This window comes from Fictibacillus gelatini DSM 15865, from assembly GCF_000430745.1.
Lineage (GTDB): Bacteria > Bacillota > Bacilli > Bacillales > Fictibacillaceae > Fictibacillus_A > Fictibacillus_A gelatini.
Window position 1 is genome coordinate 1 of the sequence record NZ_KE387232.1, and the last position, 57,392, is coordinate 57,392.

A 57,392-nucleotide genomic window follows, 5' to 3' on the forward strand; every position below is an offset into this window, starting at 1 on the left:
TAATGACGCCGTTTGGATCAGGCTCAAAATTTTTCAACTGATTTTTGATCGATGTTAAAATGGCTTCATAATCTTTAATGAACGATTCAAAATAAAGCAAAAACGAAAGGTGGCACTCCTGATAAAACGAACGGATCGCCTGCCCCGCCTTTCCCTTAAGGGAATCTTCGAGTGAAATGATCCCCTTCACCGCAGCCTTTGTCTGTTTGATTTGTTCGCTCAACGATCGCAAATACTTCTCGGTGTCACTAATCGATTGGTTAAACGCTTCGACATCCAATACCTTCATGACATCACCCCTTATCGTTGGCCGTTGAAGCTAGCTTTTCGTCCATTTCTCGCATCGATTGGACGGCCTTCTCTGTCGCTTTTTTATTTTCCAAAAGCAGTGTTTGATACGCTTGAATGATTTTACGCAATGATTCATTCACGTTCTTTAGTTTTGTCATCGTATCCAAGACGTTGCTTCCTTCTTTAACAGGAGCAAAAGAGGGCTACATGGACGGGACGGCCGATTTTAAACGGGATAAAGCTTGTTCTACTTCCCCGTAGACTACTTTGATCTCACTCATTGCTGGTGCACCTCTAGTTAACGTTCTTTTTCTTTGATAGTTACTTTGGTTAATATTTCTATTACCCATTTTAAATCAAATTTGAAACTTTCATAGTATTATCTTTTTCTAGTACCTTCTAAATTATAGAAACAACTCTGACCAGAAAAAAAAGAACCTCTTTTATAGGTTCTTTTTTAGCATTATTTAATTCGCGAGCGCAAATACGCGTCGATGAACGGATCGATGTCCCCGTCCATAACGCCCTGGACGTTGCCTGCTTCGGTGTTTGTCCGATGGTCTTTGACGAGGCTATACGGGTGGAAGACGTAGGAGCGTATTTGGCTTCCCCAGCCGATTTCTTTTTGTTCGCCACGAATTTCCGCCAGTTCTGCCTGTTGTTCCTCGATTTTGCGCTGCAGCAATTTTGCTTTCAACATTTTCATTGCCCGTTCGCGGTTTTGGATTTGTGAGCGCTCCGTCTGGCAGGAGACAACGATATTCGTTGGAATATGGGTAATACGCACCGCGGAGTCCGTTGTATTGACGTGCTGTCCGCCGGCACCGCTCGATCGGTACGTATCGATTTTCAAATCTTCAGTCCGGACTTCGACTTCGACATCATCATTGATTTCAGGCATAACATCACATGATACGAATGAAGTGTGGCGCCGGCCTGATGAATCAAACGGCGAAATCCGAACGAGGCGGTGTACGCCTTTTTCAGCTTTTAAATATCCGTAAGCGTTATGTCCTTTAATGCTCAATGTGACGCTTTTCACGCCTGCTTCATCCCCGGGCAAGTAATCAAGCGTTTCAACTTTAAATCCTTTTCGCTCCGCATACCGGGTATACATGCGCAGAAGCATCGATGCCCAATCCTGGGATTCCGTTCCGCCCGCACCGGGATGCAGTTCAAGGATTGCATTGTTTTTATCATACGGTTCATTCAACAAAAGGGTCAGTTCAAATCGGTTTAATTCTTCTGATAATGCTTTTAAATCACGAACCAGTTCTTTTTGAAGATCTGCATCGTTTTCTTCTTTTACAAGCTCGTAAGCGACGTCCAAGTCCTCGTAGGAGGAATTGAGCTCCTCAAATTGATTGACCTGGTCTTTTAAAGCGTTCGCTTCGCTTATGACCGTTTGCGCTTTGTTTTGGTCATCCCAAAAATCGGCCGCGCTCATTTGCTCTTCTAACGCGGCAATTCTTGCTTTTTTCGTATCGAGGTCAAAGAGACCCCCTGAAATCCGCTAATCGTTTAGCCATACTTGAAAGTTCTTGTTTAATTTCCACTAAATCCATTATTTAGCACCTCTATCTTGTTTTCTCGCTTGTTGCATATGGAAAGAGAGCCTGCTCGACTCTCTTCCCATGTGTTTTAATTTGCTCCATGGCACTGTTTGTATTTCTTGCCGCTTCCGCAAGGGCATAAGGCGTTTCTTCCGATGTCTTGCTTCTTGCGGATCGGCTTCTTTTTCGTCTCTTTCTTATCGCTCGGAACGACCGCTTTTCCTTCAGCAACTTGCTGGCGTTCCATATTTTGTTCTACTTGTGCTTTCATGATGTAAGTTACGACTTCTTCCTCAATCGCCGCAATCATCGCTTCAAACATTTCGAAGCCTTCAAATTGATATTCACGAAGCGGATCGTTTTGGCCGTAAGCGCGAAGGTGGATTCCTTCTCGAAGCTGATCCATCTGGTCGATATGATCCATCCACTTGCTGTCGACCGCACGGAGAATAACGGCTTTTTCAAACTCCCGCATATGTTCTGGATCGATTAAAGCTTTCTTTGCTTCGAAATCGTCCCTCGCTTTTTGTTTCAGAAGCTCGATTATTTCTTCGCGGTCAAGGCCTGCAAGGTCTTTCTCCGTGATGTCATTTTCATTTAAGAACGTAGCCGTTGCATAGTCGACGATGTTCTTTAGTTCCCACTCTTCCTGAACAGCTTCTTCAGGAGTATGAATGGTCACGATTCGCTCAATGACTGAATCAAGCATTTGCAGCACAATTTCGTTCAAGTTGTCAGCATCCAGCACTTCCTGGCGCTGTTTATAAATGATCTCGCGCTGTTGGCGCATGACGTCATCGTATTGAAGAAGCTGCTTCCGGGCATCAAAGTTTGATCCTTCGACCCGTTTTTGCGCAGATTCAACCGCTTTTGTCACAAGCTTGCTTTCGATCGGCGTATCCTCATCCATTCCGAGCTTTTCCATCATGTTCATCATGTTTTCAGAACCGAAACGGCGCATTAATTCGTCTTCCATTGAAATATAAAATTGGGAAGAACCTGGATCGCCCTGACGTCCGGAACGTCCGCGCAGCTGATTATCGATCCGGCGTGATTCGTGGCGCTCCGTACCTAATATATGCAAACCGCCAAGTTCGCGCACCCCTTCGCCAAGCTTAATGTCCGTACCGCGGCCGGCCATGTTCGTTGCGATCGTGACCATTCCTTTTTGTCCGGCGTTCTCAATAATTTCGGCCTCGCGCGCATGGTTTTTCGCATTTAACACGTTATGCGGAATGCCTTTTTTCTTCAGCAGTTGGCTTAAATATTCAGATGTTTCAACCGAAATCGTGCCGACAAGGATAGGTTGTCCTGTCGCATGCCGTTCAACGATTTCTTTTACAATCGCCCTGAACTTGCCTTCCATTGATTTATATACAATATCCGGTGCATCTTTACGGGCAATCGGCTTGTTCGTCGGAATCGAAACGACTTCCATGTTGTAAATATTGCGGAATTCTTCTTCTTCCGTCTTCGCCGTACCGGTCATCCCGGCTAGCTTTTTATACATCCGGAAATAGTTTTGGAACGTAATGGTTGCCAGCGTCATGCTCTCGCGCTGGATCTCGAGCCCTTCTTTCGCTTCAATCGCCTGGTGAAGGCCGTCGCTGTAGCGCCGTCCTGCCATTAGGCGACCTGTAAATTGGTCAACGATGACCACTTCTCCATCCTGAACGACATAATCCACATCGCGAATCATGATGACATTCGCTTTTAACGCCTGGTTAATATGGTGATTTAACGTAACGTGCGCATAATCGTAAAGGTTATCGATCGAGAAAAATTTCTCCGCTTTCGACATTCCTTCTTCCGTCAGCTGCACATTTTTTGTTTTTTCATCAATCGTATAATCCGTTTCCTTATTTAATGTACGGACAAATACGTTCGCCATCGTATAAAGCTCTGTCGATTTTTGGGCGGAACCTGAAATAATTAATGGTGTGCGCGCTTCGTCAATTAAAATAGAGTCGACTTCATCGACAATTGCATAATTTAAAGGGCGCTGTACCATTTGTTCTTTATAGACGACCATGTTATCCCGGAGGTAGTCGAATCCTAATTCATTGTTTGTCGCATACGTAATGTCTGCATTATACGCTTCTTGCTTTTCCTCGCTGGACATATCGGAAATATTAAGTCCTACGGATAAGCCGAGGAAATTGAAAAGCGGTCCCATAATTTCCGAGTCACGACGCGCCAAATATTCGTTGACAGTTACGAGGTGTGCGCCTTTTCCTTCAAGGGCATTTAAATAAAGCGGCATGGTCGCAACCAATGTTTTACCTTCACCGGTTTTCATCTCTGCGATGTTTCCTTCGTGAAGAGCAACCGCCCCCATAATTTGAACAGGATACGGACGCATATTTAAGACGCGGGTTGATGCTTCACGCACCACCGCAAACGCTTCAGGCAAAATATCATCTAACGATTCACCTTTACCAATCCGTTCTTTAAATTCATCGGTTTTATTGCGAAGGTCTTCGTCAGATGCATTTTTAAATTGATCGCCAAGCGCTTCCACTTGATCCGCGATTTTTTGATATCTATTCAAATTTCGGTCATTCGAATTCGGAAATATTTTTTTTAGCAAACCTATCATCTACAAACGCTCCTCTGTTAAGGAAATAATGGAATAAAATCATATTATTATTATTTTACCAGACATTACAACCCTACACCAAATGTTTATGTTTTGGCTGCCAGGTCATTTATCATAGCCTATCGTATCATATTGTACACATCCGCACAGCAAAAAGCACACAGCCGATATGGCTGTGCGCTTATGATGCTATTTCACTTACTCTGGAGCAATTAAGCCGTATTTCCCGTCTCTTCGACGATAAACGACATTGGTTTTGTTTGTTTCGGCATGATTATAAACAAAGAAGTCATGCCCTAGCATATCCATTTGTAAAATCGCTTCTTCTGTATCCATCGGTTTTAAATCAAACCGTTTTTCACGTACAATCTCTAGCTCATCTTCTTCATCCAGAACGGCTGTTGATGTTGTCTCATTGCCGTTCGTAAACAGAAATTTGGAGTTATCTTGTTGTTGCCGGAATTTCCGGTTTACTTTCGTTTTATGTTTGCGAATTTGACGTTCCAATTTCTCAACGACAAGATCAATTGCAGCATACATATCCGCATGGCTTTCCTCTGCGCGAAGAAGCAGTCCCGTCATTGGAATCGTAACCTCAATAGATTGTTCATTATTGTAAACTTTAAGGTTCACATGAACATCTGAATTCGGAGTTTCGTTAAAGTAGCGTTGAAGTTTGGCAACCTTCTTTTCTACATATTCCTTAAGAGCTTGAGTCACCTCGATGTTTTCTCCACGAATGTTAAATTTCATAACTTAACTCCTCCTTTCGTGATGTATATATATTTCGATATACCCTTTCTCAATTCCTTTAAACCGCGGAAAATATTTTGACAAAAATTTTACATACTCGACATAAACTTTTCAGAACTTTAATAATTACCTGTATTTATGGTTTTAAAAAATAAAAACCCCGTTTGCTTATAAAAAACAAACGGGGGAGTCATTTTCTATTGGGTGATTTTTAAAGTTTCGTCACATTAGCCGCTTGTGGTCCGCGTGCTCCTTCAACAATTTCAAATTCCACTTCTTGACCTTCATCTAAGCTTTTGAAACCTTCTACATTGATCGCTGAGAAGTGAACGAAAACATCGTCTCCATCTTCGCGCTCAATGAATCCATACCCTTTTTCTGCATTAAACCATTTTACTTTTCCTAACATGCATTTCAATCCCTTCATCATTACAATCTGTATAGCCATCAGTACGTGTGTATAGATGCCCTATACAAACATAGTATTACACAATTCCAAAAATGTTGTCAAACCCTTTCGTAATGCGAATTTTAAGAAGTTTTGTCGAATTTTCTTCAATTATTTTTATGTATATATATTCATTTTTATGCAATATATTGACACTTCTAATTTTCTAAGGACAACCATATATTTTTACAGACAACCTGTTTGGAGGTGGAAACATTGTTCCTTGTGTTTGAAAAAGTGGTTTTATGGATGGCGGCGATTCGAATTTTTTCCGGATTGTGCGAAATCACTGCGGCTTTGTTTATGCTCAGATTTAATACTGTGGAAAAAGCGCTCGTCGTCAATTCGCTTCTCGCTTTTGTTGGTCCGCTCGTTCTTTTAACAACGATGTCCATCGGATTGGTTGGCATTTCTTACAAAGTTTCGTTCGCAAAATTGATATGGTTGCTTATTGGTGTTGGTTGCATCCTCTTTAGCTTAAAAAAATAAAAGTGACAATCTTCCCTTTTTAAAAGGCGATTGTCACAAGATTTAACCGATCAAATGGGACTTCATGATCGTATTACCGTACACGACGAAGTAAGATAATGAACCGGCTAATAGGAGATAAAGCACCAGGACGGTTACTTTTGTTTTCATCGAAGCGACATAATAATTTTTCATTTTTTCTATCTCATTTTGTACGTTTTCTTTTTCATTCAAGAGACTTTCTTCATAGCTTGAAATGAGCTCGTTAATAAATTGCTCCGGCGCTTTTTCCTGTTGCCCTTCCTCTACCGTCGAATGTTCTTCTTTTAATGCTTCTTCTTTGCAAGGCACGAGGAGGAGCCGTTCACGTTTTTCCAGCAATGAGATTTTCGTCAAGATTGCATCCTTTTTTAATTTCTTTTTATCGTGAAAAAACGGCAACATCCATCCGTCCGGCAAGTTTCGGATCAGACGGTCCTTGCTTACTCTGTTTTCATCCATCATATGATCTACGATATAAGCAAAGTTAGGCATGTCTTGATAGTGCTTTAATTCATTTCCTAACTTGCGGGCCTCTTCTTGTTCATTTACCAAAAGTTCTTCCGTTTGCTTTCCTTCCTTCACGGTATAATCCCGCCTTGCATTTCTCCACCAGTTTCCAAGTCCGAAAAGGAAAATTAAAAAGATAATTGGATCAGGTGACAAAATTAAGATCGGAATGATGCAAATTAACCCGATGAGCCAAATTTTCGGCGACAACACGCCAACGATCCTTCCTCCATCCAGTGGTGAGACTGGAAACAGGTTAAACAAATTGATGGTGGCTCCAAGCGAAATCATTAATCCCCATAACGGATATCCCGTCTTTTCGTATAACACGACGGCAGGTAAAATGGATAGAAGGCCAAATAAAGGTCCGGCATAGGCAATATAGGCTTCATCTTTCGCGTTATCCGGCATCTTCTTCATTCCGACCGCCGCTCCTAAAAATGGAATGAATATCGCTGGAGAAGTCGGCAATTTTTTTTGCTTAGCCGCCAGTAAATGCCCCATTTCATGGACAAAAAGCAGGTATACGAGCGCCACGCCAAATTTCCAGCCATAAATGATCGCATACGCACCGAAAGAAATAAACATCGAAATTAAGGTGGCGAACTTCCCAACTTTTAAAAGGGCAAAAACGAATTTTAATTTAGATAAAAGAAACAAACCGACGGCACTTAACCCCGCCCAAATTTTCGATTGATTTTTCTTCTTTGACATATAATCCTCCAACAAATGCAGCATCTAAAGATGATTATACTGTAACTACGAATAAAAAGGAGAAAAGTTACATAAAAAACGGCCGCCTTTTTCCAGGCGACCGCTTTCTTATTTTACGATTAGTACCGGGCATGAGGCGTGGTGAACTACTTTATGGCTGACACTGCCGAGAATGAATTTCCCAAATGTACCTAATCCTCGATTTCCGATGACGATCATATCATACCTATTTTCTTCGGCATATTGGCAAATTTCCTGCGCTGCATAACCTTGAAGATGAACGGTATCAACTTCGATACCACTATTTTCAAACTGATTTGAAGCAGTACGTAACATCTGATCTCCTTCCCGCACAATGGATTCATCGATATTGGCTCGAACTGCTGCGATACCAATTCCGGCATAATGGTATTCGATCACTGAAACATGTAATAGGGTAATGAGATAGTCCTTTTCTCTTCCTTTGCAAAGATCTATAGCGGTTTGCAAGGCGCGTTCTGAAGCTTCGGAACCGTCAATGGGAACTAATAGTTTCCTCATTGTTCTTCCCCTCCATTTAGTTGGATTAATTAACTTTACCCTTTTTCCTACTCGTTTAACCCTCGATAATTGGCGGACAGTGTCCCTGATTTGACCGATAGTGCACTTGATTTGGCCGATAACGCCTCTGTTTTGACCGATTGGGCATCTGATTTGGCCGATAACGCTTCTGTTTTGACCGATTGGGTACCTGATTTGGCAGATAGCGCCTCTGTTTTGACCGATTCGGCATCTGATTTGGCTGATTGCGCAAAAAAAAGTGATGACCACGCTTTATAATGCGTAGCCATCACTTTTTATTTAACGATTAAAACCGGGCACTTCGCATGATGGAGAACTTTGTGGCTGACGCTGCCAAGAATCAATTCACCAAATGCCCCTCGGCCGCGATTGCCGATAACGATCATATCGTAGCCATTTTCGTTCGCGTATTCGCATATTTCTTTTGCGGCATAACCCTTAAGCAAGACGTAATCTACATGAATGCCGGCATTTTTTAATTTATTAAGCGACTCCTGCAATAGCTCTTCGCCTTCTTTGCTGACCGTTTCGTCAAGATTAATATTCACGCTGGCAACCGCCATTCCTGGATAATACTCGACAGAAGCAACATGTAAAAGGGTAATGTGCGTTTCACCCTCTCGTTTTTGACAAAGAGAAACTGCTGTCTGCATTGCTCGTTCCGCTACTTCCGATCCATCGATAGGGACTAAAAGTTTATACATTATTCATGCCTCCTGTTTTCGGATTTACTCTTCTATACCCTGAATCCGCTTAAACAAATCATTTATGCCTATTTCACATTCCCCATATATTTTCTTCCGTTAAATAGAACGAAAAGAGCAAGAAGTAACGCAAACGCTCCAAAATAGAACGGCACTTGCGGATTGTACCATTCAGCAAGTTTACCTGCCAGCCATGGGGCAATCGCACCTCCGACAAATCGAACAAAGCTATACGCTGCAGAAGCGACGGACCTCTCTACAGGTGACACTTCCATTACCGCTGTAGTGATTAGCGTATTATTCACGCCTAAAAAAGCTCCCGCAACAACGATCGCGAGGACAAGCGTCAGCTTCGAAGATACCCCTATTCCCATAACGACTAAATCCGCTGCAAATAAAAACAAAATGGCATACATTGTCCGCATTGTCCCAAACCGTTCTTGAAGTTTCGGGGCAATAAATACTGACGTAATGGCAAGACAACCCCCCCAGAAAAAGAAGATGAATCCGAGACCGTGCTCATCTGTATGAAGAACGAATGGCGAAAAAGCGAGCAAAGTAAAAAAGCCGAAGTTATATAAAAGCGCAGTTACTCCAATCGACAATAAACCACCATGGCTTAATGCACGAATTGGATCAAGGATCGAACTTTTGCGCTTCGGTTTTGGAACATCTGAAAGTAAGACAATTACGGCAATAAATCCAATCGCCATAAGAGTAGCCACTCCAAAAAATGGACCGCGCCAGCTAATGTCCCCAAGCAAACCGCCGAGAAGAGGACCGACAGACATCCCTAAGCCCATCGCCGCTTCATAAAGAATGATGGCGCTCGCTGTACCGCCGCTTGCAACGCTAACAATAACGGCTAATGCGGTTGAAATGAAAAAGGCGTTACCAAATCCCCATCCGGCACGGAACCAGACAATCTGGTTAACCGTTGAAGACATACCGCCTAATGCAGAAAAAACGATAATTAAAATTAATCCAAGTAATAACGTCAATTTGGGGCCGATTCGGCTGGAAACCCATCCGGTTACGAGCATAACGACACCCGTTACGAGCATGTAACTAGTAAATAAAAGTGATACTTGACTGGGCGTAGCATTAAGCTTCTGGGCAATCGCCGGCAATATCGGGTCGACTAATCCAATCCCCATAAACGCGATAATACATGAAAAAGCAACCGCCCAGGCCGCTTTTGGTTGTCTAAAAATCGTTTTAATGGAATGGTCATCATGATGATGAGATGATGAAAGTTCTTCTTGTTTTACTACTTCCACTAACATATCCCCCTTGTAAATTCGAATTCATTTATATATAACTTTTTACATAACAATTTCAGATTATATACCTCCGCCATCATTATGTCAATATTTATATATAATTTATGCAAGAGAATTGTCTATGATATACTGTTATTGAGAGAATTAGGAGGTACAATTATGAACTCACTAGGTTATGCCCTACTTAGTATGCTCGTTAGAAAATCTTGTACAGGCTATGAATTAAAACAATTATTGGAAGTATTTTGGAATGCGAAGCATAGCCAGATCTATCCGCTTTTGTCCAAACTGGAGGAGGATGAATTCGTTACTTACGTTCATGTTGAACAAACGGGGAAACCTGATAAAAAAATTTATTCGATTACAGATAAAGGGCGGTCATTGCTGCAAAAATGGATATCGAACCCGCCCGCACCGCCCGTTGCCCGTGATGAATTTCTTATAAAGGCATATGCGATTTCACTCGCTGACGTTGAAACTGGAATCTCTCTATTTCAAGAGCGGCTGGCCCTTTATGAAGAAAAGCTGGCTAAACGCAAAGTGGAAATTGGTTTAATGGAAAAAGAATACGGAGAAAAGCTCGAGGACATTAAATCAAACGTTTTTGGCCGTTACATTTTGTTCAAGCGAAAACTTTTGCAAGAACAAGAGGAAATTAATTGGTGCAAATGGGTATTATCTTATCTTGAAAAAGAAGTAAAAACGAACAGGATCATGTCTTGAACATGTTCCTGTTCGTTTTGAAATACAAGTTTTTTTCCTTTATGTAATCCATTAGGATCGTTAAAACTGGGGATGTGCGGCGACAACAACACATTTCACCAATAAATCAAATCCAAAAATAAAGGGATTCAATTCACATTGAAGCTCTACTTGAACCACGGAGCGATGAAAACCCATCATCCCCCAACCGAAGAGAAAGCGGCAAAAGCTGTCTTTTATCTATGTTTAAATCAAACGGCATTAAGCTTAATAACCTGCTCTTTAAAGACAAATTTGTGCCTCTCGACTGAAAAATTTTCCTTTACATCGGCTATATTGGACAAATTTTCGCTTCTCGGCGAGGTCACTGAAAAAGTCCAAGAAATTTTCAAAAATGCTTTTTCCTAAAAAATACATCCCCACTTTGGTAAGCGAAATGCATTGTAAACACGATGCTATCCCCCACTTCCTAAGTGAAAAATACTGTTTTTTTGGGTTTTGGTTTTTCGAAAATTTTAGTTTTTTATTAAAAGGAACTTTTTCAGTGGCTTCCTTCTCGGCCTCTTTTTTGTCTTTGAGAACGGCTCTATCGGACAGATTTTCGTCTCCTGGCCTCTTTTTTGTCCTTGAGAACGGTTCTATCGGACAGATTTTCGATTCCCGGCCTCTTTTTTGTCCTTGAGAACGGTTCTATCGGACAGATTTTCGCCTCCTGGCCTCTTTTTTGTCCTTGAGACCCTTTCTATCGGACAGATTTTCGCCTTCAGCTCCCATTTTTGTCCTTGAGAACGGTTCTATCGGACAGATTTTCGTCTCCCGGCCTCTTTTTTGTCCTTGAGACCCTTTCATTGGACAAATTTAAGCCACTTGACTGAAAAATTTTCCTTTAGATTGGCTATTATAGCAAAATCCGTCTCCATATCGTAAAAAATATCTTTTACCTCCTAACGAAACGTTACCCGGAAGCAATAGAGTTTAACCGACTAAAAAGCTATCCTCTTGGAATAAGAGAATAGCTTCTTGTTATACCGCATAAAAATAGTGGCTGCATATTTTTTTTAGTTCTGTTTCGATTTCAGGTGAATAGCTCATAATAAAACAAGTCGAAGGTCCTGCGGATTTCTTAAGATCGAGAGTTCCTTTTGCAGGCAAGTCAACTTCTCTCCGGTTCGCTAAAGCTAAACCTTTTAATTCATGTTCAATGCCTTTTGAGCCGACGGGAACTATTTCGTAGACTCCTTTTGTATGAAGAAGCTTGTAGAAAAGCGATAAAGGCGCAACATGTTCTTGATCAGTTAGTACTTCTTCGCCGACGAGCGGCTTTCCGATGACCGCCAATTTGGCATGTTCAGGGGTGACGCCGATCCGAATGTTTTTCGTGTTAACTTTTCCGATACATATAAAACCGGTAGCTGATTGAAGCAGCCTGAAATTGCTTTCCGTACTGCCCGTCACTGGAACAGACCCAATCCCTGCTTCGTGAAAAACCTTTTGGACACCGGCCTCGAGCCGCTCCCAGACAGCTTCATCATTAAAATTTTGGATGACAACGGAGACCGGTTCAGCACCAACCGCAAGCAGCTCCATTAATGCGACCCGGAGACCAAAATAAGCAACCGTTTCATACGGCACATGAACAAGATCATGTTCCTTTTCGCCTACTCCACCTGAATTATCCGCTGAGATGACAAGGCTTTCCGTTTCACTTAACGGTTGAAAGACAACATCTCTCATACGTCAAACCCTTTTTTAGCCCGTGCCGAAAGCGCCTTGCTGAGGCGTGGTGCGACAAGAAGGGCAACAACACTATTGAGCGTGGCGGCTGTGGTTAAACTCGGAATTAGCGACACAGCCATCGCTCTCCCTAAAATGGGCCAAAAGCATATCGGTGCAAGTACTCCGTTGCCGATGACAAAACTGACCACTGCTGGAATCCGCCAACTCCGTCTATATAACCAGCCATAGAAACCGACAATGAGCATCATTTGCACAGCGATGATGACGTGAAGAGGGCCGAGGGGAAACCCGTCCAACGCGGCTGACATGATATGGCCGAAAGCGGCGGTCCCCATCCCCCAGACAGGCGAAAGAATTGAAGCCGCCACCAATGCCGGAAATGAATCGAACGCGACGCTGCCGATAGAAGACGGGATTTTAAGAAACGATCCGATAACAGCCAATGATGTAAACACGATGAAGTATGACCATTTTCTATTCATTTGCCGACGATTTGTTCTCCTTTCTTTTGCCGCCTCTAAAGACGATGGCGCTGCGCTCGTACTCGACATCTTTTACGCCAAGGCGGAAGTTAATGACACGGGCAATCGCGAAGAAGTAATCGGAAAGACGATTAACGTACTTAAGGACAACCGGATTGATTTCGCCGTTTCGCTTCAATTCAACGATTTCCCGTTCCGCGCGGCGGGCAATCGTCCGGCAAATGTGGATCGAGGCAGATGCCGGCGAGCCGCCTGGCAAAATAAATCGTTCAAGCTCCGGCGCTTCTTTAATATATTCGTCAATCCGCTCTTCTAAAAAGGTAATCGCCTCTTCTTCTGTTTTATACGGCCGTTTATTTTTAATGACGGATAGGTCGCCGCCGCAATCAAACAGCTCGTGCTGGATTTTGACAAGCTCAGGCAAAATATCCGGGAATTTCGCTTCATCGAGCTGCGTGATGGCCTGTCCGACAAAGCTATTTAGCTCATCAAGCGTCCCGTATGCTTTGACACGGATATCGTCTTTCCCTAAACGCCCGCCAATAACGCTCGTTTGCCCTTCATCGCCAGTTCTCGTGTATAGTCTCATTTTTCTTTTTCCTCCCTTATTTTAAACGTTCACTTAAGCCATACCAGATCACATCGACGCGATATGCCGCCGACACTATGTCTTGATAAAACCAGCCTGCCATGTCGCGCCAAAGCCGGTGCTCCTTTTCGATCGGGACGATCCCTTTGCCGATATCGCTTCCGATCAGCACAAGCTTTCGGGTGCCGTTTGATTGCTCCCACTCGCACCACTTTTTTAATTCGAGGCGAAGTTGCTCTCTTCCTTTTTCGTTAACCTCGTTTAGCGTATTTTTCACAAACATCTCCATTCCTTCTAGCACGACAATGCCATGATCCCAAACTTCTTTGGAAACATCGGCGCTTTCATAAAAGGAATGCCATCCTCCGCTTTTGTGCGGGTAACCATAAAAGGCTTCTACCCAGCGCCTTTTCCCGTTAAAGGCACCGCCTGTAACAAAGTGCATCGCAACCCCCTCCTTAACGCGCCGGCTTCTTCCCAGATGAACGTATACCCTTCTCCGTGCGAAACGGGCCATTCCCACATCGGCTTTTCTTCAGGCGCAAAGTACGACAATAATAAGCGAATGGGCCCGCCATGCGTAATGAGCACAAGGTGGTGGATCCCATCACAATCGAATCGCCGGATGATTTGTTCTTTCCAGGCTTCGAGAACCCGTTTTTGAAAATCTGCAAAAGACTCCCCGCCAGGAGGCGCCGGCTCTTGCTTGCAATCAAGCCAATGGCAATACTCCGGATCGCTTTTCAACTCCTCGTACGTCTTTCCTTCCCACTTGCCGAAATGAAGCTCGCGAAACCCCGGGCAAACTTCGTACGGTTTGTTCGGATAAAGAATGGCCGCCGTTTCTTTGCACCGCTTTTTATCGCTGACGATAAGAACACCTGCCGGGTATGCCTTTGATGAATCGATTAATTCCTGCCTACCTTTTTCACATAACGGCGGATCGGACCAGCCAATGTATTGTTTTTTCACATTTTCGTCCGTCAAGCCGTGCCGAAGTAAAGTAACAGCCAACCGATGAGCCATAATATGTTTTCCGTCCCTTCTAAACAGGCGCCAAGCGTATCTCCTGTAATTCCTCCGAACTGCCGCTTGCAAAACATCCCCCAACAAAGGCAAAAGAGAAGGCTTCCAAGTGCCAATAAAATGACAATAGCGGCATGGAAAAATATGATGCCGATGATCACAACAATGAGCAAATAGCCGCCATAGGCGATCCAGCTATTTTTCTTTACTACTTGTTTCATAAAATGGGCCATCCCGCCCGGTTTTGCAAGGGGCGCCGCTATTAATAAAAGCCCCATCGCAATCCTCGAGAATAAAGGGATGAGCAAATAAAGGATCATAACCGTCTTGCTTCTTGAGACCAATTCATACATGAAAAGAAAGCGCCAGCTTAGCAAAAAGAGAAGCGACATGACGCCGAACGCGCCGACACGCGAATCTTTCATAATCTCAAGCTTTTTTTCTTTCTCCTGGTAAGAAAAAAACGCGTCGCTAACGTCCATCCACCCGTCCAAATGAAGGCCGCCTGAAAGAACTATCGAGCATGTAAAAAGGCACATTGTAGCGGCAAGCGGGGAAAATGGCGAATAACGAAGAAGTACATAAGCGAGAGCCGATAAGAAAACTCCCATTAACAGGCCGACTACCGGATAAAAATAAATGCTCCAGCGTCCGCTTCTTTCATTCCACGGAATGTTTCTTTTTGCCGGCAATACCGTTAAAAATTGGACGGCAAGCCGCCAGCCATTGAACATGTCGTTATCTTTCACCTTCATGATGCTCACCTTTCTTTACGGTCGCAATGCCGTTTTCAACGAGATAGGCCCGTGCGGCCATTGCTACGATATGCTGGTGCAATTTTCCGAGCAGTTCAGCAAAATAGAGCGTACCCGGGTCATCCGGGATAGGAGATTGGAAGATTTCGTTGGAAACGATGAACAGGGTCACGCCCCTTTGATCCAGCTGCTCGATCACTTGAATGATACGATGGTAGACTTCAGATCGGTAGTTTCCATTTTGCCACTTTTCCGTTCCATTCTCCCAGCCTGCAAAAAGCTCGTTCGTCGCGAGATTGGTCAAGCAATCTAACAAAAGTACATCGCCGCTTTGAAAATAATCGGCAATCCCTTCAAGACACACCGGTACCTCCCATGTCCTCCAGGCGAAAGGGCTATGTTCCCGTTTTTCTTGATGGCGCTTGATTCGTTCCTCCATTTCTTGATCCGTCTTTTGGCTCGTCGCGATATAATGGAGATTGCGAGAGATACGCCTTGCCGCATCTGTCGCGAGTTGTTCGGCAAATGAACTTTTCCCGCTTCTCACCCCTCCTGTAATAAAAACAATCATTGTCCGCCCCAGCTTTCGAGCGCTTCAAGCAGCCGTTCGTTCTCCCTGCTTGTTCTGACCGCGAGCCGAAGATAATTTCCGTCCAGCCCTATGAAATTATATGTATGGCGCGGAACGATCCCTTTTTTTAACAAATAGCGGATAAGCGGAAGCAAATCTCGTTTCTCCCCTTTTGGCCTGAGCAAGTAAAAATTGACGGCTGATGGCGACGTGAGAAATCCGAGCCGGTCCAAACTACTAAACAAGTCATATCGGTCTAGCGCGATGTTTCGTGCAGTATCGGCGATGTACCCGGTTTGTTCAAGGCATAGGACGCCCACTTTCTGGGCAACCCCATTAACGCTCCATGACGGCTGGAGTTGCCGCACTTCTTTGATAAACGATTCCGAGCCAAGCAAAAACCCGAGACGGATGCCAGGGATATGAAACATTTTCGTCAATGAGCGCAATACGACAACATGGGGGAATCTTCTTAAATAGGAAACGACTGAAAATGGCTTCCCCATAAAATGATAGAATGCCTCGTCAACGACAACGACTACGCCAAGATCTTCTGTCATTTGAAAGACGGTTTCGAACCATTCGCGAGAATACGAGACTCCCGTCGGATTGTTCGGATGACAAATAAACAAGACGGATTTCCCTGAAAGGGCGCGCTCCAGTTCAAGAAGATCAACCTGCCAATCCGTTTCCTCAGAAACCGTGAACGAGTATACTTTTGAACCAAACGTTTCACACGCCTTGCGATATTCTGAAAATGCCGGATCGATCACGAGCACATCCGATCCGCTAAAATAATGGGCCAGTAAATAAATGAGCTCAGAAGCGCCGTTCCCGATTAATATTTGGCCATTATTGAGATTCTCGCAATCAGCGATTTTTTGAACGAGTTCCGTAGAATGGGGGTCAGGATAGACAAGCATCTCCTTATAAAAATCATTCCAGTTTTCTTTTAGCTGCCGAAACGGTTGATACGGATTGACATTAACGCTGAAATCGATCGTATTTTCTGAAAGTGGAAGTTGGAAAAGTTTCGTGATCGCTTGCGGATTAGCTCCATGCTCGGGAAATTCCATAGACCGCACCTCCGATGACTAGTAATAAGATGTAGAAAAAAAAGGTTGTCCGCTCCATTATCGAAATCGTCTGTGAAATATGGGATGCTTTAAGGGGATAATGACCGTTCCCCATTTTCGCCCGATTGGACACTTTCCCTTTATACGTGTTTACTCCGCCAAGTTGCACTCCGAGGAGCCCGGCAACCGCCGCTTCTCCCCAGCCGCTGTTCGGGCTAGGATGTTTTTTCGCATCGCGAAACAAGACGGAGAATGCTTCATTTTTCGATATTTCCATTGCCGTTGGATTCAGAAGAACCATCAGAAGGCCCGTGATCCGGCTCGGCAAAAAATTCATGACGTCATCAAGCCTTGCTGATGCCCGCCCAAACAGGAGGTAGCGATCGTTTTTATAGCCGACCATTGAATCGCACGTATTGACAGCCCGATACAATAACGCGAGCGGAGCCCCCCCGATTAATGCATAAAAGAGCGGGGCAGTGATGCCATCACTCGTATTTTCCGCAACCGTTTCGACCGCTCCCCTGACAATTTCACTTTCACCTAACTGATCCGTATCTCTGCCGACGATCCAGCTGAGCTTTTCCCTTGCCAGCTCCAATTGCTGGTCTTCAAGCGGCTTAAGAACCGAAATCCCCGCTTCCTTCAATCCTTTTACGGCAATGGTCGTTGAAATGAAGAGCCCCTCGATGGCGACGCCGAGCCATTCATTCAATTGATAGGAAAACAAGACAACTGTAAACGATAAGGCCCCTGTAATAAGCAGCACGAGAAAGACCATTAAAGTGCCTTTGGCCATCCGGTTGGGCCCGTGATTGAATTTTTTTTCGAAAAACGCGATCAATTTTCCAAAACCTCTGACCGGGTGGGGCAGCCAGGGAGGATCCCCGATCAATTGGTCAATAATGAGTGCGAGTGTAATAGCAATAAGGTGATGAATCATAGCTCTTCTCTTCTTCTTTTATAATTTTGAATCGCTTCTATTAAAGCATCAAAAACCGCCTTCCCGATCCATTTTCCGACTGGAGTAATCGTTCCGGCATATTCGATTTTTTTCCCTGTTTGAGTCGCGGCAATGCACATGCTGTCGGTCGAAGTGCCTGTTGCGACCGTTCCTGAGTTTCGGTCGATAATTTGTTCTAGCGCCAGCGCCTTCGTTTTCGCTTCTGTTGCCGTCATCATTGCCTGCGTAAAGGCTTCTTCGGTCAGCTCGCCTTCAACAAAAACCCAGATGTTGATCGTTCCGACTTTCATCGTGCCAGCCGCATACTCCCATGAACGGGAAATATCCACACTATTCGATGTCCCCGCTGTCACAATAGCGAGGACGCGGCATTCTTCATTTTGAATGGACTTCATGCCGGCATCTTCCAGTAAGGCTGCCGTCATCATTCCGACCGTCCCGGTTATATTCAACCTGTTCGCGCACAAATAGCGGATGTATTCTTGTTTCGCCTCACTGCAATTATAGTTTTTATCGACATGGCGGTTAACGAACGTTGTTGCCCAGTTGAATCCTCCTCCAACAAGGGCTGACGATAACGTTTTAAGCGGAAAAGGACTTCTGACGACCATCATGTTTTCGGTTGTTTCTATTGTAACGTGTTCAAGCGATTGTTCTTCCGCTTTTTCTTCCGGCATAAGCGCAATTAACGGCTTTGCGACCCGCGGGTGCGTGTGGCGGTGAAGCGGAATGCCATACACTTTTTTCAAATTTGCATCATTCATGACTTCAATGGGCGTCCCGAGCGCTTCACATTTTCCTTCATTCAATAACATAAGCCTGTCACAATAAAGGCTCGCTAAATTTAAATCGTGCAAAATGGCGACAACGGTTAGTTTTTTGTCTATCGTCCGTTCTTTGATTAATTCAAGCAGCTTCATTTGATACGAAAGGTCAAGATGGTTCGTCGGTTCATCTAAAAGCAAGAGCTCCGGCTCCTGGGCAAGCGCTTTTGCGAGAAACACCCGCTGCCGCTCCCCTCCGCTTAAATTTCCTAACGATTGTTCGGCAAACTGAGCAATGCCCGTTTCCCCCATCACCATTTCGACCACTTCGTCATCCCGTTTCGAAGATTGCTTGAAAAAACCTTCATAATACGGATATCTGCCAAGGGCGACCGTTTCTTTTACGCTGTAGTCAAACGCTGTTTCATTGTGCTGCGGCAAAACGGCGATTCTCCGTGCCCGTTCTTTGCTGGAAAAGGACTGGATGGGCCGGTCCATGACGGTAAGCTTTCCGCTTTTTACCGAAAGCTCGCCGCTGATTGAGCGCAAAAGCGTCGTCTTCCCGCTTCCATTCGGGCCAATGATGCCGAAAAACTCGCCTTTTGGTACCGAAAACGTGACCTGATGTACGATGTCTTTTCCGTTATAGCCAGCTGTCACATTCTCAACATGGAGCATCATCTACACCTCTTTTCTGCGTGAACGTATGAAAATAAAAGCAAACACCGGGCTGCCAATAATGGCAGTCAACACGCCGATCGGCAGTTCTGTCGGCGAAATGATCGTCCGGGCCAGCAAATCGACGAGGACTAAAAACGCGCCTCCGACTCCCATCGAAAGCGGAAGAAGATGGCGATGGTCGACTCCCCAGATCAATCGGGCCATATGTGGAATGACCAGGCCAACAAAGCCGATCGTTCCTGAAACGGCAACAGCAGACCCTGTCAAAAGGGACGCAGCAAAGAGCACATACATTTTATGCCTTTGAACATTCACGCCGATCGCCCTCGCATCATTTTCGCCAAAGGCAAGCGCATTCAATTCTCTCGCATTCATCATAAGGATGAAAAAGCCGACAAGGAAAAACGGTAGAATCAGCCCGATATATGGCCAGCCCCTCATCGACACACTGCCCATAATCCAGCCGATAATCGACCGCAATTCCTCACCCGTCAAGGCAATTAAAAGGGAGATGAGCGCCCCTAAAAATGAACTGAAAATAATGCCCGCCAAAATGATCGTTTCGACTGAAAGCGACCGATGGACCAACCGGGCAAAAAAGATGACAATCAGCAGTGTCAAGAAAGCCGTCAGCACACTGATTATCGGCAATGTATAGTCACCGAAAAAAGGCAGCGAGATGCCGAAAAATAAAACGGCGACAGCGCCCAATGCCCCGCCTGATGATACTCCGAGCGTGTATGGATCAGCCAGCGGATTTTTTAACAAGCCTTGAAACGCACATCCCGCAAGCGACAACGAACAGCCAACCAATAAAGCAAGCACTGCACGCGGAAACCGGATATCCATCACAATATTTACCGTTCCACGATCAATATCATGCGGGATAGGAAGATGGAATAAGGACGATGTAAGAATCCGTAAAACGTGAAAAAGGGGGATAGGTACACTTCCTACCGAAACCCCCAATGATACAGAAACGATCATGAAACATAAAACAATACTATAAGAAAGGACGATATTATTTCTTAAAAACGTCAGGATAGACGGCTTCCGCAAGTTGCTCGACCCCTTCGATTAGCCGTGGACCAGGACGGCTTACTAAATCCGATTGAATATCATACACTTGCTTCTTTTTAATGGCTGGCACGTCTTTCCATGCTTTTCTGTCCAGCACTTTCTGCGCCGCATTTTTCGTATAGTAGCCATATGTCGTAATAATGACATCAGGCTTATATGAAACAGCTTTTTCTTCCGTTACTTTCGGCCACCCCTCAAGCTTCGCAGCCGCATTTTTCGCGTGGATAGCGGTCAGCATTTCATCCATAAAGGTTCCTTTTCCTGCTGTATAAAGCTCAGGAGCGGGCTGGACTTCGATCCAAACCGTTTTTTCATCACCTTTTTTAATAGCGTTTGCTTTTTCTTTGATTTTGTTAAGGTCGCTTTTCATCGATGTGACAATTTCTTTCGCTTTCGCATCCGTTCCTGTTGCTTTCCCAATCATTTCAATCGACTTGTACGCATCATCAAATGATTTTGCTTCATTGACGACCAATACTTTAATCCCGTTATCTCTTAATTGGTCAAGCCCTTTTTTCGAATTATGGGCACCTGAAGCGTGGGCAAGGACAAGGTCGGGCTTTAACGAAATGATTTTTTCGACGTTAAAGTCCATCCCGCCGATCTTTTCTTTTTTTGTCGCTTCTTTCGGATAATTGTCAAAATCAGATACACCGACGATTTCTTTGTTCAAACCAAGATCAAATGCGATTTCCGTATTGCTTGGAATTAACGATACGATCCGTTTCGGTTTTTTATCAATCGTCACTTTTTCCCCGATTCCATCGGTAATCGTGACAGGGAAGCCGGATTTAGCAGCGGGCGCCGCCTTTTTTCCGCTGTCTTTTGCCGCTTTATCGCCATTCGAACAACCGGCCATGACGCCGATGACTAAGAAAAGCATGAGCAAAATGCCACTTAGCTTTTTCATGTTTATTTTCCCCCTTGTATGTAACTTTCTTTCGAGGACGCCAGCGTTCTTTGAACATGACGCTTCAGGTGAAATAAAAAAGCCCTCCCTTCGGAGAGCATGAAAGCATCGATCGATTTACGATTTCAAAAGATTGCTTCACCTTTTCCTCGAAGGTTGCAAAACAAAAATTTAAGGCAGGTCTCCTGACTCTCGTTCATCAAACCGAATCTCCTTCCCGTTTTTTTAAAACAGTGGTTTTTGATGCGGCTCTCGCGATTACAGTGGCGGGACCGTGTTGGATTTGCACCAACTTCCCTTTTTAACGCTTAATCGTTTGAGAACAGCAACGATGGCTTCGCTTTTCCCAAACAGCGACCTTAAATCATTTATTCAGCTATTACTTATTATACTATTTGTTTTCGAAATGGAAAGGAAAAGTTCATTAAGGAGCATCGCGGCTGCAAATTCCAAATCCAAACAATCCTAATGTAAACAGCACACTGCCAATCTTTAGTGAAGTCAATGGTGGCAAGTGTTAAATATCGCTAATTGCAAAAAGCAATTTTTGCATAGTAGAGTAATAAAAATGAGAGGAATCCATCTCCGAGACGATACCTAAAGCAAATTATTTCAAACAAAATTCATCACAAGGCACCGAATTGAATATTTTTTCGCTTCCGAACTTTATTTTTGTCCCTGAGGCACCTTCTATTGGACAGTTTTGTGCCTCCAGGCTGCTTTTTTGTCCTTGAGACCGGTTCTATTGGACAGCTTTTCGCCTTCTGCTCTCATTTTTGTCCTTGAGACCGGTTCTATTGGACAGTTTTTCGCCTTCTGCTCTCATTTTTGTCCTTTAACGACGAACTTGTTTTACATTCTACGCATATTCTTCCACCCTCGAAGCATTGGGAATTTTATTAAATTCATAATTACCTGAAAGCCGAGTTCTATGACAGTAGCTTCTTCAAATCAGTTATCCTTCTTTGAAAGAATCGGGCGAGATTACAATTTTCATCGTTGCTACACCACCCTGCTTTACCCTTTTTATTCATCTTCTACAAAATGGTATTGTGGTAAAAGATGAGATTAAACTATTTTCCAATGAACCAGATCATATAGTATGACAAAACAATCCCCGGCTCTGTAGAATGAACCGGAGATCTCTCTATTAAACCGTATGTTTTTCCAGTTTTAATATCGTGTCGAGGCTGTGGGAGGTATGGCGGATGAGCTGTTCTGGATTGTATTGGTATGGGGAAAGCTCCGGCGTGATATACCCGTCATAGCCAATTTCCTCGAGCGCCTGGATGACTTCTTCCCAGGCCACATCACCGGCAAGCAGCGGCACGAATCCGTTTATGTTCCCGACGGCACGGCTAAAGTCTTTCACATGAACCGCGCAAATGCGTTTGCCTAAAATTTTGATCCATTGCTCAGGGAAGCCGAACTGAAGCACATTGCCGACATCAAAATAAACGCCGACCCAGCCGCTCGCTACTTCGTCAATAAAGTTTCTCATTTCAAGCGGGCTTAGCAAAAACTTATTCCAGACATTTTCCACCCCGATATGAACCTTCTTTTCTTCCGCCACCTCTGCCAATTCTTTAAATGCAGCAAGCGAGCGTTCGTAGGCAACATCATAGGATACAACGTCTGAAACTAACCCGGGAACGACGAGCACATGCTTAGCACCAATGATGCTTGCCGCCTCCACCATTTTGCCCACGACTTCTTTCCCTTTTTCGCGGAGCGATTGGTCATTGTCCGTCAGCGCATATTTCCAATGAAGAGCCGTAGAGATACTTGGCAATTCCAGGGAGTATTCTTTTGCTAAATCAACGACTTTTAAAAGGCTTTCTTCCGTTGATTCCATATGAATAGGCGATTGGCCGTCCTCCGATAGGTTCAATTCGACCCCGTCATACCCATATTCTTTTGCAAGATGAAAGATTCGTTCCACTTCAGTACCTGCAGGAAAGCACCATGCATTGATTCCTTTTTTTAAAGGCACAAGAAACACTCCATTCATTTTAATATCGTTAGTTTAACAGGGCTCTTTTGTTCTGCTGCCTTATATGCAGCAAGGGCCACTTCGACCGCTTTCAGCCCGTCTTCGCCTGTGATGGACGGCTCTCTGTCCTCCTTAATGCACTCGATAAAATCTTTCACAAGACCGGCGTCCATATCGTCTCCCCAATAATGCCAATTCGCGCCGCTCGAATCACTGTAAACATTCAGTTTTTGCCCGAAAGCATCAATGAAAATCGTCCCTTCCGTACCGATTACTTCCAATGTCACATCGCCCCATGTCGGGTATGCTTTATTGCGCGACCAGCTGCAATCCAATGTGGCAAATACGCCATTGTCGAATTCCATTGTCAACAGGCCGCAATCATCAATTTGATCGGAGAAAAATTGACCGGCTTCCGCGTACACCTCTGTCACTTCCGCATTCATAAACCAGCGCATTATATCGACGACATGTACGGTATGATCCATCACTGCTCCGCCGCCGGACAACGATTTTATCACAAACCAGCCGCCGGGATTCGTGCCGCGGTTCGTTCCTTTCATGGCGATAATCCGGCCGAGCTTCCCTTCTTCAATGATCTTTTTCCCTTGCTGGATGGATGTATTGAAGCGAACAGGGAATGCTGTTTGCAGCTTTACTCCATTTTCCCGGCAAACGTTGACCATCTCTTTCATTTCTTCAAGCGTTGTTCCAAGCGGTTTTTCACATAGTACATGCTTGCCCGCCTTTGCGGCCGCCAGCACATGCTTATGATGGTTGACGTTTTCCGAAGTGACAATGACGGCATCAATGTCCTCGCTAAGAAGAGCATTGTAGTCCGCAAAGTACGTGACGCCAAACTTCGCCGCCGCTTCACGTCCGCGCGCTTCATTTTCATCGGATATCCCGCATAGCTCTACTCCATCCAGATCTTGCAATGCTCTGGCATAACTATATGCATGCATGTGAGCAAAACTAATAATCCCCAATTTCATGTTCGTTTCCCCCTCTTTAGGCATGAGTCAATGACGGCTTAATTTCAACCACTTTCCCTGTTTCGATCGATTCCAGGGCGGCCAATGATATTTCCACCGCTTTAAAGGCGTCTTCTGCTGAAACGATTGGTTCGCAGTCGTTTTCAATGCACTCCATAAAATGGGCAAGTTCTTGATAATATGGATTTTCTTTTAATGGACTCGACGGAACTGCTACGCCCCCGCCATTTTCTTTTTGCCGAATTTGCGCGTAAATGCTTTTTTCTTTTTTACTGTCGAACTCAATAATTCCGTTATCTCCGGCAATTTCAAGGTAGGTTGAAAATCCTTCGTGGGCCCATGTACCTTCGACATGCGCAATCATCCCGTTTTCAAAACGAAGCGTAAGAAGAGCGTAATCGATGCGATTGAAGCTTCTTCCCAACACGCTTTTTGCATAAACGCGTTTCACATCACCGAAGCACCAGCGCAAAAAGTCAATGTCATGTATGATCATATCGAGCACCAGCCCGCCGCTATTTTTATAATCGGCATACCAGTCATTCCAGGCGGTCGGGAAAATGCCGCCCCTTGTCGTACGGGCCATTGCCGGCTTGCCGATTTCATTTTTGTCGATGATCTCCTTTGCCTTCACATACTCCGGGAAGAAGCGGAGAACATGCCCGACAAACAGCTTCACACCTTTTTCCTTACAATAGCTGATCATTTCTTTTGCATCTTCTTTCGTGCGGGCGAGCGGCTTTTCACAAATGACGTGTTTACCAAGATCGGCCGCCTTCAGCACATATTTTTTATGTAAATAGGTCGGCAAACAAACATCAATCACATCAATACGAGGCAATTGTGTAACCGCTTCCTCAAAACTAGTAAAATAGTTGGTGTTCAGTTTGGCGGCCAATGGCCCACCGATCTGCTTTCGAATATCAACGATCCCTGCGAGTTCCACATTCTCCATCTTCGCGTAAGACGATGCATGAACAGTCCCCATCGTCCCGGCGCCAATTACAAGCACATGTTGCATAGAATAATCTCCTCTCTATTTTACAATCTTGACCCTTTTATCTACTTAGATCCCGTAAGCGCAATTCCTTCAATAAACTGTTTTTGCAAGAAAATAAATACTAGAATCATCGGCCATATGGCTAAGACCGATCCTGCCATTAACAACGAATAGTTTGTTAAATGCTGTCCTTGAAGTGAAGCCAGTCCTGCCGAGAGCGTCATTTTATCTGGAGAGCTGTTCACAATCAATGGCCACATTAAGTCGTTCCAGGACCAAAGCGCTGTAAAAATGGCCAAAGCAATCAGTCCTGATTTCGCAAGTGGCAACATGATGTGCCAGTAAATTTGAAAATGATTGCATCCATCTAATTTTGCTGCCTCTTCAAGCTCTTTTGGCATCGACATAAAAAACTGCCGAAGCAAAAAGGTTCCAAACGCACTGAATAATCCCGGCACAATAAGCGCTTGCAATGTATTAAGCCATCCAAGCTTCACCATGATCATATATTGCGGAAGTAGAAATACTTGCCCTGGCACCATCAATACGGTCAACATTAAAATAAAGAGCACATTTTTTCCCGGAAACTGAATTCTGGCAAAAGCATAAGCTGCGAGTGAGCAAAGAAACAATTGTCCGACCGTTTTAGCCAATGTTGTAATGATCGTATTCCAATAAAACTTTAAAAATGGCAATGTTCCAAACACATCGGAGTAATTGTGCCATTGAATTTTCTTTGGAAAAATAACCGGTGGGACCTGCGTTGTTTCTCCAAATGTTTTTAATGACGTAAGAATCATCCAGATGAAGGGGGTGACCATAATTAGCGCCCCGATGATCAGGATAGCATGAATGATCCAATTTATTCGCTTTCCCTTTACACCAATCGATCTACTCAATGTCCTCCCCTCCCTTATTCATAATGAACCCATTTCTTTTGCAGTTTCATTTGAATGGCTGTAATCACCAATATAACAGCCAACAGCACGACAGCTATAGCAGCCGCAAATCCTTTATTATTCAATACAAAAGCATTTTGATAGAAAAGATAGACGACGGATTGCGTTTCCTCTATCGCGTTGCTTGTAGAACCAATCATCATCAAAATAAGGTCAAATACTTGAAAAGCATTGATTAAGGACATAATGCTGACAAAAAAGATAATCGGGGTCAACATCGGAAGAGTGATCTTGAAAAACTTCGTAAACGGACCTGCTCCATCGATCGTCGCCGCTTCATAATACGTTTTTGAAATCCCCTGTAGTCCGGATAAAAAAATGACCATATTATAGCCAACACTGCTCCAAACGGCTACTAGAATGATAGAATATAACGCGATATCAGGGTCTGATATCCAACTTGGGCCTTTCATACCAACTGAACGAAGAATTTCATTGATCAGGCCAAAGTCCGAGTTGTACAGCCATTTCCATACCATTGCAATGGCTGCCGGCATCGTGACAACAGGCAGAAAATAAAGCGTCCGGTAAAACGATACCCCTTTGATTTTTTGATTAAGGAAAACGGCAATGAAGATGGATAGAATGATGCCCACCGGTACCGTTATAACCGTATAGATTAATGTATTTTCAAACGCTTTCAATACATTCGGATCATGGAAGAGCTGCTTATAGTTCTCTAATCCAATCCATTCATGATTGCCGAATGCTCCCCATTTCGTGAAACTGAAATAGATGGTTTGAATCGTCGGCCACATATAAAAAATCGCCAATCCAAGGATGGTTGGGGCGATCATGAGATAGCCCCAAAACCAATCGGAACGCTTGCTTTTATTCTTAAAGCTGCTTGCCGCCTTTAGCTTAATCCCCGATTTTCCTTTCCTTAGCTCCGTATTCATTACATTCACAGCCACACCTCCCAAGCTGAATGTGATTACTCTTTTGAGAGCAACTCGTTCATTTTTTTCGCTACTTCTTTAGCTGCTTGTTCCGGGCTCATTTCTTGTCCCCAGGCCTTTTTGAAGTACTCGGTTTCAAGATCCCACCATTTGCTCGTATCTTTTGAAATCGGAAGAGGCGTCGCATATTTAGCGGAATCAATAAACACCTGTAGATTGAATTTCTTGTTCGATTCTACCCAGTCTTTTTGCGTTCCGTTATAAGCCGGAATTTGAGTTCCTGTTTTTGCCTGAATCAATGCCGCTTCCTTTGATCCTAAATATTTCACAAACTCCCAGGCTTCTTTTTTATGCGGCGTATTCGCAGAGATCACGCTCGTCAAGCCGTGGATCACTACGGCGCGCTTTTTGCCTTTAGGAAGCACCGTAACATCAACTTTATCTTTTGTGTAATCATTTTGCGCAAATTCGATTTGCATCCAGGAGCCTGCAAACATCATCGCCACTTTCCCTGATTCGAATAAATTATTGGGTTTTGTTTCTGTCATTTGCGCTTGAGTTGGCGAAACTTTATCTTTGATCAGATCCGTCCAAAATTTTAACCCTTCGATGGTTTCAGGCGAGTCATAGCCGGATTTTTTCATATCATCGGAAATGACAGTCCCTCCATTTTGGAATATGGTGTTGTAATAATTGCTTTGATTTTCCATAGCTGCAGCAATTCCCCAGACTCCTTTGGATGGGTTAGTCAATTTTTTTGCCGCTTCTTTTAATTTTGCCCAATCCCACGTTTCGTCTGGATAAGGAACTTTTGCCTCATCAAACAATTTTTTGTTATACCAGAGGCCAATTGTATCGAAATCTTTTGGAAGTCCGTAATGTTTTCCCTCAACCGTATATAAATCAACAAGAGCTTTTGGATAATTGCTTAAGTCTACATTATCTTTTTTAATTTGATCATTGATTGGAAGCAGCATATTATTTGATGCATATTTCACGATGTTCGGCCCGTTCATCCAAAACACATCAGGCAAACTGTTGCCCGTTGCGGCTGTTTCTAGCTTAGACCAATATTGTTCCCACGGCGTCACTTCAATTTTCACATTGATTTTCGGATGCTTTTTTTCAAATTCCTTTGCAATATCTTGCATCGCTGGCAACTGATTTTTATCCCATATCCAATATTTCAATGTAACGTTTCCTGATGAAGATCCTGATGAATTTTCAGAATTGCTGCACGCTGTTAAAACTAATAGTAAAGCTACAATAATGAAAGAAAACTTTTTCATCATTTACTTTTCTCCCCTTTTTAGTTTGTAATGGCCAACTGAATGATTTGCATTTCCCCCACTTTTTGGATCTGTCAGGCATGTAACGAAAATTGAAAAAGATCTTGAAGAAGCACGGCGGCTGCCCCGATTAAATCGGCATCCTCGGCAAAGGACGATGTTCGGATTTCCAGTCCTTCTGTTAAAATATGTAGCGCCCGCTTGCTGACAGCAGTTTGTATTTGATTGATGAGTTGCGGATTATCTTCAGCAATTACGCCGCCGAGAATGACCGTTTCCGGGTTAAATAAATTAATGACATTGGCGATGCCAATCGATAAGTAAGAAGCGACTTCTTCCATAATGGATGTTGCCAGCGGATCTCCTTGTTTAATCGCGGTTTTGAACATCTGAGGTGTTAAAGGAGTTTGTTCTTGCTCAAGTAAATCACGGATAAGTGAAGGATAGCCTATGTTTACTTGTTGCTCGATTTTGGAGCGGATGGCAGGCCAATGAACGTAGTTTTCCAGGCATCCGTTATTTCCGCATTCACAAGGAATGCCGTCCGGGCTAATGCTTGTATGTCCTAATTCCCCTGCTCCGCCATGGTGCCCCCGAAAAATGGAACCGTTTACAAGAATCCCCGTTCCAAGACCTTCATCGATCGTTACATAAACGAGGTTAGTAGAATGGATGCTTTTCCCATACTTTTTCTCTGCTAGAACCATCGCGTTTACATCATTGTCAAGGTACGTTTTTAGGCCAAATCGGCTTTCAAAAAGGGTTTTGGCTGGTACATTGATTAAATCTAGCTTTGAGTTATAGCGAATGACCCCTTTCGCAGCATCTACAATTCCAGGAGCTGTGATTGAAATACCGACACATTTCGTCAAATCCGAAAGGCGCCCGATAAACTCTTCAATTGAACGGAGCGTGAATTCAATCAATTCATCTCCTTTTACATCATGGACGGGAAAAAGGTCTTTCTTTCTGATGGCTGCTTGTAAATTTAATTCGGCCACTTTAATCGCAGAATTCGTAACCGAAACACTGATCAAAAAACCGCCATCAGGATTGAAACGAATTAAAATCGGCTTTCTCCCGCCGCTCGACTTACCTGTACCAACTTCGGAAACGAGCCCTTCGCGAATAAATTCGTTTACGGCAGCCGTTACCGTTGTCGGGCTGATTTTGTTCTTTTTCGCAATTTCGCTTCGTGAAATCGGTCCATGTTCACGAATCATATTCAAGATAATCGATCGATTCAGTTCTTGAATTAATTTAAGGTCACCAGTTCTTCGCTGCATAGCTTTACCTCTTTTTTCATTACTTTTTCCAATGGATTTATTAACTAGATCATAATATGAATTCGGAAGGTTGTCAATAATCTGATAATAAATCATAAAAAAACCAGGAAATTTACTTCCCTGGTTCAAATGGATATGGATTCTTCTTTCCGATCAGTGCCATTAATCCTCCAATGCCTAATAATAGGGCCGGCAATAAGTAAAATAACACAATGCTCATCAATCCACCGACTGCAGATACAAGCATGAGGATACCACCGATTGTTGGCCTTGATTTCACAATGATTGCCCCGGCAATGGCTATAAGTGATAAAACAAGAGCCACCGCGCCGATTTCAAAAATGGAGCTCGTTCCCGTTCCATTAATGGAAGCGTCAATTTCTCCAAGTATTAAAGCAAAGACGGAAGCCGCAATGCCAAAAACGCCGCCAAGGAGCCCGAATACAAACTCTGCTGTTCTCATTGATTGTCCTCCTCCATGCTACATCTTATGTTCGAATATCCCCTTTGATACCGGGCCCGAACTGGCATTAGAAAAAAGAGGCAACCTCTATTCGCGGGATTGCCTCTACTAAAAATGATGTTTTTTTCTATATTAGAGAAATCAACAACCTATATGTTTCGAAATGAGTTTGAAAAGTAGTGAAGAACGGGTGGCAAAGACTCAATGACGTCCGTGGCAATAACATCGAGCAAGGAATGTCCTTCCTGAAGCAAGACGTCTGCCGTTTTGCCGTGAACGTAGACAGCATTGCTTACGGCTGACTGGATGTCTTCTCCCTGCATCATAAATGAAAGGATGATTCCGGTCAGTACGTCTCCCGATCCGCCTTTGGCAAGGGCGGCATTTCCGGTTGTGTTAACAAACTGACTGCCTTCTGGAGTGGTGACTATCGTATATGGCCCTTTCAAAACAACGTATACTCCATATTCCACCGCAAAATCACGCGCAATGCCGAAGCGGTTTTTCTCAACATCGTCTGCGGAACAGCCAATAAGCCTTGCCATTTCTCCAGAATGCGGTGTTAAGATTGTTGGACTTGTCCGTTCATTTAATCGCTCTTTTAAAGATGAAAGATGATAGAGTCCATCGGCATCGATCACAACAGGTACTTGTAAGGAAAGGACGGTTTCGATGATCGATCGTGCCCCTTTTTCCCTGCCCATGCCAGGTCCGGCCGCAACAGCGGTAAAGGCGGTCAAATCTCCCTTAAGCTCTCCCTTAAAATGGCCATTTTCATCTGGAGATGGCCAATACATTGCCTCCGCCATTTGTGAGGCAATCATTGGATAAACCGTTTCAGGAACGGCAACTGTCAAGAGGCCCGCTCCGCTTCTTAGAGCGGCTTTTGCCGTCATTAGCGGCGCCCCTGTCATATTCCTTGAGCCTCCGATGACAAGCCCTTTTCCATACGAACCTTTATGGGAGTTTTGTGTACGTTTCGGTAATGTTGCGATTACGTTATGTTCTTCCCAAATTGCTCTCTGGCTTCCCAAATGTTGGACCGCGAGCGGCGGAATGCCAATGTCGACAACTTCCATCTTTCCGTAATAAGTTCTAGCTGGAAACGTGAATGCTCCCATTTTCGGGCATTGCAGCGTCAGCGTCCAATCGGCCTGAACCGCTTCGTCCACCGGTCCCCCGTCAGCCGGCACTCCGCTGGGAAGGTCTACCGAAATGATTTCGGCGTCCGCTTTGTTCACTAAGGTAATAATTTCCTTGTAAGGCGGGCGTAATTTTCCTTGAACGCCAATCCCTAACAGAGCGTCGATAATGACCGTATAGCTGCCAATTTCTTCAGCTAAAACCGCATGCCCTTCCTCAGTATAATTTCGCAGCAAATATCCCGCATTTTCATAGATGGCCATCGCGGTTTGAGCGGCACCTCTTATTTTTTCTTTCGGAGGAATAAGCCAGGAATCCACGTCATATCCGTGGGATTTTAATGCTCTGGCGATGACAAACCCGTCCCCGCCGTTATTCCCGGTTCCGATAAGAACGGCGATCTTTTCGTTTTTGGAAACCTGGTCCATTAGTTTACGCGAAACAGCCTGTCCAGCATTTTCCATCAACATCTCTTCCGCCATGCCGATCCGCTCCATCGTGAACCGGTCGATCGCGTACATTTCATCCTTTGTGACGATTTGCATAGAATCCCTCCGTCTCTAATTCTCCTTTTAGAAAAGCAGTAATAGAACCTTCGTTTTTTTAAGAACACCTCGTTCGATCTGTGAAATGAGGAAAAACGGTCACGAATCGTTACATCATTTAAAATGATTTCGTTCTCGGACCATAAGTGCCCTTATTTGGATAATAAGTCATCCGGTTTAGACAATAACATCTTACGTTTGGACAATAAGCGAAAAAACTACTCATTTTATTGTCCGACACAGGCCATTTATTGTCCAATGGAAACGATTTATTGTCGGAAATCATCTGTTTATTGTCCAAGTGCCATGAAAATAGCACCACACTAGAGAAGTTTGATCCTGTTTTTGCTTCTATTTTCTATTTTTGTTTCCCCGCTAAAAACTATGGGTTTATAAAATAGATTCGTTGCCTAACTGAATATAAACTGTGAAAATTCCGGAAGGGGCACTGGTAATATAAAAATAGTATAACAAGAAAAAGATCACCTTCTACACTGTATAGAGGGTGATCCATTCTATCTTTATTTTCGCTGATCCAAAAACATTCCATCCGGGTTATAGGAGGCGTATGGATTGGCGTATTGAACGGACTTGCTTTTCTTTTGCTTCATTACAATGATGTCATTTTTAATTTCATGTAATTGTTCGGTTAAAATTGGTTCGATCGATTGGTTGATTTGAACAATCGCTGATCCTATTTTCTTATCTTTTTCGGAATACGTTTCAGGAAGCTGTTCCATGATGGACTGGCGCTGGTCCAGCAATTCGTTCAGTCTCGTAATATAGGCTTCCCGCTCCTCTTTTGGCAGGCCGCTTTTTACGTGTCCATACAGCTTTTGCGAAACTTCAAGCAAAATTTCAATAGGACCCATTACACCCTGCCGCCTTCACCATATTGCTGCCTCCGGTTGATTTGGATCACTTCTTTCCACGTATCACGAAATTCCGTTACGTATCCTTCGACTTCTTCTAAAATCTCAATATCGCTTTTGACGTTCGCTTCAATTAAACGGCGATGGAAATAGTCATACATTTGCATGAGCGACTTTGAGATTTCAATGTCCATGTCCAGCGTTACCATTAACTCTTGAATAATCTTCTGGGCTTTAAGGCAATTTGTATTTTTTTCTTCGATATGGTTTGCCTTTATGGCCGCTTTGGCCAGGCCGATAAATTTTAAACATCCGTTATATAACATTAACGTCAACTCACCTGGTGATGCCGTTTGGACGCTGTTCGTTTGATATTGTTGATACGGATTCGGTAGAGACAATTCGATCCACTCCCTCTAGTTGCTTCCTTTAAATTGATACTTATTGCCCGCCGCCAAATTGCTGCATCAAGTAGGCGCTTTGCTGGTTGGCCCGCTGAATCGCGGTCTCCATTGCTGTAAACTGGCGGTAGTAGCGGTCTTCAGTATCTTTTAGGCGCTCTTGCAAGTCAGAAATACGTTTATCGACATCAATTAAATTTTTGCCGATCGTGAACTGCTGGTTCGTTGAATAGCTTTTCCCGGCTTTCAGTTCGACTTTGGCCATCGTCGCGTCGATCGAGTCGCGCATCCGGTAAGCAATTCCTTTATCTTCATAGGTCGTTCCGCTATTTGCGAACAGTTTCATGACGCTTTCAGGATCTTTGGCGATCGCATCACGGAGCTTCGTTTCATCGATTTCAAGCTTTCCGTTCGCCAAATAATCGCTCGTCGTCTTAATCCCAATTTGGGCAAGCTGGTTCATCTCTTTGTTGCCTGTGTTGACCGATGAATAAATATCGCGGCGCAGTTGGGCCAGTCCGGTTGATAAAATCGAATCGCCGCTCAACATCCCGCTTTTTGCTTTCTCATCCCATAGCTCCGCTTCTTTATCGGACATTTCCTTACGCTGCTCAGACGTCAGCGGCGGATAGTCGCGATACCGTTTTTCGGAAATCTTGTCATTGACCTTGCCGATCACTTCATTATATTTATCCACAAAGTTTTTAATCGTGTTAAAAATGGAATCGGTATCCGTCGTCGTCGTGATTGTCGCCGTGCTATTCGCCTGTTTTAACGTATAGGTAATGTTGGAAATCGTAAACGTATTGGTTGTTCGCTCAGTCGCCAAACCGTTGATCGTAAACGCAGCGTTTTTTCCTGTATTGGCAATGGCCGTCGATGTAAAGCCCAATGTTTTTGTAAAAAAGTTGCCCCCGGTTTCACTGACCAGTTCAATTTCCGCCCCGTTTTTATTGTCGCCCGTCTGTTTTGTCGAGATGGAAACTTTATCCGTTTGCGAGTCATAAAAGGCCGTAACCCCGAGACCAGAGTCATTGATTTTTTTAAAAATGTCATTAAGGGAATCTTTAGACGGATCAATATCAAATTTTAAATTTTTAAATGTGCCGTCGGGTTGAAAGACTTTCAACTCAAACGAAGTTCCAAAGCTGTTATCTCTAAATGTCCCTGCCTGGTCTAAAGGTTTTGTCGGGTCAATTTTTGCATTCGGATCGGCTGAGAGCGTTCCGGATATTCCTGTTGAGATCTCTGCAAGTTGGCTTACCGAAATTTGCGCGGACGTGTTGCCGGAAAGACCGCTTGCTGTAGCGGTAACGGCTGCTTCATTCGTGCTCGTCACCTTTTTGGTAAGGAAATTCCCCTGTCGGCCAACGCCTGTAAAAATGAGGTCATCCAGCTCCTTTAATGTTTTATTCATATCACGGTAGCCATCCCGCTGCCATTCGAGAATTTGTTTCTTTTGCGTTAATTTATCAAGCGGCTGGCGTTCGGCCTTCATTAAGTCAGAGACCATTTTATCAATGTCCATTCCACTCGCCAAACCGCTAATTCTCATGTTGTTGCTCATTTTCGTTCACCGCCTGACTAAATTTTTTTATCCACCAATAAACCCATAAAATCAAGCATCGCTGCATACATATCAAGGAACTTTTTCGGTGGGATTTCTTTAATCACTTCCTGTGTCCGGTCATCCACGATTTGAACGTAATAGTCGTTTAGCTTCTCATGCAGGACAAATTTAGCAGATGTATGCGACGGCGTTAAAAATTGATTCACACCGCTAATCATTTTTTCGATGTCTTCTTTACCAGGATGTACCGACAGTCCTTCTTGCTGCTCTGAGGCTTCTAGCTGTTCCGTCAGTAGATTCCTTTCATTTGTCAATTGAAATGAAATGGGTGGGGTTACACGATTCACTTCCACCACGACTGCCTCCTTGCATAAAAATAGAACTACTAGTTATATCGGTTAAAATGGCGGAAAATTAAATGAGCGGAAAGTCCTAATTTAAATAAGAAAAAAAACAATGCCCTTCCGTTAAATATGTGAAAAGGCATCGTCTTATCGTTTTACGTATAGATATTCAGCAATAATCCCTTCATTTCCCCGATTACATCTAAAATATCGAGGCTGCTTTTTTGGCCTTCAACGACCGCATTTGTTAAATTTGTAATCTTTTGATCGACTTCCTGAACGATTTGATATACTTTTGTCCGGCCCCGGCGGTTATATCCGCGGCGCTCTTCTAAGCTGAGCCCGTGTTTTACGGCATCTTCCAAAAACTCTTTGACGAGCTGTTTATATTTCCTTAGTTCCTCGACGGTCCGTTTTTCAGCTAAAACTTTTCCCTGATCTTCGATTTTCGTCATGAGCTGATTGAGCTTTTCAATCGTTTGTTGCTCTCTTCCCTTTGCCATCACTTCCGCAAAAGAAACCTTTTCCGCTGTCTGGCTGGGTTTAGGTTGAAGTGGATTAAACCCGGGACGCCAAATTTTCTGTACATCCATGCCTATTTCACGCCTTTATCATTATTTCATTTCAAGCTTAATACTCTTTTTCCAATTGTTCAATCATTAGCAGGATCTCTGCAATGACCGCATACAATTGAGGGGGAATGCTCTCCCCTAAATCGATCTCGAGCAAATTCCCAATCAACGACTCATCCTTCTGAATAGGGATATTATGTTTCTGGGCAAGCTTAATAATTTCTTCGGCAAGCTTTCCTCTTCCTTGAGCCGTTACTTTCGGCGCTCTTCCTGATGACTCATCATATTGAATAACAGCTGCAGAAGGGCCGTTCATTTTTTTCCGATTGAGCGCGTTAAAATATTGACTTCTCATACCGTAATGTTCAATCCTTTGTCCGTGCTGTAATCCTCTTGTCCGTGTGTCGCCTGAGCGGATGGGGATTCTTTCTTTTCGTTCAGCGGAGAAAATTGGATACTCGAAACATGGTAACCGATCTCTTTTAATCTTATAGATGCTTCTTTAGCAAGCGGCTCCAGTTTTTCTTTAGCATCCTCTTTGTCATTTTTAATGGTTATAGAAAGCTTCCGATTGACGACAGAAATCGTAATTCCGACTTCCCCTAATTTTTTCGTTTCCAGTAAAAAATACAAGCTGCAATTCTCCCAATCTACCTTTTCCCCACTATTTCGCGAATTCAATACGATCTTTACATTTTTCACTTCATCGTTCATGACAAATGGTAATTGAAAAAGCAAATTGGATATGCCGCTGGATTCCGTTTTAGCAAGCAATTGCTGGCCGGCAAGATGGGTTAACGCCGTTTCAGCCAATTGGCCTGCTTTTGAATGAACCTGTTCGTTCGCCAGCTTAATAAGCGACGATTTTATATTTTCCGGTAGTTCCGTCGCAGATTCCTTGTTTGACAGAAGGTGTCTGGCCACATCGGATTCATGATTGAAGCCGAGCTGGCGTACTTTTTCAAACATGTGCCTTGGTGATGCTTCTGCCGCATCGTCTATGACTGGCAAAAAGGAAGAAGGGGAAGGAGCTTTAAAAAGCTCTTCAGCGACCAAGTGCTGCACTTTCGTGATGCCCGGCTGCCAATTGATTTTCTCTAACTCTGCCTGCACTTGTTTGACGATTTGCCCGCTAGACGACATGTCCCCTTTTTGCATGAATTGCTTCGCTTCCGCCAACCGGCTGCTTGCCGCCATTAACGCCTTTTCCGTCTCCATATCGGCAAACAACATCATGTCGCTTTTTAAAATGCTTTGATCAATCTTTTGAATGACCGTCTCAAGCAATTGTTTTGCCGGCACCGCTGCATTTTTCCCCTGTCCGAAGATTGGCTCCACATGGTTCAGGCTGCGGACAACCTCTCTTTGCATCTGTTTAAAATCCTGCGCTAAACGTGAAAGCCTGGCGGTCACGGTATGAATCACTATATCTTTTGATTGGAAAGGACCCAGTGCTGGTGCTTCTTTCGCATTTAGTGAAAGAGGAAAAACGTCATTATTATCACTTTTATGAATAGCCGTTACGTTCTCCATCTCCTTCGAAAATGTCCGGTTCCCGGCCAATGCATTTTTAGAGGAATGAAGACCCAATTCTTCTGGAACAGAAAGAAGAACATCGCCGGGGCCACTTGAACGCGCAAGGCTATTTTCCAATTTCGCGAAATGTTTAATGGCTTCGTCCGTTATACGCATGACTTCCTGGTCAAGGGATTGAAGCTGCGATGGTTTCTCCTGTCCAATCGAAAGATGTTGAAGTTCTTTTTCCAACTGGACGAGCAGTTCCGAGAACGGCCTTCCATTCAATGCCGAATGAAGAGCTTCTAAATTTTTTGCGGTTAATGAAATATCTTTTTTGACAGCCATTTCAATCGTTTGCAATTTTGCCGATAATGGCGCTTTTTCTGTTTTTAAAAAAGTAGCAACAGCTTCTATCGCTTCTCCCGTTACCGGAATTCCTTTTTGTTTCAAAATGGTTAACGCCGCTTCTAACCCGGGGAAATTCTCCATTCCGCGCGGTAATGCCCCTTGTTGCAGACGTGACGAAACGTTCGGGACGATGCTCGCTTCAATGGTTCCGTTCTTAATCGCTTGAATCTGCAACTTCATCGTTCCATTGTCTGGATGAAACGCGGAAGAGGTAAATTGAACATGAACATCATTGCCTTTAATGGTCACAATCGCTTCATGAGCCGATTTCCACTCCTTAATCGAAGCAGAATAAACATCCCCAACCTTGAGCGCTAAAGGCTCCTCGCCAGACGAAACGTGAGACGCAATCATAAATGGCTTTTGGCTTACTTCCATTGACTTCACTCCGACCTGTTCTGCTTATAATAGTTATATCGGAAGAAAAGGTGATTTCTTTAGATGGGATCAGAGTTCTATAGAAACGCCCCACTCTTCTATGAAGTGAGGCGAATACGATTTGTATTAATTTATAACCCAATTGGTTTTGAGTAAAGTGCGTATTGGCTCTATTCCCGCTTTATCCTTTATTACTTAACAACCGGGGTTGCCTCGGAACGATTGTTTGATGAAGCCTTTGACGCAAATGAGCCAGTCGTGGATTACCTATTATTCGACGAACCATTACCGAATGAATTACCCGAATACTTTTCAAGTGGTGATGTCAAAGAGGGCGTCGATTACACCGCTCGGAAATTAACACTCTGGAGGAAACATCCGGTACTGATTGAAGCGGCGAAGCGGTGGTTTGAGTAAGGGAAAGGAGTCAGAGGAACCCGTGCAGAGTGAAACGTTTTAAACTCTCTCCGATAAATCCCAAATAGTAAAGCAACTTAGGGGAAAAAAATTCATGTTTACTTTAGCTGCTTTTCCATTTTTATCAAGACCACCCACTGAAAACGCAGGTGGTAAAATATCCGGTTAATTATTATATTTAAAACAAGTGTTGAACCACTATCTTTAGGGGATGGTTTTCCTGGATGTATTCGGCTAGTAACCTACGGTGACAATAATCAGGCTTATGTTCACTACATAAATAACAAACCACATCTCCTGAAATTTGTTCAACTGCAAAATTAAGTATATTTCTTTCTTTTAGAAGGCTTAAATAGGCTTTTTCATACTCTGACCAAGTTATTACTTTCTTTTTATAATCTTTCAAAATCTTCTCGGTCGGTGCCATAGAAGGTTCGTGTACATATTTGATACCAACAAGTTCCAATATAAATTCCAGATCATTTTTCTTTGCGAACCCTGCCAACTGTGAAGTATTGTTTAGCCTTGTATCAACAAGTTTTGTAATACCGGCATCCTTTAATAAACGAACAAATGTCCTAAGAGATTTTTTTGAGAAGCCAATTGTACAAATAATGTTGGGCATACTATCCTCCTAAAAGAGCGTTAACTGATCTGAGTTAACAGGATTTAACTCAACAGCCTCTACCCCATATTGTTTAAAAAATTCACCAACTAATCTTCTATGACATACTCGATGATCTTCACAAAAACAAATCAAAACAATGGTGCGACCAAGAAGTAATCCCTTATAAACTGCACGTAGTCCTTGCAATTTCTCCTCAGTTTTCATCTCTTTCATGAATTGTTCCTCATACAATGTCCACCATTTTATAGGCGGTTTACCTCTCCACTCTTTAATATATCTTTTAAAAAGTTGATCAGAAGGCGATAATTCCTTCACACGAATAGCACTGGGAAGTTCAGGACCCGCGCGCATAATTTGCCATAGCTCAGCTTGTTCTTTTAAATATTTTAATCCCGACGGATTTGAAGTATATAATCTACCTGTTGGAACAAGGTTAGCCATCGATTACTCTCCCTTAATAAGTTTGCTTTATCGTATCATTAATTTGGATAGGATGGCAACAACGGTACTTCCGGATCTGTAATGATGCTTATGACCATTGGATACTCTTTTATAATGTTCTTTGATGGTTCTTTACGTGCTAACCCTATACAAATAAATGCAGAATTCAAATCCTTCGGATAGTCGCGATTTTGTAATATATACGCTCTCCATTTTAAATCGGTTAATGGAAAACCAGGAGTAGATGTCATATTATCGTAAGCTACTCCATTAGCCACAAACTTTACCCGTGGACGAATACGATTATTGAATGTGTGACTAAATCCTTCAAAATTATTTGCAGAAACTAAACATAAAGAACGACCATTTGCGTCTAATGTATTCTGCAATTTTGAATTATTTTCTTGATTCTGATAGGCAAATTGAATTAACTCTTTATTCGATAATCTTTTAATTTGAATAGGTGGAGTTATTAAACGTATGTCTTCAGTATGCGCAGGAGAAATTGGATCAAATTCCGAGATATAATCATTAATTTCCCATACGTCTCCAACTTGGATCCATGATCCATCTTGATAACGCAATTGCGGCCAAAATTTCCCACCAAAGTTTGGTAATGGACGATACCAATTCCCCTTATCATCCATACCAGCTATACAATAGCTATCGAAAGTTTTCGTAACAGCTAGAATCGTAATTGAAAGTGAATTTCCCATTTTACTAATTCCCCCGATTTTAAAAATTCAATCATTTCCACCTTTAAAAAAGGAACCCTAGCAAAACTAGAGTCCCTTTCAAACAATTTAAAATTAACGAAGAAGTTGAAGAACTCCCTGTGGTTGTTGGTTGGCTTGCTTTGCCACTGAGCTTTTCAGCTTCAGAATAGACTATATCTTCACCCACTATTTAATGGGGCCGGGCACTTCGAGCAGCATTTGTTTACTGCCCTACGAGATTCATAGCCATAGCTTTTGCCTTAGACCGTTTTCTCTAGTCGTTGAACCTTCTCCAGAGTTTCCTCACAGGAGCTTGGCTGCTGATTATCCATTGTTCCATCTTCATTATTTTTACACCTTCACGCTGACCGTTTCCAGTTACGTTGTGGTTGATGAAGCTTTAGGAAGTTCCAGCAATTCACCCGGTGATCCTCTTACCTGTTACCAGATAAGACGCCCTTCTTTCAGTTACCGCAGAAGTTGTAAAACTCCGTTCGGTACTTGATTCGATTGAGCTAACATTGCTTGTGCTGCTTGAGAGAGAATTGAATTCTTCGTTTGTTCCATCATCTCTTTAGCCATATCTACATCACGAACACGTGACTCTGCAGCTGTTAAGTTTTCAGCCGATGTACCTAGGTTATTGATAGTATGTTCTAAACGATTTTGATTTGCACCTAATTTGGAACGTTCAGAAGAAACTTTTTGAATTGCACTATCAATACTAGTAATAGCAGCTTGAGCACCTGATAGTGTTGAAACATCTACATTATTAACTCCAAGTTTAGTTGTACTCATATCAGAGATAGCTAATTTCGTTGTTTGTCCCTCATTAGCACCAATTTGGAAATTCATTGCATTGTTGTTAACAGTAATACTACTATTTACTCCACCAGCAGAAGATGCTTGAACGCTTTCGATATTTAGTTTAATTGTAAAATCACCAGTATTAATTTCCCCATTTTTTGTTGTTTCATTTCCTGCACTCGTCCAAAGGGTTGCACCTAATCCATTGTTTGCTTTAATTGTCGTGTTATTATTAGCAAATTTTGCTTCTATCGAAAAAGTCGCTTCACCAGAACCGGCTGTAGAATTTTGCTTTAATGTAAGTGAAACACCACCAGCACCAGTTAATTTTATATCCTGGTTTTGCCAGTCCACTCCGTTAACTGATGCAACAACTTTACCGTTAGCATCCTTCAAAGCTAAATCAAAATTAGTTGCAGTGTTCATTTTAGATTCCAGAGTATATGTTCCAAAATCAAGATTATCCGTTTTAGTATCAGTTAAATCAAAGTTACTAGCTGCAGCAGTAAAACCTGCAATTGATGAGTTTTCAAGACTGGTAGTGGTTGTAATATCGTTTGCTGCTACTGTAGAAATTTTATATTGATCATCTATTAATGTATCATTATTAACGGTAACTCCTTGAATTTTAGCTGCATTTGTTGCATCTAACGAAGTATTGATACCCACACTTCCGTTTAATAATTTTTTTGTGTTAAACTCAGTAGTATCACGGATACGATCAATCTCAGATTTTAGTTGAGAAACCTCTTTTTGAATTTCTGAACGGTCTGCATCAGTTGCAGTATCATTAGAAGATTGGACAGCCAATTCTCTCATCCGTTGAAGAATACTATGAGTCTCATTTAATGCTCCTTCGGCAGTTTGAATTAAGGAAATACCATCTTGGGCATTTCGATTAGCTTGATCTAACCCACGAATTTGTCCACGCATTTTTTCAGAGATAGCTAGACCAGCTGCGTCATCCCCGGCACGGTTAATTCGAAGGCCTGAAGCTAATTTCTCCATTGATTTTGTTTGCGCGTTTGTTGCACTGTTCAGCTGACGATACGTGTTAAGTGCTGCGATGTTGTGGTTAATTCTCATGTTCTTTTCCTCCTTGAATGGTTGTCCGCCCACGTCCTTGTGGTTGGAAAGATTTCAAACAAAAAAGACGATTGCGGCCGTCAAGCATCTTTTTTGTTTGTACATTCTTTTTATCGTCTTTTTTTCGTTATTCTTTACTATTATTTTAAAGTTTTTAGCTGGTTGATTAATGCTGCTGATGGATTGGCGGCTTTATTGTTTTCTTCTTGAATCGCAAGGTAAATCTCTTTCCGGTGAATCTCGATATGTTTTGGGGCGTTGATGCCGAGCTTGACTTGTTCCCCTTCGACTCCGAGGATCGTGATTTCAATGTCGTCGCCGATTTGGATCGCTTCTTTTAGCTTTCGAGTTAGGACAAGCATCGTTACCCCTCCTGTCCGGCAGGGGCAGCCATCTTGATCGGGTGCCTGGTTGTATAGTTCGCGTCATTTAATACGACTTGCTTCCCTTTATTGTTTCTTTTATTCATAATGACAGGCGCTTGCAAGTTCGCCGTTGATTGATGCAAGGTCTCCCCTAATGTAATGATCACCTGGATAAACAGGTCTTCCTCGCTATGGATGTCAAGCTGTTCGATGACGCTGTCCGGCAACGTGAATTCGTAGTCTTTAAAAAAAGAAAACGGGTCTGCCATGACAAAAGCCAATTCTTTTGTCGTTACCGATTGGAGGATGGAAAATGGCGAATCTTCCAATGGCAGGACGATAAATTTTTTTTCGTCTTCAAATCCGGGAATGCCGTTTTCAAATGTTACGACGTCGTTTTCATGCATCTCTATTTCCTCTTGAAATTTTGTTTGCAGTTTCATCGTTTCACCACTTTACATTTTTTAGCCGGACACTTCAATCTTCAATGAAGGCCATTGTTTCATTTCCACGTGAACAGTGCCCGGCGTATAGTTATGCTTCGGTTGATGGACTTGTACGTTAATCACCGGTTTTTGATAGGTTTCCCATTCAATATCCAGTCTGCCCGGTTCGTAATTCGTTTTTACACTGAACGGAGAAGGAATAAAACCGATATTGAATTCGTGCACCGGCTTTTCGCTATTTTCTTTCGCCTGTGCTTTAATCGGGTTGCCGCCGTTTTCAATTCGCATCAGCTCGTCGCCTTGACGGGCCCGTCTGGCAATCCCTTCCAGCCAATCTCGATGGCCGTTCTGCGCAAATTCCTCAATCCGCCGGAAAATATGCTTTAAGTCCATATCTTCCCATGCCTTTGTTTGATCAATCGTTAGCTTCCCCGGCGTCCGGTCAATTTTCAATTCCGCTTTCGGCTGTTCGATCGAAAGTTCGGCCGGCGGCTGTTCCATCTCTTGAATCGGTTTCGTAATGGTTAATTGTACTTGCGCTTTCGTTGATTCCATACGCAGCTGTGGTATATGCAAGCTACTTCCCTCCTCATACGGGAAAGAGCTATCACTGGAGGATAGCTCTTTCCTTTTATCGCAAGAAGTCAAGCAATGACGGTTGGATGACGCGGGAGCCGGCTCCGAGTGCAGCGCGGAGGACAGATTCCTGGGTGGTTAAGTCCATGATGACCTTTTCCATATCGGCATCTTCATTGTCAGAGAGAATGCGATTTACGATGACAACCTGGCCGTCAATCCGGTCTTCCATTAATTCAATGCGGTTCGTCCGTGCCCCGAGGTCAGCCCGTTCATTGAGCACGGCATTGATCCGGTTATCGATATCTTTCAAATAGTCGCCAATCGGCTTCGATGGACTTGTGCTATTCAAATCATTGATCAAATTGTCGAGGTCTTTAAACAGCCCATCAGAAAAGACGTGGGTTGGATTAATATTGACCCCGATTTCAATTCCTTTTGACAGCTCAATTTTCACTTCATTTTGATTTGTAGAAGCCGTTATTTTGCCGGATGCATCAACTGTAACCGGAGGGTTGTTCGTATCGTTTCCGTTAAAAATATATTTGCCCGCCACCTGTGTATTGGCGATGGAAATGAGCTGATCCTTCAATTGACCGATTTCAGTGGCGATGGCACTCTTTTGATTTTCTTCGTATGTTCCGTTGCTGCCTTGAACGGTCAACTCGCGAATCCGCTGAAGCGTGCTTGTCGCTTTATCGAGCGCATCGTCCGAACTTTCCAGCCAATTGTACGCCTCGGAAAAGTTGCGTTTGTATTGCTCAATTTCCGTCAGATTGGTCCGGTATGACATCCCTTTCATCGCCACGACCGGGTCCTGGGACGGCCGCGTAATTTTTTTATTCGTTGCCAGCTGGTCTTGATACGTTCCTAGCCGTTCATAGCTGTTGCTTAAATTGCGCAGCATATTCCCTGTTAACATGCTTTGTGTTACACGCATCGCTTTCCACCTACCTTCCGACGACGCCCATGCCGTTAATGATTTTATCCAGGATTTGATCGACCGTCGTGATCATTCTGGCCGATGCATTGTAGGCATGCTGGAATTGAATTAAGTTTGTCATTTCTTCATCAAGCGATACACCGCTGACAGATTGCCTCTTATGATCAACGGATTGGGCGAGCACTTCTGAATTTTTCACGAGGCGATTCGCTTTTTGCGCATCAACGGCCATTCTCCCGATCGCACTTTCGTAATAGCTCTGAATCGTTGTCGTATTTCCATCAATTATAAGTGTATTATTTTTGACATCCGCCAATTTTTTGGCATTGCTCGCATCTCCAGAAAATACGTTGCCGGAAGCATCCGGCAGAGCTGCCGCAATATGATCAAGGTGATCTTTATCAATGACCACTTGAATGTCTTTTGCAGTTGTGCCCGAAAAAAAGTCGTTTCCTGTATTCGTGTTCGGGCTCGTTTTTGACAATCCGTATCCCTGGCGGTGAACGTCATTAAATTTTTCAATAAAGGCTTTTGCCATTGAATCAAGCTGTTTCAGCATGTCAGGATAATGCCCTTTTACCGCCGTGCCATCGGTATAGCCATACGATTCAATTAAACCTCTTAATTTCCCTTGAAACGTATCGTTGTCCGCTAGTTTCGTAAAGTCGATGTCAAGCTTCTGGCCGTTACAATCGATTTCCGCAATCGGGCCAGTCGGGTTTCCGTTGCTGTCACTCGGCTGAACCGAGAGGCGGTTCACTGTATTTCCCTGGACTAAATTCGTTTTGTTTCCCTGGCTGTCCAGAATAAAAATATTGTACGTGCCTTCCGCGATCGGCAAGGCGTTTCCGCCACTTGTGTTTTTTTCCACTTTTACATTCAATAATGAAGATAGCTGGTCAACGAGGTTGTCCCGTTCATCATATAAATCGTTCGGCAAGTAGCCGTTCGGCTCGATCTCGCTAATTTGCCGGTTGATCGAGCTGATCTGGTCAAGGATGGAATTAATGTCCTTCACCGTCACCCCGATTTGGTCGCCGAGATCTTGCTGGATATTTGTTAAAGAGTTGCTAATGTAGCGAAAAGTATCGGCAACTGCCTCTCCCCGTTCGCGGACGACCGAGCGTGCCCCGCTGTCCTGTGGGTTCGCCGAGAGATCTTGAAGACTCTGCCAGAATTGATTTAGCGTTTTCGAAAGCCCGTCATCACTTGGCTCGTTCATAATATCTTCCATTCGGGCAAGCGCATCGTTTTTTGCTTCCCAGTACCCTTGCTTATTCGCTTCTCCGCGGTATTGCTGATCCAGGAAATAATCACGGACGCGCTGGATTGAGCCGGCTTCAACTCCAGTGCCGACTTGTCCCGGAATGGCCGGACGATTCATGCCGACACCGGGATATGAGGACGTTGCCTGGAAATTGACGCGCTGCCGGGAAAATCCCGGCGTGTTGGCATTGGCAATATTATGTCCGGTCGTGGATAGTGCGGATTGTTGGCTCATCATGCCGCGTCTGGCCGTTTCCAACCCGCTAAATGTTGAAATCATCGTCGTTACCCCCTCATTTATTGCTTTAAGCTTTTGAGTCAAAAAAAGATTGTCCGACTGCTGCCTCATAGCCTTTCTTTTGCGGCTTTCCGTATGTTACCGGTTCTGGCTCCGGCAAAAGCAAGTCGATGGATAGATGGACAAATTGAAGCGACTGCTCAATTAATTGCTGGTTCAGTTCATTTCTCTCTTTTAAAAGAAAATATTCCGCTTTTACTTTTTCTTGAAGTTGAGAGATTCGTTCTCTCTCGTCTTCTTGTAGCTCTTCCAATAGAAGGCTAATCGTTTTATTGCCAAAAACGGTTATACGTTCTTGTTCCAACTGACGGAGATTTTTGACAAGTGTCCCTTCTTCGGCCATCAACATTTCTAATCGCTTCATGTTCCCTTTTTTCAAACTATCAGTCTTTTGAACGGCTAGCTTATTTAGTTGTTGATGTAATGTGAGCAAACGATCAAGGATCGATTCAATCGGTAATGTCATGACTGTCATTTTAATTCACCCAAAACTTATAAAACTTCTGTGCCGTTTCATGAATGTCCGCCACGTAAGTTCCGGATTGCACTTGCTCTTTAATCTGTTGAACCCGTTCTTTCCGTTTGGTTTCATAGAGATAGGAAGATTGGAGTTCTTTTGCTTCTTTCGAAATATGAAGCTTATCGGTTTGCATTGTTACATCCTCTTTCTGTTTCAAGGATTGATTCATTTGCTTTCTATACGGATTAAGATTCACTGTATTATAATGGTTGATTTTCAAAACGATCACCTCTTTCGAACAACTTCCAGCGTTGCCCGGGCTTTTAAAACAAATAACCGATACTGCGGTTCTCATACATAGTATCGGTTTTGTTTCTGCTATCTTTAGTTGCTGAATGAAAAATAGGTCTATCGGCGCCTATCGATATGGTACGATTGTCCTAGTTGTTCTTCCCTTTTTCTCTCTTCTTCCGTTTTCATCCATTCAAGGCCTTTCGTGATCTCTTTTTTGCAGTTGAAACAAAGCCGTCCTTCCTGAATCGGTGAACCACATGTTTCACATTCGTAAAAAAGATTTGGAAATCCGACAACGCGAATCCGGCCCTGGCGAATAAATTTCGTAATTTTATCTTCCGGGACTTCCGTTGCTTGATGGACCTGGTAAAGTGTGGCCTTGCGATTTTCGCTTTTTCTTATAAAACGGTACACTTTGTCAAACATTTCTTCTTCTTTTTTAAAACAATTATCGCAAACATCTCTTAATACCTGGACAAATAAGTTCCCGCATTCCGGACAGTTTTTCAATTCTCCCATTTTTGAAAGACGCTCCTTTAGTGCCTTTTTCTATATAAAAATGAATAGTTTTGATCCAATGAGCCAACGGGTGTGTGGCTAACCACTGTTGGCTCTCCCCCCTTTTTTAAAATGGAAAGAAGATATACATTGGTCAAATGCCAATCATATATCTCACTTTTCATTTCATAAGAAAAACTGGATTGCCGCCAATTTTCAAGCGTGCGCCTTTGTTTTTCTTATACTTTCACCCATTTGAAAAACGTTAAAGGTTATTAATGTGGAACAATACTTTGTTCCGCCACACTTACTTTAATTATCGGAAACTTTCAAAAAAAGTTTAGCGCGCCAGTGTAATCGAACATATCGTTGTTGCGCCTGCTTTTTTTAATGCGAGGGCAGCCTGACGCAAGGTGGAGCCCGTCGTATATACGTCATCGATTAATAAAATGTTTTTCGAATGTACGGATTGTTGTTCGACCATACGAAAGATCGGGTGTTTAATGGCGATCCGTTCGGCACGGGATTTCTTGCTTTGTTTTTCTTCATGAATGGTTCGTACAAGAGCGTTCATTACTGGAACATCTAAAAGTCTTGCCAGAAGTTCCGCCTGATTAAAACCGCGTTCATAATGGCGTTTTTCACTTAAAGGAATAGGGACGACAGTGTAGTCCTTGAAATGTTTTTTGAAAAGTTTTTTTAAGGGGAGTTGGAAAGCTTCGATCAATTTTGCATCGCCTCTATATTTAATCCGGGCAATCATTTCTTTTAAATGATCATTATAAATATAAAGGGAGCGGTTTTTCGTAAGCAGTCCTTGCCAATTCTTTTCTTTTTCCCAACGTACACAATCGTAACAAAGTTGGTCCTGTCGATATTTCTCAGGAAATAACGACAAAGGTCGTCCACAACAGTGACATATTTCTCCATGAATTTCTTGTAATGAACCCCGGCAAATTGAACAAAGTGTCGTCTCTTCGTTTAAGCCGAGGAAAAATCTCCAGCTTACTTCGTCAATATACAATTGATCACAATACAAACAATGTTTCACAAAAACCCTTCCTTATTCATCGATTCAATATGCCGGATCGCCTGAATCATCGCATTCGTTTTCCCGTAATGATAGAAAATAACTTCACCGTTCGGGTCATCTTTGCTTCTTCCGGCACGACCTGATATTTGCACGAGGGCACTTTCGGTAAACACGTCATCTTCAGCGCCTAAAACGGCGATATCGGTAAACGGAACCGTCACCCCTCGTTCAAGAATCGTTGTTGTTACAATGATCGGAATGACTCCTTTTCGGAAACGTTCAACTTTCTCTTTTCGCTCCGGATCTTCCGCATGTACCCCTTCAATCTGCGGATCGAACGTTTGTAAATGTTCCGTGATGGTTTGCAAAATTGGAATCGTTGGGACAAATAGAAACCCTTGCCGCCTTTTTTCTAATTGTTGTTTCACCCAACTTTCTATTGGCTCTGGCAATTTTTTATGATTTAATTTCCGTTGCCAATTGCCGCACCATTTCATTTTCGGGACAGGCAATGGAAAACCGTGATATCGGCGCGGAATTTTAATAAAGGCCAGTTCGCCTTTTTGCATCCGTTTTTTCATCTGAGTAGAAGGTGTTGCCGTTAAATAAGCAAGTGTCGCCTCTTCTTTTTTCGCTTTTTGAACAGCAAACTGAAGCGATTTGTCAAAGGAGAAAGGAAACGCATCGACTTCATCTACGACGACAAAATCAAACGCCTGTTCATAGCGGAGCAGCTGGTGTGTTGTTGAAATGACAAGCTGTCCAAATTCCTTTCGTTCTTCGCTTCCGCCATATAACCCGATGACTTTCGTTTGCGGGAATACGGCCTTTAGCCTTGGCAATAATTCCAAAACGACGTCCGTTCTCGGTGTGGCGATACAAACCCTCTGCCCCATACAGAGGCTTTTTTCAACAGCTTCAAATAGCACTTCCGTTTTACCCGCGCCACATACTGCCCAGATTAAAAACTCGCCTCTTTTCCCAATTCTGTCTGCAAGTTGCCGCGAAGCTTCCCTTTGCGCACTGGACAATTCCCCGTTCCAATTGAGCAGGCTTTTCTTTTGTCCACCTGAATAAGATGGGCCAATCCATCTGACAAGCGGGGTGCACTGGCTGATCCGCCCCATCATGATGCATTTCCGGCAATAGACACATTGTTCTTCCTTGCAGCGAAAACAGGCAAAAGAAGCAAACAAATGCTTTTCGCAATTTCCGCACCGTCTGCATGAATAGCGTCCATTGTTTTCAATAATGCCTTTTTCATATGTTACACAGCCGTTTAGGAAATGTGTGTGAATGTCTTCGAGTGAAAAGGGAATTTCATCAAACAGGAGGAGTTTTCCAAAGAGGTGTTGTTGTAAGTCCGGGTTCGGTTTAAAGCTTTCATTATAAGGTTCGGGTTGAAATGGAGGAAGCAAATGAAAGGAAACCGGTGGGCTTTTTGCTTTTTCAATAGAAACAAGGCCTTCGGGGGCAACCATCACTTTGCCTTTATCCAAATAGGAAACAAATCTCAAGATTCATCACTCCAATGAAAGTTTAATAAACGTTAGAATCATCCGATTGATTGCTATAATGGTTTCATTGAAGATTAATAATGTGAGGTTAAATGCCGTGGTTGTTTAAGCACCCGGACAAACGACAGATAGCATTTGCCCGGGCTTTATTAGTGGTGTTTATACCAGCAAATTCCGATCGTTCCTTCGCCAACGTGTGTGGCGATGACCGGGCCGAAATAATCGATGGACAGCTGTGCCTTCGGGTATTTTTCTTGAATGCCCTCAGCGATTTCGCGTGCCTCGTTTTCCCGTTCCGCCTGAACGATGCTGATTGTAAACTCGTCTTCGTGCGTAACGGTGCTGCCGACAATGTCCAAAATTCGCTTGATCGCTTTTTTCTTCGTCCGGATCTTTTCGAATGGGACGATTTTTTTATCTTTAAATACGAGAACCGGCTTAATTTGCAACAAGTTCCCTACGAGTAGTTGAGCCGCGTTTAACCGTCCGCCGCGATGAAGATGGTTTAAATCTTCTACAACGAAGTAGCCGTACACTCCCCGTTCTTTCATTGCCTGAAGTTCGTCCATTATCGCTTCGGCAGTCGCTCCGTTCTTCGCCATCTCTGCTGCTTTTAATACGTAAAATCCTTGCGGGGCGCAGCTGATTTCCGAATCAAACACATGCAGTTTAATCGTATCGACCATATTGGTTGCACTGACAGCGCTTTGATACGTTCCGCTTATGCCGCTCGATAGTGTAATCATGACCGCTTCATCATAGTCTTTCGCTAGTTCCTCAAGCAATTGAACGAGTTCCCCAATTGGCGGCTGTGAAGATTTTGGCAGCGCTCCTTCTTTTCCAATCTTTTTATAAAATTCATCTTTCGTTAACTCGACTTCTTCTTTATATGTTTCTTCACCAATCGTAACGGTCAGCGGAATCATAAAAATATTTAGTTGTTTGCGAATGGATTCCGGAATATAGGAAGTACTGTCTGTTATAATCGCTGTTTTGGTCATTTTCAATTCCTTTCCTTTTAAAGGATGTTCAAAAAGTCCGGAGGTTCACAGGACGTGATATCTTTAGTCGAACTTTATAAACGTTCGATTTTCTGAGTCAGCTAGCTCCTATTTGTCTTCCTTTTTGAACACTTTCTTTTAATCATCCATAGTTTACACGAAATCGGCTTTTCTTACATCATGATTCTACTTAATATTGTCATTTCCCTGCAAATTTGGGTTTCATTTATAAAATTTCGACAAAAAGCAGGAGTATGTGACGGGAAAGGCGAAATAGTTAAAAAGTCCTAGTTTTTATAAATGATTAGTAATCAATGCGGAGGTTTTTTCAATGATGGAACATAATCAGTTCATTGTAGCATTGTCCATCTTTATCTCGTATATTTATTCTTGTGTTGCGCTCGATTTTGCATCAAGAAGTAAAGAGAAACAAGAGTGCCGCAAGAAATGGAAAATAAATGCGGCCCTTACAATGGCCATTGGGCTCTTGTCGTTTCAATTCATTTCTATTGTAGCATTCGAGCAATCCATGCAGCGGGCGGGTTACATTTTTCCAATGCTGATGCTTTCTATACTTTTGGTTACAGCTTGCAGCTATGTAGCGTTTACCTTCTTTGCATCCTCTCTATCTTCTCCTATTTATCTTCTACTAGCAGCCTGCTTTATAACCATAAGTAACCTGGCCATTCATTCCATGGATATGTCAATCTTCAGCCCGAATCCTATACGACATCATCCAATTGATTTCTTCGCTTCGATCATCATTGGCTTCTTCTTTTTATGGGTCGCTTTAAAGCAACAGTCCTTAAACCGTGAGCGTTCTATTGCAAAGCTTGGCACGAATGGGTTATTTTTTACAATCGGCATTGTTTGCATGCATTATGTAGGAGAAATTTCACTTTCTATAGATGAGATGTAGCCTTATTTGACAGTGCTTGATCCGGCCGTCGAAAATATTTCCCTGCTTTTAACGTTAGTTGTAACGATTGCGTCGTTGTTTGTCGTATTGTTATTTACGCTTGGATACATTAGTGATAAACAGCTTCGAATGAAAAGCCTGAATTTACAAGAGAGCGAAAATCGATATCAATCGTTTATTGATTTAAACCCAGACGGTGTATTTATCCTTGACCGGAAGAGAAGAATTGTAAAATGCAATCGTGCCTTTGAACAATTGTGCAGCCGGCCTTTTGAACAATTTAAAAATACTGATTATACCTTGTTTATTAAAGATCCCGAGAATCGTTCAAAAACGAAAGAAGCATTTAAAAAAGTATTGAATGGAGAAACAAGCAAACAGACCGTTACGGTAACGAATTTTGCCGGGGAATTGATCGATCTGGAAGCGACAAGTGTGCCTCATGTCGTAAATGGAGAAACCATAGGCGTGATCGGAATCGTAAAAGATATTACCGATATTAAAAAGGCGGAAGAACTTGTTCGCCAATCGGAAAAACTTGCGGTAGTCGGTGAATTGGCGGCGGGCGTTGCACACGAAATTCGTAACCCGCTTACTACGTTAAAAGGTTTTACACAAATGTTTTTTGCCAGAAGTTCCGAACCGGAAAATGAGAAGTTTTTAAAAATTATGCTCGATGAGATTGAGCGCATTAATTTTATTGTCAGTGAATTTATGGTGCTTGCAAAACCACATATGACCATTATGCAGCCAAAAGATATTATCTCTATTCTTAAGAGTGTAAAGGCGATCCTGGATACACAGGCGGTTTTAAAAAACATTGAAATCGATTTCCGCTGTCCAAATGAAACTATTTCCGTTGTTTGTGAAGAAAATCAAGTCAAGCAAGTTTTCATGAATGTGATTAAAAATGCCATTGAAGCGATGAAAGATGGAGGCACGATTCAATTAATTGTGGATCAAGAAAAAGATAGAAACGTAACGATTCATGTGATCGATGAAGGAGTAGGCATTCCAAAAGAAAACATTTCACAGCTCGGTCAGCCTTTTTTTACAACCAAACCTGAAGGAACGGGGCTAGGGTTAATGGTCAGCTACAAAATCATTGAAAATCATAATGGCAAAATAAAAATTGCCAGTGAAGAAAATAAAGGAACTGCCGTTACAATCACATTGCCTGTCGCTATGTCCACGCGGCAGGAAAATCACGGCATTGTCCGGGATGCCAAACGAAGAAACGCTACGATTATCCAATATAAAAAACGTTCAAGTTTCTGATGCTACAAAACCTGGCTCCCGCGGCAAGAGCCAGGCTTTGGTTTTATCTAGCGCATCTTCACCCAGCCGTTTTTAATCGCCTCAATAACGGCCTGCGTACGGTCGGTGACGCTCATTTTTTGCAAAATGTTGCTTACATGGTTTTTGACTGTCTTTTCGCTAATGTACAATTGATCGCCGATGCTCCGGTTGCTCTTTCCATCTGCCAGCAATTGAAGCACTTCGCATTCACGCCGTGTGAGAAGATGGAGCGGCTTGCGGTATTCTACTTCTTCAAGGTCGATATGCTCTTCCTTCTGTTCGGTTGTCATCCTGCGATATTCATTTAATAGATTGTATGTAACTCTTGGATGTAAGTAAGCGCCGCCATCGGCTACTACTTTTACTGCTTCAATGAGCGAGTCGGCATCCATCTCTTTTAAAAGGTATCCAGAAGCTCCTGTTTGAACGGCATGAGATACATATGTTTCGTCATCATGAATGGAAAGAATAATGACTTTCGTGTCCGGATTTTTTTCGACAAGGCGTCTTGTAGCTTCAACCCCATTTACTTTTGGCATATTAATATCCATTAATACAACATCCGGATGGTGCTGTTCCACGATCTCTTCAGCCTCGATTCCATCATCTCCTTCTGCAACGACAGAAAATTCTTCCTCCATGTCTAAAATCCGCTTGACCCCTTCGCGAAATAAACGATGGTCATCAATAATTGCAATGGTCGTTTTTTCCTGAGCAGGGGCATTGTTTTCTAATGTATTTATTTCTGCCAAGGTTAACCCTCCCTATCACTTACTGGTATTTGAATAAAAACGCCAGTACCAAAATTTACGCGTGAATTAATTTTTAATGTTCCTCCTAAAAGGTCCACTCTCTCTCTCATGCCGATCAGCCCGAAAGAGTTTGTTTTCCTTGATTGGGAAGTATCGAATCCTTTGCCGTCATCCCTGACATATAAAGAAATCGCCTTTGGCCCAAATTCAATTTTCACCTGAATTTTTGAAGCTTCGGCATGTTTACATGCATTTTGAACAGCTTCTTGCGCCAGGCGAAACAAGGCAATTTCCATTTTATTCGGCATTCGCCTTTCTTTTCCTAATGACTGTAATTCAATGTCTAAACCAGTGTTTTCCGCTGTGTTCCTTAAATACTTCCGCAATGTCGGAACAAGCCCGAGGTCATCAAGGGCCATCGGACGCAGGTCGTAAATGATTCGCCTGACTTCCTTCAAGGCAGCCCGAACCATTTCCCTTAACCCTTTTATTTCTTCAAAGCCTGCCTCTTTTCCTTTTTCATGGTAAATTCTTTCGATTAATTCTGAACGAATGAGGACGTTTGCCATTAGTTGAGCAGGCCCGTCATGGATTTCACGGGAGACGCGCTTTCGTTCCTCTTCCTGCGCTTCAATAATTTGCAGGCCAAACTCTTGTTTTTGTTGGGCATCCTGAACGATTTCGCTAATTTTAATCAAGTCTCCGCTTAAATAATTTAATACAACCGAAATTTGTCCAACAAGCGCCTCCGCCTTGGCAACGGTTTCTTTTAATGCGATCAATCTTCGCTCCAGATCATCGCGTTTTTCACGCAACTGTTTCTCCGTCTGCCTGATGACGGACATTTCAATTTGAATGGCGTTTGCCGTTTCATAAGCTTCGCGAATGTCCTGTTCCCCATATCTTTGAAAATGTTTGCTCACTTCGGCTAATTTGGAACGTGAATGTTTCGATAGCGCTTCTAATTTATCAGCTTTTTCAATCGTTTCAATGACCTTTCTCTTAACATCCTCAAGTTCTTTTGATAAGTGGATAAACTCATTTCGGGAATGTTCGCTAATTTCAAAAATTTGCGTTTTGCTTTCTTTGACGGTTTCAATCGTTTTCAAAAGAATACCGTCAAGCACTTTAGGGTCAATTTGTGTTTTTATTGACATGTAATACCCTCCATTTTAACCGTTGAAACATAAAAATTGTAAATTTTATAAGGAGAAAGTTACAGGAGGAATGTTTCATTAGTAAACGGACCGATAACTTTTATACTATGATTTTATCATTTATTTACTATTAGATATACACTATTCTCCCTATCCCTTCAGGCGAATTTATCCATCTATAGAACATTCGTTAATTTGAGGAATATTATGTCTGTGTTTTTGAACAAAATTGCTAAAGTAATTTTGTTCTCTTATAATTAGCTTAGCACGGTTACATGCAAAATGTTTTAAGTTTTTATTAAGAAGGAATTAAGAGGAGTTTTCCGATGTTATCAAACTATTTTACTATAAAAACGACTGGTGAACACGAACTGATTATCGACAAATCTCGATTTATTGCGCACATCGCAAGAGCCGAAACGGAAGAAGAAGCCATTCAATTTATCCAATCGATCAAGAAAAAACATTATAATGCGACCCATAACTGTTCCGCTTATTTAATCGGCGAGCAGGATCAAATCCAAAAAGCGAATGATGACGGGGAGCCGAGCGGGACGGCAGGGGTTCCCATGCTTGAAGTGCTGAAAAAGCGAAAGTTAAAAGACGTCGTCGTTGTTGTCACCCGTTATTTCGGCGGCATTAAACTTGGTGCCGGCGGATTAATTCGCGCCTACGGCAAATCTGTAAGCGAGGCATTAAATGCGGTTGGAGTGGTCGAACGCAAGCTTATGCAAGTCGTGCATACGAAAATTGAATACCCCCTTCTCGGAAAAGTAGAAAACGAGTTCCGCTCTTCCCATTATCCAATTAAGGACATTCATTATCTTGAACACGTCGAATTTGAATCGTATGTCCCTATTGATGAAGTCGACCATTTCAAAGAGTGGGTAACGGACTTAACAAATGCCCAGGCGGAAGTTGATTTAGGTGAACAGGAATATCTTGAATCTCTAGTTTAAAAAGGAGGACAAACAGAACCAGGAAGTTCAAGGCGCCGAAGTCCACGAGGATTGAAACGTAGTAGTTCCTACGTAAGAACCGGAGTGGCGAGGCAACGAAGAAATTCGCAGGTAATGTTTCCCGGACTTTTTAAACAACATTTAAACAAGATGTGACAGGTTCTTGACAATCCCCCAACAATGAAAACAATTTTACGAAAAGTGTGTATGTCGAATGGATAGACTTATTGTCTAATGGTGAAAAAGAAGATAAAATATTTGAGTTACGTGCAATATTTTTGGAACGATTGTTAGAAAATTCCGCCATTTTTAAGTTGAATTGAGGAGATGTTAATGAGTCAGCCGCAAACGAGGCTAGAAAAACACAAGAAAAAAAAGAGCCCCCTGCGCCGTTTTTTTAAATATGTGCTTGTTGTTGTTTTCATTGGTGTAATAGGCGGAGCGGGTTATGCCGGATTTTTAGGCTGGAAGGTAAAATCAACTGCTGAAAAAACATATCAAGGATTATCGCGTGATAAATCAAGCTTGCGCGAGGAGAAAGTAACATTAGGAGAGAATCCTGTTACCATTCTTCTTCTCGGTGTCGAAGATTATCCCGGTTCTCCGGGCCATTCCGATTCGATCATGCTGCTTACGATTAACCCGAAAACGAAAGAAACGGCTATTCTTAGCATTCCAAGGGATACGAGAGCGTTCTTGCCGATCGTCCAGCGAGAAGATAAAATCACCCATGCCTATGCGTTCGGAAAAAAAGGACATAAAGAAGAAGCAACGATCGATGCGGTTGAACACTTGCTGGATGTTCCGATCGATTATTACATTACAACGAATTTCCTTGGCTTCAAAAAAGCGGTCGATGATTTAGGCGGAATTGATGTAAACGTGCCATTCGACTTCCAGCAGCATGCAATGAAGGAAATTGGCGGGGGCACGCTTACATTCAAAAAAGGGGAAATGCATCTGAACGGAAAAGAGGCATTGACCTTCGCGCAAATGCGGAAAAAGGATCCTAAAGGAGATTTCGGCCGTCAGGAACGCCAGCAGCAAGTCATTAAAGCGCTTGCCGATAAAGCTTTGTCCATCACATCACTCACAAAAGCGAACGATCTTTTGGAAACGGTCGGCGACAATGTGAAAACAAACATTAGCTTAAGAGAGATGTTTGCCATCCGCAATTTCTACAAAACGATCCAAAATAATGATTTTGAGCGCTGGACGCTGAAAAAAGGGAAAGATGCGATGATCAATGGCATCTATTATTACCAGCCGAATATGGATGAGATCCATGAGTATACGCGCAAAATCAATAAAATTTTAGAACGAAACGACACACAAATGACGGATAATCATCCTGAAAATCAGACAACAACTGATCAGGCACAGCAATAAAGACGAGCCTCCTGATCGCTTCAGGAGGTTTATTTTATGTTTAAAAAGAAGCGCTGGCACTGTGCGTGCTCACATAAAGACCTGGCGGAAAGCCAGGTTTTCTAATGCTTATTCTTTTCAAGTCCGTATGTAATCGTTGTGATGATTTTTTCATATAAGTTCAGAATCGGCTTGTAGCGGTGGCTTACTAAGCCGATGAATTCCGCAATAATTTCTACCATTAAAATGAG

Annotated in this window: 63 protein-coding genes, 1 pseudogene and 1 riboswitch (1 of these 65 running past the window's edge); of the genes and pseudogenes, 7 read left to right on the forward strand and 57 right to left on the reverse strand. The window is 43.0% G+C overall.

Features of this window, described 5'->3' with window-relative positions; all coding sequences use genetic code 11:
• From H538_RS0120365 to H538_RS0120390, 6 genes and pseudogenes are all read right to left on the reverse strand, one after another.
• Positions 1–289: T7SS effector LXG polymorphic toxin (locus H538_RS0120365; protein ID WP_026678667.1), on the reverse strand; the 289-nt coding region annotated here is incomplete at its 3' end.
• Between the two features lie 4 nt (positions 290–293).
• Positions 294–476 (reverse strand): annotated as a pseudogene (locus tag H538_RS26320) (DUF5344 family protein); the annotation flags it as partial.
• Positions 477–754: 278 nt separating this feature from the next.
• A protein-coding gene (prfB, locus tag H538_RS0120375; RefSeq protein WP_154658048.1) for a peptide chain release factor 2 occupies positions 755–1,856 on the reverse strand; the annotation gives its coding sequence in 2 pieces (ribosomal slippage) (positions 755–1,783 and positions 1,785–1,856; 1,101 coding nt in all).
• A gap of 76 nt (positions 1,857–1,932) precedes the next feature.
• Complete coding sequence (secA, locus tag H538_RS0120380) at positions 1,933–4,443, reverse strand: preprotein translocase subunit SecA (protein WP_026679139.1); 2,511 nt, start codon at positions 4,441–4,443, stop codon at positions 1,933–1,935.
• Between the two features lie 198 nt (positions 4,444–4,641).
• Complete coding sequence (hpf, locus tag H538_RS0120385) at positions 4,642–5,196, reverse strand: ribosome hibernation-promoting factor, HPF/YfiA family (protein ID WP_026679140.1); 555 nt, start codon at positions 5,194–5,196, stop codon at positions 4,642–4,644.
• Between the two features lie 211 nt (positions 5,197–5,407).
• On the reverse strand, positions 5,408–5,605 hold the full coding sequence (locus tag H538_RS0120390; RefSeq protein WP_026679141.1) for a cold shock domain-containing protein: 198 nt from the start codon (positions 5,603–5,605) through the stop codon (positions 5,408–5,410).
• A 264-nt stretch (positions 5,606–5,869) separates the two neighbouring features.
• Here H538_RS0120390 and H538_RS0120400 point away from each other — a divergent pair, with 264 nt between their 5' ends.
• Positions 5,870–6,133, forward strand: a complete 264-nt coding sequence (locus H538_RS0120400) for a YqhV family protein (protein WP_026679142.1) — start codon at positions 5,870–5,872, stop codon at positions 6,131–6,133.
• Positions 6,134–6,175: 42 nt separating this feature from the next.
• On the opposite strand, the gene H538_RS0120405 is transcribed toward H538_RS0120400, so the two are convergent.
• From H538_RS0120405 to H538_RS0120425, 5 genes are all read right to left on the reverse strand, one after another.
• Positions 6,176–7,375, reverse strand: a complete 1,200-nt coding sequence (locus H538_RS0120405) for a site-2 protease family protein (protein ID WP_026679143.1) — start codon at positions 7,373–7,375, stop codon at positions 6,176–6,178.
• Between the two features lie 108 nt (positions 7,376–7,483).
• Complete coding sequence (locus H538_RS0120410) at positions 7,484–7,915, reverse strand: universal stress protein (RefSeq protein ID WP_026679144.1); 432 nt, start codon at positions 7,913–7,915, stop codon at positions 7,484–7,486.
• A gap of 47 nt (positions 7,916–7,962) precedes the next feature.
• The gene (locus tag H538_RS0120415; protein WP_026679145.1) at positions 7,963–8,205 is read right to left on the reverse strand and encodes a hypothetical protein; all 243 of its coding nucleotides are present in this window, start codon (positions 8,203–8,205) and stop codon (positions 7,963–7,965) included.
• 6 nt (positions 8,206–8,211) lie between these two features.
• Complete coding sequence (locus H538_RS0120420; protein WP_026679146.1) at positions 8,212–8,640, reverse strand: universal stress protein; 429 nt, start codon at positions 8,638–8,640, stop codon at positions 8,212–8,214.
• Between the two features lie 68 nt (positions 8,641–8,708).
• Positions 8,709–9,863: an MFS transporter gene (locus H538_RS0120425; RefSeq protein WP_245595294.1), complete on the reverse strand. Its 1,155-nt coding sequence runs from the start codon at positions 9,861–9,863 to the stop codon at positions 8,709–8,711.
• Positions 9,864–10,082: 219 nt separating this feature from the next.
• Here H538_RS0120425 and H538_RS0120430 point away from each other — a divergent pair, with 219 nt between their 5' ends.
• Complete coding sequence (locus H538_RS0120430) at positions 10,083–10,646, forward strand: PadR family transcriptional regulator (protein WP_035351818.1); 564 nt, start codon at positions 10,083–10,085, stop codon at positions 10,644–10,646.
• Between the two features lie 1,002 nt (positions 10,647–11,648).
• Here H538_RS0120430 and H538_RS0120445 read toward each other — a convergent pair.
• The 28 genes from H538_RS0120445 to H538_RS0120585 all read right to left on the reverse strand — a co-directional run bounded on the left by H538_RS0120445 (position 11,649) and on the right by H538_RS0120585 (position 37,895).
• Positions 11,649–12,359 (reverse strand): hypothetical protein, encoded by a 711-nt coding sequence (locus tag H538_RS0120445; RefSeq protein ID WP_026679150.1) that lies wholly within the window; start codon positions 12,357–12,359, stop codon positions 11,649–11,651.
• Positions 12,356–12,913: an ECF transporter S component gene (locus H538_RS24670; protein ID WP_081412751.1), complete on the reverse strand. Its 558-nt coding sequence runs from the start codon at positions 12,911–12,913 to the stop codon at positions 12,356–12,358. Before H538_RS24670 ends, H538_RS0120445 begins: the two co-directional genes overlap by 4 nt.
• Positions 12,837–13,433, reverse strand: a complete 597-nt coding sequence (locus tag H538_RS0120455; RefSeq protein ID WP_026679151.1) for a cob(I)yrinic acid a,c-diamide adenosyltransferase — start codon at positions 13,431–13,433, stop codon at positions 12,837–12,839. The genes H538_RS24670 and H538_RS0120455 overlap by 77 nt, the downstream gene beginning before the upstream one ends.
• 16 nt (positions 13,434–13,449) lie before the next feature.
• Positions 13,450–13,878, reverse strand: a complete 429-nt coding sequence (locus tag H538_RS0120460) for a bifunctional adenosylcobinamide kinase/adenosylcobinamide-phosphate guanylyltransferase (protein ID WP_026679152.1) — start codon at positions 13,876–13,878, stop codon at positions 13,450–13,452.
• A complete protein-coding gene (locus H538_RS0120465) occupies positions 13,830–14,459 on the reverse strand; it encodes a histidine phosphatase family protein (RefSeq protein ID WP_026679153.1) in 630 nt (209 codons plus the stop codon). Before H538_RS0120465 ends, H538_RS0120460 begins: the two co-directional genes overlap by 49 nt.
• Positions 14,417–15,214, reverse strand: a complete 798-nt coding sequence (gene cobS, locus H538_RS0120470) for an adenosylcobinamide-GDP ribazoletransferase (RefSeq protein WP_051291600.1) — start codon at positions 15,212–15,214, stop codon at positions 14,417–14,419. The genes H538_RS0120465 and cobS overlap by 43 nt, the downstream gene beginning before the upstream one ends.
• Positions 15,198–15,785 carry a bifunctional adenosylcobinamide kinase/adenosylcobinamide-phosphate guanylyltransferase gene (locus H538_RS0120475; RefSeq protein WP_026679155.1) on the reverse strand — a complete coding sequence of 196 codons (588 nt, stop codon included), beginning with the start codon at positions 15,783–15,785 and terminating at the stop codon, positions 15,198–15,200. Before H538_RS0120475 ends, cobS begins: the two co-directional genes overlap by 17 nt.
• Positions 15,782–16,861, reverse strand: a complete 1,080-nt coding sequence (cobD, locus tag H538_RS0120480) for a threonine-phosphate decarboxylase CobD (protein WP_026679156.1) — start codon at positions 16,859–16,861, stop codon at positions 15,782–15,784. Before cobD ends, H538_RS0120475 begins: the two co-directional genes overlap by 4 nt.
• On the reverse strand, positions 16,836–17,804 hold the full coding sequence (gene cbiB / locus H538_RS0120485; protein ID WP_211235585.1) for an adenosylcobinamide-phosphate synthase CbiB: 969 nt from the start codon (positions 17,802–17,804) through the stop codon (positions 16,836–16,838). The genes cobD and cbiB overlap by 26 nt, the downstream gene beginning before the upstream one ends.
• Positions 17,801–19,270, reverse strand: coding sequence for a heme ABC transporter ATP-binding protein (locus H538_RS0120490; protein WP_322786425.1), 1,470 nt, complete (start codon positions 19,268–19,270; stop codon positions 17,801–17,803). Before H538_RS0120490 ends, cbiB begins: the two co-directional genes overlap by 4 nt.
• A complete protein-coding gene (locus tag H538_RS0120495) occupies positions 19,271–20,329 on the reverse strand; it encodes a FecCD family ABC transporter permease (protein ID WP_026679159.1) in 1,059 nt (352 codons plus the stop codon). It lies immediately after the preceding gene.
• The gene (locus H538_RS0120500) at positions 20,292–21,260 is read right to left on the reverse strand and encodes an ABC transporter substrate-binding protein (RefSeq protein WP_026679160.1); all 969 of its coding nucleotides are present in this window, start codon (positions 21,258–21,260) and stop codon (positions 20,292–20,294) included. Before H538_RS0120500 ends, H538_RS0120495 begins: the two co-directional genes overlap by 38 nt.
• Before the next feature lie 158 nt (positions 21,261–21,418).
• Positions 21,419–21,614, reverse strand: a riboswitch (cobalamin riboswitch).
• Positions 21,615–22,410: 796 nt separating this feature from the next.
• Positions 22,411–23,253 (reverse strand): sugar phosphate isomerase/epimerase family protein, encoded by an 843-nt coding sequence (locus tag H538_RS0120510; RefSeq protein WP_154658049.1) that lies wholly within the window; start codon positions 23,251–23,253, stop codon positions 22,411–22,413.
• Between the two features lie 14 nt (positions 23,254–23,267).
• The gene (locus H538_RS0120515; RefSeq protein WP_026679163.1) at positions 23,268–24,248 is read right to left on the reverse strand and encodes a Gfo/Idh/MocA family protein; all 981 of its coding nucleotides are present in this window, start codon (positions 24,246–24,248) and stop codon (positions 23,268–23,270) included.
• A 16-nt stretch (positions 24,249–24,264) separates the two neighbouring features.
• Positions 24,265–25,269 carry a Gfo/Idh/MocA family protein gene (locus tag H538_RS0120520; RefSeq protein ID WP_026679164.1) on the reverse strand — a complete coding sequence of 335 codons (1,005 nt, stop codon included), beginning with the start codon at positions 25,267–25,269 and terminating at the stop codon, positions 24,265–24,267.
• Positions 25,270–25,310: 41 nt separating this feature from the next.
• Positions 25,311–26,069: a carbohydrate ABC transporter permease gene (locus tag H538_RS0120525; protein ID WP_081412759.1), complete on the reverse strand. Its 759-nt coding sequence runs from the start codon at positions 26,067–26,069 to the stop codon at positions 25,311–25,313.
• Positions 26,070–26,161: 92 nt separating this feature from the next.
• Positions 26,162–27,115: a carbohydrate ABC transporter permease gene (locus H538_RS0120530; RefSeq protein WP_407636415.1), complete on the reverse strand. Its 954-nt coding sequence runs from the start codon at positions 27,113–27,115 to the stop codon at positions 26,162–26,164.
• 26 nt (positions 27,116–27,141) lie between these two features.
• Complete coding sequence (locus H538_RS0120535) at positions 27,142–28,398, reverse strand: ABC transporter substrate-binding protein (protein WP_026679167.1); 1,257 nt, start codon at positions 28,396–28,398, stop codon at positions 27,142–27,144.
• 71 nt (positions 28,399–28,469) lie between these two features.
• A complete protein-coding gene (locus tag H538_RS0120540; RefSeq protein WP_026679168.1) occupies positions 28,470–29,681 on the reverse strand; it encodes an ROK family transcriptional regulator in 1,212 nt (403 codons plus the stop codon).
• A gap of 112 nt (positions 29,682–29,793) precedes the next feature.
• Entirely contained in the window at positions 29,794–30,144 is a 351-nt protein-coding gene (locus H538_RS0120545) for a DUF4064 domain-containing protein (RefSeq protein WP_026679169.1), read from the reverse strand.
• A 149-nt stretch (positions 30,145–30,293) separates the two neighbouring features.
• Complete coding sequence (locus tag H538_RS0120550; protein ID WP_026679170.1) at positions 30,294–31,832, reverse strand: bifunctional ADP-dependent NAD(P)H-hydrate dehydratase/NAD(P)H-hydrate epimerase; 1,539 nt, start codon at positions 31,830–31,832, stop codon at positions 30,294–30,296.
• Between the two features lie 521 nt (positions 31,833–32,353).
• Complete coding sequence (fliT, locus tag H538_RS0120555; RefSeq protein WP_026679171.1) at positions 32,354–32,704, reverse strand: flagellar protein FliT; 351 nt, start codon at positions 32,702–32,704, stop codon at positions 32,354–32,356.
• On the reverse strand, positions 32,704–33,105 hold the full coding sequence (gene fliS, locus H538_RS0120560) for a flagellar export chaperone FliS (RefSeq protein ID WP_026679172.1): 402 nt from the start codon (positions 33,103–33,105) through the stop codon (positions 32,704–32,706). Before fliS ends, fliT begins: the two co-directional genes overlap by 1 nt.
• A gap of 40 nt (positions 33,106–33,145) precedes the next feature.
• Positions 33,146–34,672 (reverse strand): flagellar hook-associated protein 2, encoded by a 1,527-nt coding sequence (locus H538_RS0120565; protein ID WP_026679173.1) that lies wholly within the window; start codon positions 34,670–34,672, stop codon positions 33,146–33,148.
• Between the two features lie 17 nt (positions 34,673–34,689).
• Entirely contained in the window at positions 34,690–35,028 is a 339-nt protein-coding gene (gene flaG / locus H538_RS0120570; RefSeq protein ID WP_026679174.1) for a flagellar protein FlaG, read from the reverse strand.
• A 146-nt stretch (positions 35,029–35,174) separates the two neighbouring features.
• A complete protein-coding gene (locus tag H538_RS0120575; RefSeq protein ID WP_026679175.1) occupies positions 35,175–35,612 on the reverse strand; it encodes a YaaR family protein in 438 nt (145 codons plus the stop codon).
• A 37-nt stretch (positions 35,613–35,649) separates the two neighbouring features.
• Complete coding sequence (locus tag H538_RS0120580) at positions 35,650–35,946, reverse strand: EscU/YscU/HrcU family type III secretion system export apparatus switch protein (RefSeq protein WP_026679176.1); 297 nt, start codon at positions 35,944–35,946, stop codon at positions 35,650–35,652.
• On the reverse strand, positions 35,943–37,895 hold the full coding sequence (locus tag H538_RS0120585; RefSeq protein WP_026679177.1) for a hypothetical protein: 1,953 nt from the start codon (positions 37,893–37,895) through the stop codon (positions 35,943–35,945). The genes H538_RS0120580 and H538_RS0120585 overlap by 4 nt, the downstream gene beginning before the upstream one ends.
• Positions 37,896–38,153: 258 nt before the next feature.
• Between H538_RS0120585 and H538_RS26635 the strand changes: the two genes are divergently transcribed.
• Positions 38,154–38,312, forward strand: a complete 159-nt coding sequence (locus H538_RS26635; RefSeq protein WP_211235586.1) for a hypothetical protein — start codon at positions 38,154–38,156, stop codon at positions 38,310–38,312.
• Between the two features lie 178 nt (positions 38,313–38,490).
• Here the strand turns inward: H538_RS26635 and H538_RS0120595 are convergent, their stop codons facing one another.
• From H538_RS0120595 to H538_RS0120665, 15 genes are all read right to left on the reverse strand, one after another.
• Entirely contained in the window at positions 38,491–38,937 is a 447-nt protein-coding gene (locus H538_RS0120595; protein ID WP_026679179.1) for a DUF488 domain-containing protein, read from the reverse strand.
• 9 nt (positions 38,938–38,946) lie between these two features.
• Positions 38,947–39,381, reverse strand: coding sequence for a DUF488 family protein, N3 subclade (locus tag H538_RS0120600; RefSeq protein ID WP_026679180.1), 435 nt, complete (start codon positions 39,379–39,381; stop codon positions 38,947–38,949).
• Positions 39,382–39,419: 38 nt separating this feature from the next.
• Positions 39,420–40,097, reverse strand: coding sequence for a dual OB domain-containing protein (locus H538_RS0120605; RefSeq protein WP_026679181.1), 678 nt, complete (start codon positions 40,095–40,097; stop codon positions 39,420–39,422).
• Between the two features lie 468 nt (positions 40,098–40,565).
• Complete coding sequence (locus tag H538_RS0120610) at positions 40,566–41,990, reverse strand: flagellin N-terminal helical domain-containing protein (protein ID WP_026679182.1); 1,425 nt, start codon at positions 41,988–41,990, stop codon at positions 40,566–40,568.
• Positions 41,991–42,130: 140 nt separating this feature from the next.
• Entirely contained in the window at positions 42,131–42,352 is a 222-nt protein-coding gene (gene csrA, locus H538_RS0120615) for a carbon storage regulator CsrA (RefSeq protein WP_026679183.1), read from the reverse strand.
• Between the two features lie 2 nt (positions 42,353–42,354).
• On the reverse strand, positions 42,355–42,798 hold the full coding sequence (gene fliW / locus H538_RS0120620) for a flagellar assembly protein FliW (RefSeq protein ID WP_026679184.1): 444 nt from the start codon (positions 42,796–42,798) through the stop codon (positions 42,355–42,357).
• A 21-nt stretch (positions 42,799–42,819) separates the two neighbouring features.
• Positions 42,820–43,377, reverse strand: coding sequence for a DUF6470 family protein (locus H538_RS0120625; RefSeq protein WP_026679185.1), 558 nt, complete (start codon positions 43,375–43,377; stop codon positions 42,820–42,822).
• A gap of 55 nt (positions 43,378–43,432) precedes the next feature.
• Positions 43,433–44,317 carry a flagellar hook-associated protein FlgL gene (gene flgL / locus H538_RS0120630; protein WP_026679186.1) on the reverse strand — a complete coding sequence of 295 codons (885 nt, stop codon included), beginning with the start codon at positions 44,315–44,317 and terminating at the stop codon, positions 43,433–43,435.
• Between the two features lie 10 nt (positions 44,318–44,327).
• Positions 44,328–45,866 carry a flagellar hook-associated protein FlgK gene (gene flgK, locus H538_RS0120635; protein WP_026679187.1) on the reverse strand — a complete coding sequence of 513 codons (1,539 nt, stop codon included), beginning with the start codon at positions 45,864–45,866 and terminating at the stop codon, positions 44,328–44,330.
• A gap of 25 nt (positions 45,867–45,891) precedes the next feature.
• Positions 45,892–46,359: a flagellar protein FlgN gene (locus tag H538_RS0120640; protein ID WP_026679188.1), complete on the reverse strand. Its 468-nt coding sequence runs from the start codon at positions 46,357–46,359 to the stop codon at positions 45,892–45,894.
• Position 46,360: 1 nt separating this feature from the next.
• On the reverse strand, positions 46,361–46,624 hold the full coding sequence (locus H538_RS0120645; RefSeq protein ID WP_026679189.1) for a flagellar biosynthesis anti-sigma factor FlgM: 264 nt from the start codon (positions 46,622–46,624) through the stop codon (positions 46,361–46,363).
• Between the two features lie 128 nt (positions 46,625–46,752).
• Positions 46,753–47,157, reverse strand: a complete 405-nt coding sequence (locus H538_RS0120650; protein ID WP_026679190.1) for a TIGR03826 family flagellar region protein — start codon at positions 47,155–47,157, stop codon at positions 46,753–46,755.
• Between the two features lie 319 nt (positions 47,158–47,476).
• Positions 47,477–48,187, reverse strand: coding sequence for a ComF family protein (locus H538_RS0120655; RefSeq protein WP_245595290.1), 711 nt, complete (start codon positions 48,185–48,187; stop codon positions 47,477–47,479).
• Entirely contained in the window at positions 48,184–49,686 is a 1,503-nt protein-coding gene (locus tag H538_RS0120660) for an ATP-dependent helicase ComFA (RefSeq protein ID WP_026679192.1), read from the reverse strand. Before H538_RS0120660 ends, H538_RS0120655 begins: the two co-directional genes overlap by 4 nt.
• 149 nt (positions 49,687–49,835) lie before the next feature.
• Positions 49,836–50,687: a DegV family protein gene (locus H538_RS0120665; protein WP_026679193.1), complete on the reverse strand. Its 852-nt coding sequence runs from the start codon at positions 50,685–50,687 to the stop codon at positions 49,836–49,838.
• A 331-nt stretch (positions 50,688–51,018) separates the two neighbouring features.
• Here H538_RS0120665 and H538_RS0120670 point away from each other — a divergent pair, with 331 nt between their 5' ends.
• Together H538_RS0120670 and H538_RS24675 are read left to right on the forward strand one after the other, a co-directional pair.
• Positions 51,019–51,606, forward strand: coding sequence for an MHYT domain-containing protein (locus tag H538_RS0120670; RefSeq protein ID WP_026679194.1), 588 nt, complete (start codon positions 51,019–51,021; stop codon positions 51,604–51,606).
• Positions 51,607–51,618: 12 nt separating this feature from the next.
• Positions 51,619–52,884, forward strand: a complete 1,266-nt coding sequence (locus tag H538_RS24675; protein WP_245595296.1) for an ATP-binding protein — start codon at positions 51,619–51,621, stop codon at positions 52,882–52,884.
• 47 nt (positions 52,885–52,931) lie between these two features.
• Here the strand turns inward: H538_RS24675 and H538_RS0120680 are convergent, their stop codons facing one another.
• Entirely contained in the window at positions 52,932–53,657 is a 726-nt protein-coding gene (locus tag H538_RS0120680) for a response regulator (RefSeq protein WP_281172208.1), read from the reverse strand.
• A 2-nt stretch (positions 53,658–53,659) separates the two neighbouring features.
• The gene (locus H538_RS0120685; RefSeq protein ID WP_026679196.1) at positions 53,660–54,814 is read right to left on the reverse strand and encodes a sensor histidine kinase; all 1,155 of its coding nucleotides are present in this window, start codon (positions 54,812–54,814) and stop codon (positions 53,660–53,662) included.
• A 326-nt stretch (positions 54,815–55,140) separates the two neighbouring features.
• Between H538_RS0120685 and H538_RS0120690 the strand changes: the two genes are divergently transcribed.
• Both H538_RS0120690 and H538_RS0120695 read left to right on the forward strand, forming a co-directional pair.
• Positions 55,141–55,773: a YigZ family protein gene (locus H538_RS0120690; protein WP_026679197.1), complete on the forward strand. Its 633-nt coding sequence runs from the start codon at positions 55,141–55,143 to the stop codon at positions 55,771–55,773.
• A gap of 333 nt (positions 55,774–56,106) precedes the next feature.
• The gene (locus tag H538_RS0120695; protein WP_026679198.1) at positions 56,107–57,162 is read left to right on the forward strand and encodes an LCP family protein; all 1,056 of its coding nucleotides are present in this window, start codon (positions 56,107–56,109) and stop codon (positions 57,160–57,162) included.
• A gap of 101 nt (positions 57,163–57,263) precedes the next feature.
• On the opposite strand, the gene H538_RS0120700 is transcribed toward H538_RS0120695, so the two are convergent.
• Positions 57,264–57,392, reverse strand: partial view of a glycosyltransferase family 4 protein gene (locus H538_RS0120700; RefSeq protein ID WP_026679199.1) — the end only. It continues 957 nt past the right edge of the window; the window shows 129 of its 1,086 coding nt (coding positions 958–1,086); the start codon falls outside the window, past its right edge — the gene reads right to left on this strand; its stop codon occupies positions 57,264–57,266.

What these genes read in the sequence shown, in the direction of transcription:
- H538_RS0120585 (WP_026679177.1), bottom strand. Translation starts at nt 37,895, where the DNA reads ATGGAAGTAAGCCAAAAGCCATTTATGATTGCGTCTCACGTTTCGTCT.
- H538_RS0120610 (WP_026679182.1), bottom strand. Translation starts at nt 41,990, where the DNA reads ATGAGAATTAACCACAACATCGCAGCACTTAACACGTATCGTCAGCTG.
- cobD (WP_026679156.1), bottom strand. Translation starts at nt 16,861, where the DNA reads ATGGAATTTCCCGAGCATGGAGCTAATCCGCAAGCGATCACGAAACTT.
- H538_RS0120685 (WP_026679196.1), bottom strand. Translation starts at nt 54,814, where the DNA reads ATGTCAATAAAAACACAAATTGACCCTAAAGTGCTTGACGGTATTCTT.
- H538_RS0120600 (WP_026679180.1), bottom strand. Translation starts at nt 39,381, where the DNA reads ATGGCTAACCTTGTTCCAACAGGTAGATTATATACTTCAAATCCGTCG.
- H538_RS0120420 (WP_026679146.1), bottom strand. Translation starts at nt 8,640, where the DNA reads ATGTATAAACTTTTAGTCCCTATCGATGGATCGGAAGTAGCGGAACGA.
- H538_RS0120500 (WP_026679160.1), bottom strand. Translation starts at nt 21,260, where the DNA reads ATGAAAAAGCTAAGTGGCATTTTGCTCATGCTTTTCTTAGTCATCGGC.
- H538_RS0120460 (WP_026679152.1), bottom strand. Translation starts at nt 13,878, where the DNA reads ATGCACTTTGTTACAGGCGGTGCCTTTAACGGGAAAAGGCGCTGGGTA.
- H538_RS0120605 (WP_026679181.1), bottom strand. Translation starts at nt 40,097, where the DNA reads ATGGGAAATTCACTTTCAATTACGATTCTAGCTGTTACGAAAACTTTC.
- H538_RS0120690 (WP_026679197.1), top strand. Translation starts at nt 55,141, where the DNA reads ATGTTATCAAACTATTTTACTATAAAAACGACTGGTGAACACGAACTG.
- H538_RS0120430 (WP_035351818.1), top strand. Translation starts at nt 10,083, where the DNA reads ATGAACTCACTAGGTTATGCCCTACTTAGTATGCTCGTTAGAAAATCT.
- H538_RS0120695 (WP_026679198.1), top strand. Translation starts at nt 56,107, where the DNA reads ATGAGTCAGCCGCAAACGAGGCTAGAAAAACACAAGAAAAAAAAGAGC.
- H538_RS0120640 (WP_026679188.1), bottom strand. Translation starts at nt 46,359, where the DNA reads ATGACAGTCATGACATTACCGATTGAATCGATCCTTGATCGTTTGCTC.
- H538_RS0120575 (WP_026679175.1), bottom strand. Translation starts at nt 35,612, where the DNA reads ATGGATGTACAGAAAATTTGGCGTCCCGGGTTTAATCCACTTCAACCT.
- secA (WP_026679139.1), bottom strand. Translation starts at nt 4,443, where the DNA reads ATGATAGGTTTGCTAAAAAAAATATTTCCGAATTCGAATGACCGAAAT.
- H538_RS0120445 (WP_026679150.1), bottom strand. Translation starts at nt 12,359, where the DNA reads ATGAGAGATGTTGTCTTTCAACCGTTAAGTGAAACGGAAAGCCTTGTC.
- flgL (WP_026679186.1), bottom strand. Translation starts at nt 44,317, where the DNA reads ATGCGTGTAACACAAAGCATGTTAACAGGGAATATGCTGCGCAATTTA.
- fliT (WP_026679171.1), bottom strand. Translation starts at nt 32,704, where the DNA reads ATGGGTCCTATTGAAATTTTGCTTGAAGTTTCGCAAAAGCTGTATGGA.
- H538_RS0120490 (WP_322786425.1), bottom strand. Translation starts at nt 19,270, where the DNA reads ATGATGCTCCATGTTGAGAATGTGACAGCTGGCTATAACGGAAAAGAC.
- H538_RS0120390 (WP_026679141.1), bottom strand. Translation starts at nt 5,605, where the DNA reads ATGTTAGGAAAAGTAAAATGGTTTAATGCAGAAAAAGGGTATGGATTC.
- hpf (WP_026679140.1), bottom strand. Translation starts at nt 5,196, where the DNA reads ATGAAATTTAACATTCGTGGAGAAAACATCGAGGTGACTCAAGCTCTT.
- H538_RS0120565 (WP_026679173.1), bottom strand. Translation starts at nt 34,672, where the DNA reads ATGAGCAACAACATGAGAATTAGCGGTTTGGCGAGTGGAATGGACATT.
- H538_RS0120540 (WP_026679168.1), bottom strand. Translation starts at nt 29,681, where the DNA reads ATGCAGCGAAGAACTGGTGACCTTAAATTAATTCAAGAACTGAATCGA.
- H538_RS24670 (WP_081412751.1), bottom strand. Translation starts at nt 12,913, where the DNA reads ATGTCGAGTACGAGCGCAGCGCCATCGTCTTTAGAGGCGGCAAAAGAA.
- H538_RS0120665 (WP_026679193.1), bottom strand. Translation starts at nt 50,687, where the DNA reads ATGACCAAAACAGCGATTATAACAGACAGTACTTCCTATATTCCGGAA.
- fliW (WP_026679184.1), bottom strand. Translation starts at nt 42,798, where the DNA reads ATGAAACTGCAAACAAAATTTCAAGAGGAAATAGAGATGCATGAAAAC.
- flgK (WP_026679187.1), bottom strand. Translation starts at nt 45,866, where the DNA reads ATGATTTCAACATTTAGCGGGTTGGAAACGGCCAGACGCGGCATGATG.
- H538_RS0120535 (WP_026679167.1), bottom strand. Translation starts at nt 28,398, where the DNA reads ATGATGAAAAAGTTTTCTTTCATTATTGTAGCTTTACTATTAGTTTTA.
- H538_RS0120465 (WP_026679153.1), bottom strand. Translation starts at nt 14,459, where the DNA reads ATGGCTCATCGGTTGGCTGTTACTTTACTTCGGCACGGCTTGACGGAC.
- H538_RS0120595 (WP_026679179.1), bottom strand. Translation starts at nt 38,937, where the DNA reads ATGCCCAACATTATTTGTACAATTGGCTTCTCAAAAAAATCTCTTAGG.
- H538_RS0120520 (WP_026679164.1), bottom strand. Translation starts at nt 25,269, where the DNA reads ATGCAACATGTGCTTGTAATTGGCGCCGGGACGATGGGGACTGTTCAT.
- cobS (WP_051291600.1), bottom strand. Translation starts at nt 15,214, where the DNA reads ATGAAGGTGAAAGATAACGACATGTTCAATGGCTGGCGGCTTGCCGTC.
- H538_RS0120415 (WP_026679145.1), bottom strand. Translation starts at nt 8,205, where the DNA reads ATGGCTACGCATTATAAAGCGTGGTCATCACTTTTTTTTGCGCAATCA.
- H538_RS0120550 (WP_026679170.1), bottom strand. Translation starts at nt 31,832, where the DNA reads ATGCAAATCGTCACAAAGGATGAAATGTACGCGATCGACCGGTTCACG.
- H538_RS0120475 (WP_026679155.1), bottom strand. Translation starts at nt 15,785, where the DNA reads ATGATTGTTTTTATTACAGGAGGGGTGAGAAGCGGGAAAAGTTCATTT.
- H538_RS0120545 (WP_026679169.1), bottom strand. Translation starts at nt 30,144, where the DNA reads ATGAGAACAGCAGAGTTTGTATTCGGGCTCCTTGGCGGCGTTTTTGGC.
- cbiB (WP_211235585.1), bottom strand. Translation starts at nt 17,804, where the DNA reads ATGATTCATCACCTTATTGCTATTACACTCGCACTCATTATTGACCAA.
- H538_RS0120455 (WP_026679151.1), bottom strand. Translation starts at nt 13,433, where the DNA reads ATGAGACTATACACGAGAACTGGCGATGAAGGGCAAACGAGCGTTATT.
- H538_RS0120525 (WP_081412759.1), bottom strand. Translation starts at nt 26,069, where the DNA reads ATGGTCACCCCCTTCATCTGGATGATTCTTACGTCATTAAAAACATTT.
- H538_RS0120670 (WP_026679194.1), top strand. Translation starts at nt 51,019, where the DNA reads ATGATGGAACATAATCAGTTCATTGTAGCATTGTCCATCTTTATCTCG.
- H538_RS0120580 (WP_026679176.1), bottom strand. Translation starts at nt 35,946, where the DNA reads ATGAGAAGTCAATATTTTAACGCGCTCAATCGGAAAAAAATGAACGGC.
- H538_RS0120515 (WP_026679163.1), bottom strand. Translation starts at nt 24,248, where the DNA reads ATGAAATTGGGGATTATTAGTTTTGCTCACATGCATGCATATAGTTAT.
- H538_RS0120410 (WP_026679144.1), bottom strand. Translation starts at nt 7,915, where the DNA reads ATGAGGAAACTATTAGTTCCCATTGACGGTTCCGAAGCTTCAGAACGC.
- H538_RS0120405 (WP_026679143.1), bottom strand. Translation starts at nt 7,375, where the DNA reads ATGTCAAAGAAGAAAAATCAATCGAAAATTTGGGCGGGGTTAAGTGCC.
- H538_RS0120650 (WP_026679190.1), bottom strand. Translation starts at nt 47,157, where the DNA reads ATGGGAGAATTGAAAAACTGTCCGGAATGCGGGAACTTATTTGTCCAG.
- csrA (WP_026679183.1), bottom strand. Translation starts at nt 42,352, where the DNA reads ATGCTTGTCCTAACTCGAAAGCTAAAAGAAGCGATCCAAATCGGCGAC.